Source organism: Mycobacterium sp. MS1601, assembly GCF_001984215.1.
Taxonomy (GTDB): Bacteria; Actinomycetota; Actinomycetes; order Mycobacteriales; family Mycobacteriaceae; genus Mycobacterium.
On the sequence record NZ_CP019420.1, the window covers coordinates 1,984,551 to 2,040,859 of the forward strand.

Sequence of the window (56,309 nt, forward strand, 5' to 3'; positions counted from 1 at the left end):
TGATTTAGCACTGTCGTAACACGCCGTAACCCCGGCGTGGCATGTTGCTCGGATCATGACTTTGTGCTTATGCATCAGGGAATCGGCCTCGAGGCCTTCAACACGATGCCCGAGCGCCGCGCGGTGCACGCGCTCTACGAGTGCTGCAACGACGTCTCGCTGGCACGCGCGCTCGCCCGGGGTCGTGGGTATGACTGTCACGACGCCCTGTTCCGCCGGGCGGATGCGTTGTTGTTCTCCCTGCCCGACACCGCGATCGACAGCATCCTGGAGGCGTATCCGCACATCGGAGCCCGCCCGGGCAGCGTGAAATCCGCTGCTGAGCAGTGCTCGGTGTGGAACGACGACCAATCGGTGATGACAACCCTCCGCGAGGGCGCTGCGCGCTACCGCGAGCAGTTCGGGTTCGAGTTCGTGATGTTCGTCGGCGGGATGAGCTGCGCCGAAGTTTCCGCCGCGATGGCTGACCGGATGCACAACGACCTGGAGACCGAACGCAAGGTCGTGCGCAATGAGCTGGCCAAGATCAACCGCACTCGGCTGGAGCGCATGCTCGGGCCGGAGGGCGGCTTTTCGAACTGGTAACGGTATTCCATTAAGGTCTACCGGGTGAGCACTCCTGCAACCGGCCCCGGATCCCATTCGCATTTCCTGTCGCTCCCCGACCTCGCCGCGCGTTCCTCTGGCGGTTCGGCGCTGTGGGCGAATGACGATCTGTTCGCCGAGCGGGAGAACCTGATCACCCCCAAGCCCGCGGAATTCCGTCCCGCGACGTTCGGCCACAAGGGCCAGGTGTACGACGGCTGGGAGACCCGCCGCCGCCGGGGCGCCGGACCCGACGCCTGCGACGCGGCAATCGTGCGGCTGGGGGTGCCCGGCGTGGTGCGTGGCGTGGTGGTCGACACCGCCTGGTTCACCGGCAACTACCCTCCGCAGATCTCGGTGGAGGCCGCCCAGGTCAGCGGATACCCCTCGACCGAGGAGCTTGTCGAGAAGACCTCGTGGGAGACCATCGTCGAACGGACCAATGTCAACGGCGACACCCGAAACCCGTTCAAGGTCAATTCAACTCGTCGCTGGACCCATGTGCGACTGTCCATCTACCCAGACGGCGGCGTCGCACGTTTCCGCGTACACGGCGAGGGCCTGCTGGACCCGAAGTTCGCCGAGAACATGACCCTGGACCTGGCCGCACTGGAGAACGGCGGCCGAATCACGGCCTGCTCCAACATGTTCTACAGCTCCCCCAACAATCTGTTGCTGCCCGGCGGGGCCCGTAACATGGGCGAGGGTTGGGAGACCTCGCGCCGCCGCGACAGCGGCAACGACTGGGTGCAGATCCGTCTGGCCGGCCAGGGCGTGTTGAACGCAGCCGAGCTGGACACGTCGTATTTCATTGGTAATGCGCCTGGTTCGGCCCGGCTGTCCGGCCGCGACGGTGACGGCGAGTGGTTCGAACTGATGCCGATGACCGATCTGCTGCCCGACACCCGGCATCGCTTCCTGATCGACACCGACCGCCCGATCACCGATGCGCGGCTGGACATCTACCCCGACGGCGGCATGGCTCGGGTGCGGTTGTTCGGCGCTCTGACCGACGATGGCCTGCAAGCCTTGAAGGGCCGCTGGGAAGCCAGCTCCTAACTCAGTCTGGCCACCCCAGCGGTGGCTTCCTACGCAGCGATGCGCAACCGCAGGGCCACCCGCTGCGAAGCCGCTTCGGCCAGCGAGCGGGCGTCCTGCTGCGGGGCAGCGGGAATCAGCGTCACGCCGTCGGCCACACCGGCCAGGTAGATGTCGGCAAGCAGCCCGGCCAGCCCGTCGAGCGTGCCGGCGTACGCAAGGGTGTCCTGACCGACTTCCAGCTCAGACAGCAGGCGCTGCGCCGATCGAAAGTCGTCATCGACCACGACGGTGACATCCAACACGCACTCGCCGGCAAGCCGGCGACGAACGCGCTGAGCCTGCTGCAGATCCGGCGCACTGAACCTGACGGCGGGCGCTCCGCCCGCCGTCAGTTCAGTCCAGTCGTCATCGGCGATGAACATGCGCAACCCACTCTGATGACTCACAACGCCGACGGTAGACAACCGCCGAAGCGCTGTCAGTGGTTGGGATCAGCGGGACGCGAAGTACCGGGCGACTCCTCGCTGGGCTTCACGGCCGAATTCTCCGAGGGATCCACCGGAACATCGGGGTCGGCGGCCTTCTTCTCATCGGAGCGCGTCTTGTAGAGGCTCGCGACGGTGGTGATCGCCAGCGTCACGATGATCACGCCCAGGCTGAGCAGCGTCGGGATCTCCGGCACCATCACGTGCTCACCGCCATTGATGAACGGCAGCTCGTTCTCGTGCAGCGCGTGGAAGAAGAGCTTCACGCCGATGAACGCCAGGATGAAGGCCAGCCCGTAGGACAGGTACACCAGCCGCTGGACCAGGCCGCCCAGCAGGAAGTACAGCTGGCGCAGACCCATCAGCGCGAAGACGTTGGCCGCGAACACCAGGTAGGGCTCCTGGGTCAGGCCGTAGATCGCCGGAATCGAGTCCAGCGCGAAGATCAGGTCAGTGGTGCCGAGTGCGACGATGACGAGGAACATCGGCGTCATCAGACGCTTGCCGTCCTCCTTGATCCACAGGCGCAGCCCGTCCCACTTGTCGGTGGTGCTCAGGTGGTTACGCGCGAACTTGACCACCGCATTGTCACCGTCATCGTGGTCGTCGCCGCCGCTGACCAGCTTCCACGCCGTGTACACCAGGAACAGGCCGAAAATGTAGAACACCCAGGAGAACTGGTTGATGGCCACCGCACCCAGCGCGATGAAGATGCCGCGGAAGATCAGCGCCAGGATGATGCCCACCATCAGGGCTTCCTGCTGGTACTTCTTCGGCACGTTGAAGCTGGCCATGATGATGATGAAGATGAACAGGTTGTCCACCGACAAGCTGTACTCGGTGAGCCAGCCCGCGAAGAACTCCAGGCCGTACTGCCCGCCGTGGAAGAACCATGTCCACAAACCGAACAGGATCGCCAGGGTGACGTAGACCGACAGCGCCCTACCGCACTCTTTCATCGACGGTTCGTGCGGATTGCGGGCGATCACGATCACGTCGAACACGATGATCGCGATGGTCACGCCCAGCGTGATGGCCCATTCGAGCCCCGAAACGTTCATGCAGAGAAGCCTCCGGTCGTCAACGAAACGCCAGAGGTCTCTTCCACCGCTGCGTGACGCCGATAGCGGTCCACGGCGCCGGTCACCCGTATGGACGGACAACGTATTGACGACACCGCAGCGAAGGAATACTCCCCTCTGACGAACATTCTGTCAGGTGGTCCCGGTCTTTCGCCAAACGGAGTACCCACGCTGGGCGCGCGCGGCACCCCGTCGTCATCACCGACGCCTAGGATCCACAGATTGTGTCAGCCGATCCCAGCACCGGAATTCCGTCGCAGTACCTGCTGTCGACGTCGGCCCCGAAACCGCGGACGCTGATCGACATCCTCTACGACACGGCGGCCCGTTTCCCGGACTCGCCCGCCCTCGACGACGGCACCGTCCAGCTCACCTACAGCGAACTCATCGCCGACATCGAGGACAGCGTGGGCTGGCTGGCGGCCCGTGGCATAGGGCGCGGCGACCGCATCGGCATTCGCATGCCGTCTGGCAGTTATGCGCTCTACGTCGCCATCTTGTCGACACTGGCAGCCGGCGCCGCCTACGTCCCGGTGGACGCCGACGATCCACCGGAGCGCGCCGATCTGGTGTTCGGTGAGGCCGACGTGGTGGCAGTGATCACCGAAGCCGGCTTGGCCAGGCGTACCGGCCAATCCAGAGGTTGGCGTGCGGCGCCCCCGCTGGGCCGCGACGACGCGTGGATCATCTTCACCTCGGGCTCCACCGGAACCCCCAAGGGCGTCGCGGTGACACACCGTAGTGCCGCGGCATTCGTCGACGCCGAGGCCCAGATCTTCCTCCAGGGCAATCCGATCGGCCCCGGCGACCGGGTGCTGGCCGGGCTGTCGGTGGCCTTCGACGCGTCCTGCGAGGAGATGTGGCTGGCATGGCGGCACGGCGCCTGCCTGGTGCCCGCCCCGCGGTCACTGGTGCGCAGTGGCATGGACCTGGGTCCGTGGCTGGTCTCTCGCGACGTCACCGTGGTCTCGACGGTGCCCACCCTGGCGGCCCTGTGGCCGGCCGAGGCCCTGGAAGCGGTGCGGCTGCTGATCTTCGGCGGCGAGGCCTGCCCACCCGAACTCGCCGAACGCCTGGCCGTCGACGGCCGCGAAGTCTGGAACACCTACGGCCCCACCGAGGCCACCGTGGTGGCCTGCGCCGCTCCACTGGACGGCCGGGGGCCCGTCAGCATCGGGCTGCCGCTGCCCGGCTGGGACCTGGCCGTCGTCGACCCCGGCGGCAGGCAGGTCGGCTACGGCGAAGTGGGCGAACTCGTCATCGGTGGTGTCGGACTGGCCCGTTACCTCGACCCGGCCAAGGACGCCGAAAAGTTCGCCCCCATGGATTCACTGGGCTGGGCCCGCGCGTACCGCAGTGGCGATCTGGTGCGCCTGGAAGCCGACGGGCTGTACTTCCAAGGCCGCGCCGACGATCAGGTGAAGGTCGGCGGACGTCGTATCGAGCTCGGCGAGGTGGACTCCGCGCTGGTGAACCTGCCCGGCGTTTCGGGTGGCGCCGCGGCGGTACGCAAAACCACAAGCGGCACACCACTACTCGTGGGATACATCGCATCCGCCGACCCGAACTTCGACATCCATGCCGCCCGCGCAGCCCTGGCCGAAGCACTGCCCGCCGCCTTGGTGCCGCGCCTGGTGCTGGTGGACGAACTGCCCACCCGCACCTCGGGCAAGGTGGATCGCAACGCGCTGCCGTGGCCGCCGCCCGGTCTGGACGTTCACGAGGAGGCCGACGACCTCGGTGGCACCATGGGCTGGCTGGCCAGGCTGTGGCGCGACGTGCTGGGCGCCCACATCGAGGGCCCCGAAGCCGACTTCTTCGCCGAGGGCGGTGGTTCACTGTCGGCCGCACAACTGGTGGCCGCACTGCGCCAGCGCTACCCCCAGGTGACGGTTGCCGACCTCTATGACCATCCGCGCCTGGGATCACTGGCCGGCTACCTCGACGAACTGGACCCGCCGGTCGAGGTGGAGATCCGCAACGTCAAGCCGACGCCGCTGTTCACCCAGGCCGCGCAGGTGGTGCTGTCACTGCCGCTGGCAACCCTGACCGGTCTGCAGTGGGTGACCTGGCTGGCCCTGCTCAACAATCTCTTCGCCGGCGCCGTGCCCTGGTTGGTCCCCGTCAACTGGTGGTGGATCCTGGCCGGGTTCCTGATCTTCATCAGCCCGGTGGGCCGGATGGCGATCGCTGTGCTGGGAGCACAGATCATGCTGTCGAATCTGAAACCGGGCACTTACAAGCGCGGCGGCTCCGAACACATGCGGGTGTGGCTCGCCGAACGTCTGGCCGAGGCCAGCGGCGCCGAAAACCTGGCCGGCGCGCCGTGGCTGGTCTATTACGCCCGCGCTCTGGGTAACAAAGTCGGCAAGGGTGTCGACCTGCATTCGTCACCTCCGGTGACCGGGATGATGACGCTGGGTCACCGCAGCTCCATCGAACCGGAGGTCGATCTGTCCGGACACTGGGTCGACGGTGATCTGTTCCACGTCGGCGAGGTCACCATAGGCAACGACGCGACGGTCGGTGCCCGCACCACACTGCTGCCGGGTGCGGTGATCGGCAAGAACGCCGATGTCGCCCCGGGCTCCGGGGTGGTGGGCAAGGTCAAGAACGGGCAGTACTGGAAGGGCTCCCCCGCGGTGAAGTCCGGCAAAGCCAAGCACCCGTGGCCGGATCACCGGCCGGCGCGGGCCCCGGTGTGGGTGGCGATGTACGGCGTCACGTCGATGTTGCTGGGTGCGCTGCCGCTGGTCGCACTGGCGGCCGGGCTGGCGGTCATCGGCTGGTCGGTCCGCGACACGGCCACCGCCGTGGACGCGGTTCTGGCGGCGTGGATGTGGGTGCCGGTGGCCACTTTCGCCGCGATCTTCGTCTACGCCGGGCTGACCGTCATCGGGGTGCGGCTTTTGGCCGTCGGACTCAACGAGGGTTACCACCCGGTGCGCAGCCGCGTCGGCTGGCAGCTGTGGGCCACCGAACGCCTGATGGACGCCGCCCGCAACTACCTGTTCCCCTTGTACGCCAGCCTGCTCACACCCTGGTGGCTGCGTCTGCTGGGAGCACAGGTCGGCAAGGACACCGAGATCTCGACAGCCCTGCTGACCCCCAAGTTCACCGTCGTCGAGGACGGTGCGTTCCTGGCCGACGACACCATGGTGGCGTCCTACGAGCTCGGCGGCGGCTGGATCCACGTGGCCAAGGCCACTGTCGGCAAGCGGGCATTCCTGGGCAACTCAGGCATCACCCAACCCGGCCGACGGGTGCCCGACGACGGCCTGGTGGCCGTGTTGTCCGCCACCCCTCACAAAGCCAAACGCGGGTCGTCGTGGCTGGGCAGCCCGCCGGTTCGGTTGCGCCGCCAGCCCACAGCGGCCGACGCACAGCGCACGTTCGAACCGCCGCGACGGCTGAAGGTCATGCGCGGTGCCGTGGAGACCTGCCGGCTGCTGCCGATGATCGTCACGTTCGCGATCGGGGTCGGCGTGCTGGCGGCACTGCAGATGGTGGTCACCGAGTTCGGCTACCTGTGGGCGGCCCTGGTGGGCGGGGCCGTGCTACTGGCGGCGGGTGCCATCGCCGGGCTGATCGCAGTGCTGGCGAAATGGCTTGTGGTGGGTCGCATCCCGGCCACCGAGCATCCACTGTGGTCGTCGTTCGTCTGGCGCAACGAGTTGGCTGACACTTTCGTCGAGACCGTGGCCGCGCCCTGGTTCGCCCGCGCGGCCAGCGGTACCCCGGTGATGAACCTGTGGCTTCGCGGTCTGGGCGCCAAGATCGGCCGCGGTGTCTGGTGCGAGACCTACTGGCTGCCGGAAGCCGATCTGGTGACGCTGGCCAGGGCTGCCACCGTCAACCGCGGTTGTGTGGTGCAAACGCACCTGTTCCACGACCGCATCATGCGGATGGACACCGTGATTCTCGAAGAGGGCGCCACCCTGGGCACCCACTGTGTCGCACTGCCCGCCGCCAAGGTGGGGGCAGGGGCCACCATCGGCCCCGCGTCGCTGGTGATGCGTGGCGACGAGGTGCCGCCATCCACCCGATGGCAGGGCAATCCCATTGCGGCGTGGGTCAATTCGAAGAAAAAGAAGTCACGCGCTTGAGAAAGAAGAAGGCTCCGTCCACCACAGACCCGGTGATCGACCCATACCTGCCCGGTAACGGCAACTTCGGCTATCGCGTGTCCCGCTACGAACTGGACATCGAGTACAAGATGGCGATCAACCGCCTGGCCGGCTCGGTCTCGATCACCGCAGTGACGCTGGCCGAATTGAAGTCGTTCTCCCTGGATCTGTCGCCGGCGCTGGCGGTATCGAAGGTGTCGGTCAACGGCAAACGCCCACAACATTTCAAATCGTCCAACGGCAAGCTAAACATCGCACTGGACTCCAAGCTGCCCGCGGGCGCCGCCCTCACCGTCAACATCCGCTACAACGGCTCGCCGCGACCAATCCGAACCCATTGGGGGGACGTCGGTTTCGAGGAACTGACCAACGGAGTACTGGTCGCCGGGCAACCCAACGGCGCGGCGTCGTGGTTCCCCTGCGACGACCATCCCGCCGCCAAGGCCAGCTTCCGCATCACCGTCAGTACCGACAGCCCCTATTACGCCGTGGCCAACGGGGATCTGCTGGGCAAGAAGGTCCGAGCCGGCATGACCACCTGGACCTACGAACTGGCGGAGCCGACGTCGACATATCTGGCGACACTGCAGATCGGCGATTACGTGCGGCACAAGCTGCCGAAGTCGCCGGTACCCATGTACGCCGTGCTGCCCGAGCGACTCAAACGCGACTTCGACCACGACTTCGGCCGCCAGTCGCAGATGATGACACTGTTCGTCAAATTGTTCGGCGAGTATCCGCTGGACAGTGGGTACACCGTGGTGGTCACCGACGACGACCTCGAGATTCCCCTCGAAGCCCAGGGACTTTCGGTGTTCGGGGCCAATCACTGCGACGGCAAGCGCTCCGACGAACGCCTGATCGCCCACGAGCTGGCCCACCAGTGGTTCGGCAACAGTGTGACCGCGCGACGCTGGCGCGACATCTGGCTGCACGAGGGGTTCGCATGCTACGCCGAGTGGTTGTGGTCGCAGGAGTCCGGCGGCCCCAGCGCCAACGAATGCGCCCGCCGCTACCACCAGCGTCTCAAGTCGTCCCCGCAGAACCTGCTGCTGTCCGACCCCGGGCCCCGCGACATGTTCGACGACAGGGTCTACAAACGCGGCGCACTGCTGCTGCATGCGCTGCGCAAGCGCATCGGCGACAAGAACTTCTTTGCGCTGCTGCAGAACTGGACCACGCGCTACCGGCACTCCACCGTGGTCACCGATGATTTCACCGGTCTGGCCGCCAACTACTCCGATCAATCGCTACGCCCGCTGTGGCAGGCGTGGCTCTACTCGACGGCAGTCCCAGACCTGTGAGTGTCACCGGCAGCAGCGTCGCGAAGGTCGGCGTCGCTACTGCGGTGACCGCGGTGTGCGGTTACCTGGTGCTCTACCTGGCCGCACGTGATCTCGACCCCGCTGGGTTCTCGGTGTTCGCCGTGTTCTGGGGTGCGTTCGGCCTGGTGTCAGGTGCCGCATTCGGCCTGCTGCAGCAGACCACCCGCGAGGTGCGGCTGGCCGCCGCCAGCACTTCGGACACTCTTCCGCGGACACACCCGATGAGGGTTGCCGCAGCCGTCGGCGCCGCCGCCGCGGCGGCGTTGGCCGGCAGTGCCGCCCTGTGGGCACCACACGTTTTCACAGACGCGCGGCTGCTGTCGGTGATCCTGCTGGCCCTCGGATTGGCGGGCGTCTGCCTGCACGCGACGCTGCTGGGTTCGCTGGCCGGCGTCAACCAGTGGAGCCACTACGGGGCCCTGATGGCAACCGATGCCGTCCTTCGTGTGGCCGTCGCCGTCGCCACCGTCGTCGTGGGCTGGGGGCTGGTCGGATTCCTGTTTGCCACGGTGGCCGGAGCGGGCTCCTGGCTACTGATGCTGGCGCTGTCCCCGACTGCCCGCGCCGCGGCCAGGCTCGTGGCCAGGGAGAGTCCCCGCTCGTTTCTGCGCGGCGCGGCACACGCCGTGGCCGCCACCGGTGCCAGCGCCATCCTGGTGATGGGCTTTCCGGTGCTCCTGCAAGCCACGTCAGGCGGCAATCTCGGCGCCGCGGGCGGCGTCGTGATCCTCGCGGTGACCCTGACCCGCGCGCCGCTGCTGGTGCCACTGACGGCGATGCAGGGAAACATGATCGCCTACTTCGTCGACCACGGCCGGGAGTTGCGCGCGCTTGCCCGGCCCGGTGCGCTGGTCGCGGCGCTGGGCGTGGTGGCGGTGCTGCTGGCCGGCCTCGTCGGTCCGTGGCTGATGCAGGTGGGGTTCGGCGCTGCGTACACCGTCGACGGGTCACTGCTGGCCTGGCTGACCGCGGGTGCCGTCGCGATCGCCCTGCTCACCGTCACCGGCGCCGCCGCGGTGGCCGCCGCCCTGCACCGGGCGTACTCACTGGGGTGGGTCAGCGCCACGGTGATGTCGGCTCTGCTGCTGACCTTGCCGTTGCCGCTGGAAACCCGCACAGTGGTGGCCCTGTTGTGCGGGCCGGTGGTGGGCATCGGCGTGCACGTCGTCGCCCTCACCTACGCTGCCAAGGGACCGCCCCGATGATCGAGGAGATGACATGAGCTGGCTGGTGACCGGTGGCGCCGGATACATCGGTTCGCATGTGGCCCGCGCGCTGTTGGCCGCCGATATACCCGTGGTGGTGTTCGACGACCTCTCCAGCGGGTTCAAGAGCTTTGTACCCGAGCAGGCGACCTTCGTGCAGGGCACTCTGCTCGACGCCGCACTGGTCGAGGACACCGTGGCCCGCCACCACGTGCAGGGCGTGATCCACGTGGCGGGATACAAGTACGCCGGCGAATCGGTGAAGCTGCCGCTGCACACCTACGAGCAGAACGTGACTGCCATGGTCATCCTGCTGCGGGCGATGGAGCAGTCCGGCGTCGACAAGATCGTCTTCTCCTCCAGTGCCGCCACCTTCGGCGCCGTCGACGTCGAGATCGTCGACGAGACCACCGCCACCTCTCCGCAGTCGCCCTATGGCGAGACCAAGCTGATCGGTGAATGGCTGCTGGCCGATCAGGCACGGGCCACCGGACTGCACCACACCAGCCTGCGGTACTTCAACGTGGTCGGATCCGGCTTTGACGACCTGTTCGACGCCAGCCCGCACAACCTGTTTCCGCTGGTGTTCGACATGCTCTACCGCGGCGCCACCCCCAAGATCAACGGCGATGACTACCCGACACCCGACGGCACCTGCGTGCGCGACTACATCCATGTCGCCGACCTGGCGCTGGCGCACGTTGCGGCGGCCCAGCGGCTGGCGGGGGGCCAAGCAGTGGAGCCGGTGTACAACCTGGGCAGCGGCTCCGGGACCTCCGTGCGGCAGATCATGACGGCCATCCGCGACGTGACGGGCATCGACTTCGAACCCGAGATCACCCCGCGTCGGCCCGGGGACCCGGCCCGCATCGTGGCCGCCGGCGACCTGGCGGCCCGTGACCTGGGCTGGACCATGCGGCACTCGCTCGAGGACATGGTGGCCTCGGCGTGGCGGGCCCGCCAGCAGGCCGGAGACACCTATCCGCGTTAAAGAACTTCGCGTCAGGAATGTCGCGCTCGCACTGATCGCGCTGTCCCTGGTGGTCCGCGGGGTGCTGGCGTTCGGCGGTTACTTCTACTGGGACGACCTGATCCTGGTGGGCCGGGCCGGCACCCAGGACCTGTGGTCACCGGGTTACCTGTTCGACGACCACGACGGACACGTGATGCCTGCGGGTTTCCTGCTGGGTGGGCTGATCACCCGGCTGGCACCGTTGGTGTGGGCGGGCCCGGCCATCAGCCTGGTGGTGCTGCAGGCGCTGGCGTCGCTGGCGCTGCTGCGCACGCTGTATCTGATCCTGGGGTGGCGGCCGGTGCTGTTGCTGCCGTTGGTCTTTGCGCTGTTCACCCCGCTGGGTGTGCCGGGTTTTGCGTGGTGGGCAGCCGGGTTGAACTCGCTGCCCATGCTGGCCGCGCTGGCTTGGGTATGCGGTGATGCAATCCTGCTGGTGCGCAGCGGAGCTCGCCGGTATGCGGTGACCGGTACGGCGGTGTTCGTCGGCGGTCTGCTGTTCTTCGAGAAGGCAGCCGTCATCCCGTTCGTGGCGTTCGCCATCGTCGCGCTGATCGGTTACGTTGGCGCCGAACGTGATTGGTTGCGTTCGGCGTGGCGGCGCGGGCGCCTGCTATGGGGCCCGTCACTGGTGGTGACGGCAGCCTGGATAGCCCTGTACGTGGTCGTGGTGGACCAGCAGCGCTGGAGCACCGATCTCGGCATGACATGGGATCTGCTGCAGCGCAGCTTCACTCACGGAATCGTACCGGGCCTGGCGGGCGGCCCCTGGGACTGGCAGCGGTGGGCTCCGGCGTCGCCGTGGGCGCTGCCACCGGTCACCGTGATGGTGCTGGGCTGGTTGACGCTGGGCGTGGCGGTCGCGCTGGCGGTGGCCCGCAAGCAGCGGATCGGTCTGGTGCTGGCCACGGCTCTGGCCTATGCGGTGGCGTGCCAGATCCCGATCTACCTGATGAGATCCTCGAAGTTCACCGCGCTGGAGCTGGCGCAGACGCTGCGGTACCTGCCAGATCTGGTGGTGGTGCTGGCACTGCTGGCGGCCATCGGGCTGACGGCACCGAATCGTCCCTCGCCGGCTCTGGACCAGTCTCGTCGGCGCACTGCGGTGGTGGGTGTCGTCGTCATCGCGTTTCTGGCCAGCAGCCTGTACTCCACATCGACATTCCTGACCAGCTGGCGGGACAACCCCACCAAGGCCTATCTGCAGAACGCCCGGGCGGCGCTGTCGCAGGCCGCGCAGTCGGGTGCACCGATGCTGGAGCAGGAGGTGGACCCGTTGATCCTGCAGCGGGTGGCATGGCCGGAGAACCTGGCTGGGCACATGTTCGCGCTGCTGTCGGACCGCCCCCAATTCACCTCGAACACCACGGATCTGCGCATGCTGGACATGAACGGGCGTCTGGCCGACGCGCAGGTGACGTGGGTGCGATCCATTGTGCAGGGCCCGGTGCCCGGCTGCGGTTACCTGGCCCAGCCCGATCAGCCGGTCACCATGGCGCTGGACGGGCCGCTGCTGCCCGCGGACTGGACCGCCGAACTGAACTACCTGGCCAACAGCGACGGCACCATCGTGGTGGCCCTGGACGAGGGCACCGAGACCAGGGTGCCGGTGCGGCCCGGCCTCAACCGGGTGTTCGTGCGCCTACCGGGGGCGGGCAGCGCCATCACGGTGGAGGCGCAGACGGCGGCGCTGTCGATCTGCCTGGCGTCTGGACCTGTGGGTTTCGTGGCGCCTGTGTGACCCGGCGCGGACCTCGACAATGGAGCCACCCAGGGGAATCGAACCCCTGACCTATTCATTACGAGTGAATTGCTCTACCGACTGAGCTAGGGTGGCGCGCTCGGCGAACCGGGCGGCACGAGTCTACGGCCAAGGCCTGCGGGGGACCAAACTACTTCTCTCCGGCTAGTTCCGCAGCGCCTGCCCGACAGTGGCGACCATCGCGTCGACCGCGAATTTCGGCTTCACATTGATGGCCAGGGCCTCCCGGCATTCCAGCACCGCCTCGATACAGCGCAGCAGACGCTCGGGCGAGGCATGCGCAGCCATGGCAGACACCTGATCGGCCATGTCGGGGTGATGCGGAGCAACCCCCTGCACCTTCGACGCCACCAGGAGCGCGTCGCGGAAGTAGGTGGCCAAGTCGATCAGGGCCCGGTCCAGTGCGTCCCGCGAGGCCCGCGTCTGCCGGGATTTCTGTCGTTTCTCCAGGTCTTTGATGGCGCCGGCAGCTCCGCGCATGGCCCCGGCAGCACCTTTGCCGGTGCCGCCCGCACCCAACGCGGTGCGCAACTCCTCGGTCTCGACTTCGTTGCGGCCCTCGGTCAGTGCCTTGGCCTCGGCTTCGGCGGCGGCCACCAGTTCTTCGGCGGCGGCGTAGGTTCGTGTCGGAGTGGCGGCATCGCGTGCCATCCCCAGAGCGCGTTTGCGCCGGTCGCGGGCATCCGAATCGGTGGCAAGCCGTCGCGCCCGGCCCACGTGACCACCGCTGATCGACGCCGCCCAGGCCGCCTGGTCCGCAGACATTCCGTCAGACTCCATCAAGACCTGCGCGATGGCGTCCGTGGTCGGGGTGACCAGGGCGACGTGGCGGCAGCGCGAGCGCAGGGTGATCGCGATGTCCTCGGGATCCACCGACGGCGCACACAGCAGGAACACCGTGGACGGCGGCGGCTCCTCGACGACCTTGAGCAGCGCGTTGGCCGCGCCCTCGGTGAGCCGGTCGGCATCCTCGACCACCACGATCTGCCAGCGACCGGTGCTGGGGCGCCTGGACGCGATCTGCACGATGGCGCGCATCTCGCTGACGCTGATGGACAGCCCCTCCGGGATGATCCGGCGTACGTCACCATGGGTGCCTGCCATGGTGGTGGTGCAGGAACGGCATTCGCCGCAGCCCGGAACCCCCTCTGACGTGCACTGCAGCGCCGCGGCGAAGCACAGCGCCGCGATCGAGCGCCCCGATCCCGGCGGTCCGGTGATCAGCCAGGCATGGGTCATCGAGCCGGTGGTCAACCCGCTATGGGCGCCACCCGCTCGGGCGGCGGTGGCGGCAGCCACCAGCTCAGCCTCGACGGCATGCTGGCCAACCAGACGTGTGAAAACACCGGACATCGCTGCCAACCCTAATGGCTGGCAGCGACAGGACAGTGCCGACCGATACGGTAATCGGGTGACCACCGAGCCAGTACCGAGAGGGCGAGTCAGCGCATTCGTCCACTGGGTGGTGCGCACGCCGTGGCCGGTGTTCACCCTGGGCATGCTGCAAGCCGACATCATCGGCGCGCTGTTCGTACTCGGTTTCCTGCGTTTCGGGCTGCCGCCGGAGGACCGCGTGCAGCTCCAGGATCTGCCCGCGGCCAACCTGACCATCTTCCTGGCGGTGCTGTTGGTCTCGTTCGCCATCGGCGCCTATGTCAGCCTCAGACTGCTGATGCCGGTGTTCCGCTGGCAACGCCGCGACGGGCTGCTCACCGACGACGACCTGGTGTCCACCGAACTGGCCCGTACCCGCGCCCTGCGGATGCCGATCTACCGCACCCTGATCAGCCTGGCCAACTGGTGCATCGGTGGCATCGTGTTCGCGTTGGCCGCGTGGTCCACCGCCAAACACTCACTGCCCGTGCTGGGCGTGGCAACCGGCCTGGGAGCCACCGCCACCGCCATCATCGGTTACCTGCAGTCCGAGCGGGTGCTCCGGCCGGTGGCCGTGGCGGCTCTGCGCGGCGGGGTGCCGGAGAACTTCCAGGCTCCCGGGGTGATCCTGCGCCAGGTGCTCACCTGGGTGCTGTCCACCGGGGTACCGCTGCTGGCCATCATCTTGAGTGTCGGGGCCAGCAAGCTGTCGTTGTTCCGGGCCTCGGCCGACCGGACGCTGATTCCGATTCTGCTGATGGCCCTGGCCGCGTTGGTGATCGGGCTGGCAGGCACCGTCCTGGTGGCCATGTCCATCGCGGACCCGTTGCGACAGCTGCGCTGGGCGCTCGGGGAGGTGCAGCGCGGAAACTACAACGCGCACATGCAGATCTACGACGCCAGCGAGCTGGGCCTGCTTCAGGCCGGGTTCAACGACATGGTGCGCGATCTGGCCGAGCGACAGCGCTTACGAGACCTGTTCGGCCGCTACGTCGGTGAGGACGTGGCCCGGCGCGCTCTGGAGCGCGGAACCGAGCTCGGCGGCCAAGAACGTGATGTCGCAGTGCTGTTCGTCGACCTGGTGGGATCCACCCATCTGGCCTCCACCCGCGCGCCCGGCGAAGTGGTGATCCTGCTCAACGAGTTCTTCCGCGTGGTGGTCGACACCGCGGCGCGCCACGGCGGTTTCGTCAACAAGTTCCAGGGCGACGCCGCGCTGTGCATCTTCGGCGCCCCCATCGAGCACCCCGACTCCTCGGGTGCAGCGCTGGCCGCTGCCCGCGATATGCACGACGAACTGCTGCCGGTGCTGGGCAACGCCGAGTTCGGTATCGGGGTGTCGGCGGGCCGTGCCATCGCCGGACACATCGGAGCGCAAGCCCGCTTCGAATACACCGTCATCGGCGATCCGGTCAACGAAGCAGCGCGCCTGACCGAGCTGGCCAAGCTGGAACCGGGCCACGTGCTGGCGTCAGCGACGGCGGTCAGCAACGCCGTCGACGCCGAAGCGCTTGCCTGGGACGTCGGTGAGATCGTCAACCTACGGGGCCGCACCGCGCCCACCCAGTTGGCCCGACCGGTCAATCTCGCTGTGTCAAGCGAGATTCCGATCAAATAGCGCCGGCTCTCCTGTCCGCCCCCATGCTTCGCTGGGGCCACGCAGCCGCATCGGGCGCCCGACGCGTCAGGCCTTCTTGGCGGCTTTCTTCGCGGGCGCCTTCTTGGCCGCAGCCTTCTTGGCCGGCGTCTTCTTCGCAGCGGCCTTCTTCTTGACCGGACCGCGCGATCTGCGATCGGCCAACAGTTCCGAGGCCCGCTCGTCGGTGATCGACAGCACGTCGTCACCCTTGCGGAGGCTGGCGTTGGTCTCGCCGTCGGTGACGTAGGGTCCGAAACGGCCGTCCTTGATCACCATCGGCTTGCCGGAGGCCGCATCGTTGCCCAGCTCCCGCAACGGCGGTGCGGTAGCCGCTTGGCGCCCACGACGTTTCGGCTCGGCGTAGATCTTCAGCGCCTCGTCGAGGGTGATGGTGAACATCTGATCCTCGGTGGCCAGCGACCGAGAGTCGGTGCCGCGCTTGAGGTATGGACCGTACCGGCCGTTCTGCGCGGTGATCTCCTCGCCGTTGGCCGGGTCGACGCCGACAACACGCGGCAGCGACAGCAGCTTCAGCGCGTCCTCCAACGTCACCGTCTCGAGATCCATGGTGCGTAACAGTGATCCGGTGCGCGGCTTCGGCCCCGTGGGTTTTTTGCCCTTCTTGGCGCCGACGCCGTCTTCGGGTTCGTCCGGCGGCGGGGGCAGCACCTCGGTGACATACGGGCCGTAGCGACCGTCCTTGGCCACGATCTCGTGGCCACTTTCCGGGTCGATACCCAGCGAACGACCCTCCTGCGGTGTGCTGAACAGCTTTTCGGCCAGTTCCAGCGTCAGCTCGTCCGGGGTCAGCTCGTCATTGAGGTTGGCGCGCTGCGGTTTCAGTTCGCCCGGATTGTCCGGATCGTCGATCATGCGCTCGAGGTATGGCCCGTTGCGGCCCACCCTGACATTGATGGCGCGACCTTCGGCATCGTCGAAGAGCTTGATGGAGTTGACAACTCGTGCATCGATGTCTTCGAGGTTGCCGCCCACCAGCTTCTTGAGACCGCCGGCGCGGGCGATCGAGCCGTCCACACCGTGCTCGCCGCCGAAGTAGAAGTTGGACAGCCAGTTGGTGCGCTGCTCGTTACCCGAGGCGATGGCGTCCAACTCGTCTTCCATGGCAGCCGTGAAGTCGTAGTCCACCAGGCGCCCGAAGTGGTGTTCCAGCAGCCCGATCACCGCGAACGCCACCCAACTGGGCACCAGGGCACTGCCCTTCTTGTGCACGTAGCCGCGGTCCTGGATGGTCTTGATGATCGAGGAGTACGTCGACGGACGCCCGATGCCCAGCTCTTCCAGAGCCTTGATCAGAGACGCTTCGGTGTAGCGGGCCGGCGGGTTGGTGGAGTGTCCGTCGGGGGTCAGCTGGTTGGCCTGCACCCGCTGCCCCTGGGTCAGGTTGGGCAGCCTGCGTTCGGCGTCGTCGGCCTCACCGCCGGCCTGCTCGTCCAAGCTCTCCACGTAGGCCTTCAGGAAGCCGGCGAACGTCAGCGTGCGACCGCTGGCCGCGAAGGTGACCTGCTGCCCCGTGCTGGCCGCACCGGAGATCCGCAGACTCAGCGTGGTGCCGCGGGCGTCGGCCATCTGAGAGGCGACGGTGCGTTGCCAGATCAGCTCGTAGAGGCGGAACTCGTCGTTCTCCAGCTCGCGGCGCACCGCGTCGGGGGTGGCGAAGGTGTCGCCGGCCGGGCGGATGGCCTCGTGAGCCTCCTGGGCGTTCTTCACCTTGCGGGTGTACTGCCGCGGCGACGGGTGCACATACTGCTCGCCGTAGAGCTGAGCGGCTTGGGTCCGGGCGGCGTTGATGGCCGACTGCGACAGCGTGGTCGAGTCGGTACGCATATAGGTGATGTAGCCGTTTTCGTAGAGCCGCTGCGCGATGCTCATGGTGCGCTCGGAGGAGAACCGCAGTTTGCGGCCGGCCTCCTGCTGCAGCGTCGAGGTCATGAACGGCGGGTACGGCTTGCGGGTGTAGGGCTTCTCCTCCACCGAGGACACCGCCAGTGTCGTGCCCTGCAGACCCTGGACCAGGGCACCCGCGGTGGCCTGGGTGAGCACCGTGACCTCGTCCGGCTTGCGCACCGCGCCCAGGGAGTCGAAGTCGCGGCCACTGGCCACGCGCAGACCGTCGACAGTGACCAGCCGGGCGTTGAACACCGGTGGCTGGGCGGAAGGATCGGAGACACTGGCGTCGAGCTCGGCGGCGATGTCCCAGTACTCGGCGCTGCGGAACGCCATGCGCTCACGTTCGCGCTGCACGATGATCCGGGTGGCCACCGACTGCACGCGGCCGGCGGACAGCTTCGGTGCCACCTTCTTCCAGAGCACCGGGGACACTTCATAGCCGTACAGCCGGTCCAGGATGCGTCGGGTCTCCTGCGCGTCAACCAGGTCGTTGTCCAGATCGCGGGGCGATTCGGCGGCGGCCCGGATGGCTGGTTCGGTGATCTCGTGGAACACCATCCGCTTGACCGGAATGCGCGGTTTCAGTGTCTCCAGCAGATGCCAGGCGATTGCCTCACCCTCGCGGTCACCGTCTGTCGCCAGATACAGTTCGTCGACGTCCTTCAGCAGCCCTTTGAGCTCGGTGACCGTGCTCTTCTTCTCGGGGCTGACGATGTAGAGCGGTTCGAAATCAGCGTCGACGTTGACCCCGAGGCGAGCCCACGGCTCGGATTTGTACTTGGCGGGGACATCAGCTGCCGCACGGGGCAGGTCTCGGATGTGTCCGCGGGAGGATTCGACGATGTAATCGGAACCCAGATATCCGGCGATTTTGCGCGCCTTGGTGGGCGACTCGACTATGACGAGCCGTCGAACCCCACCGCTTCTGCCGCCGTTCTTACGGCCCTCGCCAGCCACCAGCGCCTACGCTCCACTCCTGCTCTTGTTCGCACCTACAGGCCCCCAACCCCGCGGGCAACTGCCAATTTGGCATTGCGCGCCTGTTGACGCAAACCGGTAATCCGTTTCTATTTCTACGTCACTACTCCTATGTACGTGGCCAGTGGGTGAACGCCTCGACGTCCCCCGGGGGTTCCCCCACGTTCTCTACCAGGCGTAACAGGCGTCTGCGGCCACTGATCCGCAACGCCGGATGGGCTCCGCGTGTCCCGATCAGCGTCGGTGCAATCCCGACCCGCATGAGCGCCGACGCCAACGGCGAATGGGTGTCAGGTGCGTGCGGGTCCAGTCCCAGGAGATAACGGTCGGACTCCGGGTAGCCAGCCGCCAGCGTCCACGCGCGCAGCTCCCTGGCACCGGGCAACCAGTACGCGGGCACCGTCTTGACGGCACCACGGGTCCACTCGCGAGCAATACTGACCAACCGGGGGTCGGCCGCAGTACGCACCAACGGGGTGTTCTCGTCGGTGCGGCTGATCTCCGCGCGCAGGCCCGCCTCGGTGATCATCTCGGCCAGCGCAGCAGCGCGCCACGTCGCGTCGACCACCACCGACAGCCGTGCTCCGGCATCGAGCAGCACCACCTGTCCGCTTGCAGCCAGCAGCCCAGTCAGGTCGGAGACGGCAGGAGGCACCGACTCCGCAGAGAAAAAGGACAGCTGTGCCACGCCACTGACACTAGGGCAGCGCGGAAAGGGAACACCCCCGCCGGATCATCCGTGCGGGGGTGTGTCGTCAGTAGGACTGACTCAGACGGCGCGGACGCCAGTGGCCTGGGGGCCCTTGGGGCTCTGGCCGACCTCGAACTCGACTCGCTGGTTCTCTTCCAGGGTGCGGAAGCCCGAACCCTGAATTTCCGTGTAGTGGACGAACACATCAGCGGAGCCGTCCTCGGGTGCGATGAAGCCGAAGCCCTTCTCCGCGTTGAACCACTTCACAGTTCCCTGTGGCATCTTTCGATCTTTCCTTAACTTGTAACTACCGGGTGCGGTGCGCCGAGATACGGCACACCGGGCCCGTTCCGACCGCACATCCTTCGCAGGAACCGCGACCGCAACGTCGATCCTGCGAAAGCTTTGACACCACACAGAAGCTGCGACCACCCTTATCCAAGCACGTTCGTGGCGTACGCGACAGTCTCGTTGCTACAGACTGGTGAACAATTCTGGATGTGACGGCGAATTTCGGCAGCGAACTGCTTTCTGCAGCGATTTCGGGCACCGATCCGGCCGAGAATCCCATCCGCCACGTCGCCGAACTCCCCGCCCGGCACGGCCGCACCGGACAGTGGCCCACCTGGGCAGACCCCGAGATCGTCGCGCTGTTCACCGATCGCGGCATCAGTGCACCGTGGACGCACCAGATCGAAGCCGCCGATCTGGCGCATTCCGGGCGCCACGTGGTGCTCAGCACCGGCACCGCGTCAGGTAAATCCCTGGCCTACCAACTCCCGATCCTGCAGACGCTGGCCACCGACCGCCGGGCCAGGGCGCTGTATCTGTCCCCCACCAAGGCGCTGGGCCGCGACCAGCTTCGCACCGCCCACGAGCTGACGTCCGCGCTTGACCACCTGACCGATGTGGCTCCCACCGCCTACGACGGTGACAGCGCACCTGAGGTGCGCCGATTCGCCAGGGAGCGGTCGCGCTGGCTGTTCTCCAATCCGGACATGATCCATCTGTCGCTGCTGCGCAACCATGCCAGGTGGGCGGTGTTCCTGCGTGGACTGCGCTACATCGTCGTCGACGAATGCCACTACTACCGAGGTATTTTCGGTTCCAACGTGGCGATGGTGCTGCGCAGGCTGCTGCGACTGTCGCAGCGCTATGCCGGATCACCGACTGTGATCTTCGCCAGCGCCACCACCGCCGCACCCGGGGAGACGGCAGCAGAATTGATCGGTGAGACCGTCACCGAAGTCACCGCCGACGGCTCACCGCACGGCGCCCGGACAGTCGCGCTGTGGGAGCCGGCACTGCGCACCGACATCACCGGCGAGAACGGCGCCCCGGTCCGACGGTCCGCTGGCGCGGAGGCATCACGGGTGATGGCCGACCTGATGACCGAGGGTGCGCGCACCCTGACCTTCGTGCGGTCGCGCCGCGGCGCCGAACTCACCGCGCTCGGCGCCAAGGCGCGACTGCAGGACACCGCTCCCGACCTGGCCGACAAGGTGGCGTCCTACCGGGCCGGGTACCTCGCCGAAGACCGCCGCGAGCTCGAGTCGGCGCTGTCCGAGGGCCGGTTGCGCGGGGTGGCGACCACCAACGCTCTCGAGCTCGGTGTGGACATCTCCGGACTGGATGCCGTGGTGTTGGCCGGCTTTCCTGGCACTGTCACCTCGTTCTGGCAGCAGGCGGGACGCTCAGGTCGACGCGGCCAGGGTGCTCTGATCGTGCTGATCGCCCGCGACGACCCCCTCGACACGTACCTGGTGCACCATCCGGCTGCGCTGTTGGACAGGCCGATCGAGCGGGTGGTCATCGATCCGAGAAACCCTTACGTCCTCGGCCCCCAGTTGCTCTGCGCCGCGGTCGAACTGCCGCTGACCGATGCCGAGGTGCGGATGTGGGCGGCGGAGAAGGTGGTGGACGAGTTGGTCGACGACGGCCTGCTGCGCCGCCGCGCCGGGCACTATTACCCTGCGCCGGGTGTGGATCCCCATCCTGCCGTGGACATCCGGGGATCTATCGGCGGGCAGATCGCGATCCTGGAATCCGGCACCGGCCGGATGCTCGGCAGCACCGGTGCCGGGCAGGCGCCGGCTACCGTGCACCCGGGTGCGGTGTATCTGCACCAGGGCGAGACCTACGTCGTCGACGACCTCGACTTCGAATCCGCAATCGCCTTCGTCCACGCCGAAGAACCCGGCTACACCACCCACGCCCGCGAGGTCACCGACATCAGGCCCACGGCCCACGGCGAACAGATCGAGTTCAACGACGTCACCCTGGGGTTGGTTCCGGTGGCGGTGACCAACACCGTGGTGGGTTATCTGCGCAGGACCATGGCCGGCGAGGTGATCGATTCAGTCGAGCTGGACATGCCGACAGCGACCTTGCAGACCGTGGCCGTCATGTACACCCTGACTCCGGAGCTGCTGGAACGCAATGGAATCGAGCTGCACCGCATCCCCGGCGCCCTACACGCGGCCGAACACGCAGCGATCGGCCTGCTGCCCCTGGTGGCCAGCTGCGACCGCGGTGACATCGGCGGGGTATCGACGGCGATCGGCCCGACCGGGCTTCCCACTGTCTTCGTCTACGACGGATACCCCGGCGGCGCCGGTTTCGCCGAACGTGGCTATCAGCAGATCCAGCAGTGGTTGAGCGCCACCGCCGCGGCGATCGAGGCATGCGAGTGCCCACGGGGCTGCCCGTCATGTGTCCAGTCTCCGAAGTGCGGCAACGGAAACGACCCGTTGGACAAGGCCGGGGCAGTGGTCGTGCTTCGCTCGCTGCTGAACGAATTGGCACGACCGACGTAACTGCCCGACTCCCGACTTGGCGGGCGCACCCGGAAGAAACGACCGACCCCTCGACGGCCGCCCTCATCTGGGCGCCACTCCACCGTGGCCAAGGTGCGATCGGACGGCCGGACAGCACGATCTGTTTCCCATCCCGACAAGTCGGACGCATCCAGGAAATTACCTCCAGGACAACCTCAGCGCAAATCCGATGGCTGACGTTGACAGTGGTCACCGCAGAGTTGCAACGATTCAGCTACGCAAGTGGAGCTGCGAAACCGAACGTTCGCTACGGACATGCCCAACCCGGGCGCGGACCATCAACTGGCGAAGTTGTCGGCTGGCCCGCCCGGGCACCTTCGCCTCGATGATCCCAACTGCGAGCGCCCGTTGCGGCGCGGAGTTGAACGTTACGTGGGCCCCGCCCGCGCGCTGGCCTCCGCCTGCCCGGTCCCCCACCGGCCCAGCCGCACCGGAACCGTCACTGCCACAGTCACATCGGTGCCCTCCACCGCACAAGCCACAGTGCGCGCCCGCATGGCGTCGGCCACCGCCTCGGCGGCCGCACACGAATGTGTTCGTCCCTCGACCAACCACAGCGCGGCAGCCAACGAGGCCAGGTCCGCTGCCGCCTGCGCCCGGTGGCGTGCCACCACCGCCGCTCCGAGACACGCGACGCCGACGGTGACCGCGATCAGCACGGCGGTCATCATGGCGGCGACGATGCTCGCCGAGCCCTGCTCATCCGCCAGGTTCGGCTGTCGCCGATTCGGAGACGGCCACCGCCTCGGCGGACAGAGTGAGTCCCGGCAACCCGGTGGCCCGAACGGTGACTGTGGCGATGACGTATTCACCGTCGCGCCGGATGTTGATGCCCGCACCCGACGGGGCGACCCGTTGCGCCACCCTGGTGGCCGACGGATCCGCCCGCGCGGCAAGGCGTGCGGCTTCTCTGGCCGCGTCGATGCACCGGATTTGTGCCGCCACCGCGGCGAGTGCGCCGACGCACACCACCAGCACCGCCACCAAGCTGGCGACGGCGAGTGCGGCCTCGACGGTGGCGATACCCCGGTCATCGGTCAGACACTGGTGTTGAGCGCGCGACCGATCACCCCGGTCAGCGCGCCGACGATCGAGTCGCCGGTGACCACGGAGTAGAGGATGGCTCCGAAGGCCGCAGCGGCGATGGTGCCGATGGCGTACTCGACGGTGGACATGCCGGTGTCGTCGACCGCCAGCATCGCCAACCGCAGCCGGATTCGCTGAATCATGGTGTTCATCAAGGGATCTCCATTCTGTTGTTCGGTTCACCACAAACCTGCCCCGAATACGTCACCGGCCAGTCCCGCGACGGTGGGGATGATGCCCAGACACACGAATGCGGGCAGGAAACACAGGCCCAGCGGACCGGCGATCAGCACCGAAGCGCGTTCGGCCGAGGCGGCCGCCGCGTGGGTGGCGTCGGAGCGTATCTGGTCGGCGAGTTCGGCCACGCCGTTGGCCAGGGCGGTACCCGACGCGGCCGAGCGGCGAGCCAGCCGCAGTAGCGCCTGCCCGTGCGGATCACGTGAATCCGATTCCGTTGCTGCCCAAGCAGTATCAGGGTCGGCACCGAGTGCGAGCAGATCAGCTGCCCGGTCCAGCATCTCGGCCAGCGGCGGGGGTGCATGGCGGGCGCTGGACCGCGCGGCGGCGGGGACAGCCATTCCCGCCCGCAGACACACCGCCAGCACGTCGAGCGCCGAGGCCCCGGCAAGCGGATCGGCCGCCGCAGCAGCGGACCGCCCGCTGCGCAGAGTCCGCGGGTATCCCGCCCGCAGGCGGGCGGCCAGCGGCCCGGACCCGAGTGTCAGCGCCGCGGCGAGTAACAGTGCGGAGGTGCTCATACGGGCAGCCGATCGGTGATGCGGCCGGACCACAACACGCCCGCGCACAGGAAGCCGATTCCGATCACCAGCACCCAGCCTCCGATACCGCGTGACAGGAAGGCCGCGGGCGCGGCGCCCAGCAGTTCACCGAGCACCACCCCGAGTGCGGGCAGGGCGGTGAGAATGACGGCGGTGGCCCTGGCTCCGGCCATTCCGGCGTCCACCTGTGCGGCGAAGCGGTGCCGCTCGGCGATGTCGAGTTGGGCGGCGCGCATCAGCATTCCGATAGGCAGCCCTTGTTCGGCGGCCAACTGCCAACAGCCGGCCAACCGTTCCCATTGCCTGGGAATGCCGGACCACTCGGCGGCGGCGCGCAGACCGGCGGCGACGTCGGCTCCCAACCGCGCCCGCGCGGCGACGGCCCGCAGGCCGGCACCCACCGACCCGCCTGTCTCGGAGGCAGAAATGTCGAAGGCCCGAACAGGGTGCGCTCCGGCTCGCAGTTCAGCAGTGAGCAATTCGAGTGCACCGGTGAGGGTCCTGCCCTCCTCGTGGATGCGGCGACGTGCCACTCTGATGCGGTAGCGCAGGCAACCGGTCACCGTCACCAAGACCGTGGCGACCACAACCGGCAACGGCAGCCACATCACGACGATCACCGCAGTCAGTGCCGCGGCTGCCGTGACGGGACCCCGCAGTGCGGGTGCGCGGCGGGAGGGCCTTCCCCTGCCTTGTGGCCGCACCAGCAGTGCGGCGGCGAGCAGCAAGGCGGCGGCTGTCATGACCCCACGCCGTCGAGTTGTCTGCGCAAGTCGGCCCATCCCTCGCCGCGACCACGGTCGGTCTGCCACGCCGTGAGGACACGGCAGGTGGCGGCTGTCTCGTCACGGCGCAGCACCGCGATCTCGCTGAGATGCCGAACACCGTCGGCTCTGCGCGACACGTGCAACAACACGCGGACTGCGGCCGCGAGCTGGCTGTGCAGCGTCACGCGGTCCAGACCGCCGAGAGCGCCGAGGGCCTCCAGGCGTGCCGGCACCTCCGCCGGCCGGTTGGCGTGCACGGTGCCCGCGCCGCCGTCATGGCCGGTGTTCAACGCCGAGAGCAGATCGACCACCTCGGCACCCCGCACCTCACCGACGACGATGCGGTCGGGACGCATCCGCAGTGCCTGACGCACCAGCTGCCGCACGGTGATCTCGCCTGCTCCCTCGATGTTCGCCGTGCGGGCCACCAAGGTCACCACGTGCGGATGCGGCGGCGCCAGTTCAGCGGCGTCCTCGACGCAGACGATGCGCTCATCGGGTGACACGGCGCCCAGCAGTGCCGAGAGAAGGGTGGTCTTTCCGGCGCCCGTACCGCCGGAAACCAGAAAGGCCAGTCTCGCGCTCACGACGTCGCTCAGCAGTGCGGCCGCATCCGGGGTCATCGCTCCTGCGTCACGCAAGGCCGACAGATCCTGAGTCGCGGGTCTGAGCACCCGTAGCGAGATGCACGTGCCTGCAGCCGCCACAGGTGCCAGGATCGCGTGCACGCGCACAGTCAGCCGCCGCGGCCCGACCTCTCGAAGCAGCCCATCCACCCAGGGTGAGGCGTCGTCGAGCCGCCGTCCGCAGGCCAGCGCCAGCCGCTGCGCCAGACGCCGGACGGCGGGTTCGTCAGCGAACTGAACTGGACTGCACCGCAAACCGTTTCCGTCGTCAACCCACACCTGCGACGGGGCGGTCACCAGGACATCGGTGGTGCCCGGCGCGCACAGCAGTGGCTCCAGAGCTCCTGCCCCGGTGAGCTCCGTCTGCACTGCGCGCAGGCTCGACAGCACTTCGGTGTCACCGAGCAGCCCCGCCGATTCGGCACGGATGGCGCGCGCGACCGTGTCGGCTTGCAGTGACCCTTGCCGAACGTCGGCGGCCAGTCGCTCACGCACACGGTCGATCAGCGACTCGGTCATGCGGCCTTCTCCACGGTGTGGTCGGCCAGGACTGTCGCGACCCGGCGCGCCGCCGCGGCCAACGGTGAACGCGCACGGACTCGTAGCCCGCCGTGTTCGAGCCTTTCGGTGACCAACGGCTCGGGTCGCATGGCGGCCAGCAGCGGCAACCCGGTGAGCTCGGCGATCTCGGCGGCCCGCAGTCCGCCTGGCGCCGGGCCGCGTACCACCAGCCCCACGTTGGGGTTGACCGCCGACACCACCGGAGCCATCGCCACCGTGGCCGCGCACCCTCGGACGTCGCAGGTGGTCACGACCACCACGAGGTCGGCGTCGTCGATCGCCACCGTCACCGGGTCGGTGAGCAGGCGAGGAAGGTCGCAGACGGCGGTGATGCCGTGGCGACGACTGGCCTCGAGCACCGCAGTGACGGCGCCGGCAGGCATCTCATGGCTGTGCCGCGCGGCGGACAGCACGGTGACCTCGCCGTGGCGCGGTAGCGCAGAACGGACGGCCTCCCACGACAGCCGCCCGCTCTGGACGGCCAGATCCGGCCAACGCAGACCGGGCGTGTTCTCGGCGCCCAGTAGTAGATCGATTCCGCCGCCGCACGGGTCGAGATCCATCAGTAGCGGCTCGCTGACGTGGAGAGCCAGAGCTGCTGCGAACACTGATGCACCTGCGCCGCCACGGCCGCCGATCACGGCCACCGTGGTACCGCGACCGCCAAGGCGGGCAGTGGGCACTCGTGCATCGGCAATACCGCGCACCAGGGTGTCGGCCTGATCGGGCAACGTCAGGACGTTCTGTGCACCAACCGAAATCGCCGTTTGCATGGTGATTGCGTCGAATTCGCCCAGACTGCACACGAACAACGCGGGACGCCGCGGTAATCCGGCATCGGCGCAGCGTCGCGCGGCCTCGACATCCAGTGCCACCGCCGCGGCGGCCGACCACACCTTGCGCGTCGGCGGGGTCGATGAATCGAGGTGGGCGGCCCGAACGCCGGCAGCGGCGGCCGCTCGGTCGACGTCGTCGCGCAGTGCGGATTCAGCGATGAGGGTGAGTAATCCAGCGGTCTCGGTCACCGCTTCACCGTGGCGGCCCACCGCGGGTGGGGGCCAGTCAAAGGTTTCGTTTTGTGGATGGATTCGCGTTTGTGGACAAGCCGGCAATTTCGTTCTCAGCGAAAGCAGGGCTGCAACCAATGGCTTCTATTGGTTGCAGCTGGCGAAACCTTGCCCTAAACAAAAGACGACCCTCGCCAGGGGGGGAGGAGGCGAGGGTCGTCGTGTATCAGCCCCGGGGGGTCGGGCTGATGCACACCCGGCATAAGCCGAGTAATACTCACTATACACACGACCCAGCACACTGGCGCAAGTCTCTGTCGACAACACGCCAGCCGGGGTTCACTGCAGAATTGCAGTGAACGACAGGTGGCTTGAACTGCCATTTTGGACACGACCTCGGTTCGTGTCGCGTCCACCCCTATTCTGGGTGCGTGACCGTCTCCGATCCGGGCGCAGCTCAGCTAACCACACCGCAAACGGGTGAAACGAACATGCGCCACACCCGTACCGCCGCGTTCTTCGATCTCGATAAGACCATCATCGCAAAATCGAGCACACTCGCTTTCAGCAAACCGTTCTTCGATCAGGGCCTGCTCAATAGGCGAGCGGTGCTGAAATCGAGTTATGCACAATTCCTGTTCCTGATGTCGGGCGCCGATCACGAGCAGATGGATCGCATGCGGTCCTATGTCACCGCCATGTGCACGGGGTGGGACGTGGAACAGGTGAAGTCGATCGTCGGGGAGACACTGCACGAGATCGTCGATCCGCTGGTGTTTGCCGAAGCGGCGGATCTGATCGCCGACCACAAGCTGTGCGGCCGCGACGTGGTGGTGGTGTCGGCCTCCGGCGAGGAAATCGTGGCCCCGATCGCCCGTGCCCTCGGAGCAACTCACGCAATGGCCACCCGCATGGTGGTCGAGGACGGTCGCTACACCGGCGAGGTCGCGTTCTACTGCTACGGCGAGGGCAAAGCGCAGGCCATTCAGGAACTCGCGAACCGAGAGGGATATCCCCTCGAGCACTGCTACGCGTACTCGGACTCGATCACCGACCTCCCGATGCTGGAATCCGTGGGCCACCCGACAGTGGTCAACCCCGACCGCAGCCTGCGCAAGGAGGCCACCGCACGCGAGTGGCCGGTGCTGACCTTCAGCAAGCCGGTCTCGCTGCGCGACCGGATTCCCGCACCGTCCAGCGCGGCCGTGGCCACCACCGCCGCCGTGGGATTGAGCGCTTTGGCCGCAGGCGCGCTGACATATTCGCTGCTACGCCGATTCGCTCTCTGACACACCGGGATAACGATCCGAAGTTGACACTTGATGTGACCGCGGTCACGTAGTACAAAGGAAGGCACGGAAGCCCGGTGAGGCCAAGGTCGATTCGGAAGAGAAGGCTCGATCTCCCGCACCAGGCTACCCAGCACGGGTCCCGGTACCCACGCGAAGCCACAGCCGCGATAGAGGCAGAAGTGTTGCGGGCCTGCGTAATTGCGAAAAGCGGATGAACCAAGACCTCTTGGGTTGAGGTCAGCTTCACTAGCGCAGCGCAAAGTCGCCGAGGCCAACCCACGCAGCCCACCTATGGACGCTTGGTAACCGGAGATCCGTGCTAGCGGGCGGCGAACCGAAACTGGACCTCCAGTGCTCGGAGCGCCGCCCGCTTCATGCTGTACGGGCTACTTCTTCTGCTCCGCGATCGAAACCGCTTCTCGCGCACCGGCTTGCAGCGCCCGGCAGTGCAGTAGCAACCACTCGGTCAACCCCTTTTCGGTGCCTGTGGCAAAACCTTGCGCCGCCGCTCGGTACTCCGCGGCGCGCCGCATCCAGTACACCTCGGGAACCCCGAGACCGTGCGGGTCCAAGCCGCTGGCGATCGTCACCAATCGCGATACCCCACGTGCCACCACACCGTCGGCGCTGCCGAAGGCGACCAGCGTGAGCAGTTCGCCGTGCGCGACAGCCGCCAGGATGGGCGCAGGCACCTTGGAGCGGCCGGTGACAAGTTGGGATACCAAGTCCAGCCGCGCGGCCACTTCGGGATCGGCACGCGGTCGAGCCAGCTCGCTCTCCGGCACCACATCGGCGGCGGCCAGCATGTGCAGTCGGGCCAGGGCCTGCAACGGAGCTCTGCGCCACACGCCGATCAAGGCCGTCTCACCGCCCTCGAGGGCTTGGGCCACCCGCAGCGAACCGGCGAAGACCGGATCCGAGGCGGTGTGCTCGTCGAGTTGCGGAGTGCCCCCGTCCAGAACCGAAGATGCCCGGGCCGCCCGCAGCGCCGCCTCGGCAGCGGTGACAGGCCAGCCGCGCAGATTCGCCCGGTGCCGATGTGCCCGGCCGAGTGCGTCTCGCGCCTGTTCGGCGGCATCGGCCACGCCCGGGAGATCCACCAGGGGGGCCAGCGGGTCACCACTCACGCCCGGGAACCCTACCGTTCGGCGCACAGCACCCACCGCCCGTGGTGCGCGATGTGAGGTGCCAACGCTCTTGCAACCTTGGGTGACTACCCTCACAACCATGACCGAGACGCACACCGAAGTTCTGTCAGCGTATCCGCCTGCCGCGGAGTTCGCCGAGCAGGCGAACGCCACCGCGGCGCTGTACGACGAGGCCGAAGCGGACCGCCTGGCGTTCTGGGCGACTCAGGCCAACCGGCTGTCCTGGGACACCCCGTTCACCGAGGTACTGGACTGGTCGCAGCGTCCGTTCGCTAAGTGGTTCGCCGACGGCAAACTCAACGTCTCCTACAACTGCGTCGACCGCCACGTCGAAGCCGGCAACGGCGACCGGGTGGCCATCCACTGGGTGGGCGAGCCCGTCGAACACCACCGCTCGATCACCTACGCCGAACTCAAAGACGAAGTCAGCCAGGCGGCGAACACGCTGACCGATCTGGGCTTGGTCTCCGGTGACCGGGTGGCCATCTACATGCCGATGGTGCCTGAGGCCATCGTCGCGATGCTGGCGTGTGCGCGCCTGGGTGTCATGCACTCGGTGGTGTTCGCCGGCTTCTCGGCCAGCGCGCTCAAAGCCCGCATCGAGGACGCCTCGGCGAAACTGGTGATCACCACCGATGGCCAGTACCGCCGCGGTCAAGCCGTGTCGCTGAAGGCCGGCGTCGACGAAGCCATCGCAGGCTTGGGCGACGACAGCCCGGTCGAGCATGTCCTGGTGGTACGGCGCACCGGCATCGACGTCGAGTGGACCGAGGGTCGCGACCTGTGGTGGGACGAGGTGGTACCCAAGGCCTCGACCGAGCACACTCCGGCGGCCTTCGACTCCGAACACCCGCTGTTCCTGCTCTACACCTCCGGCACCACCGGCAAGCCCAAGGGCATCATGCACACCTCGGGTGGTTACCTGACCCAGGCGTCCTACACCCATTTCAACGTCTTCGACATCAAACCCGAGACCGACGTGTACTGGTGCACCGCCGACATCGGCTGGGTCACCGGGCACACCTACATCGTGTACGGTCCGCTGTCCAACGGCGTCACCCAGGTGGTCTACGAAGGCACCCCGGCTTCCCCCGATGAACACCGGCACTTCCAGATCATCGAAAAATACGGTGTCACCATTTATTACACCGCCCCCACGCTGGTGCGGACGTTCATGAAATGGGGCCGCCAGATCCCCGCCGATCACGACCTGTCGTCGCTGCGGCTGCTCGGCTCGGTCGGTGAGCCCATCAACCCCGAAGCGTGGCGCTGGTACCGGATGGCGTTCGGCGCGGACAAGACCCCGATCGTGGACACCTGGTGGCAGACCGAGACCGGCGCCATCATGATTTCCCCGCTGCCCGGGGTCACCCACACCAAACCCGGTTCGGCGATGCGGGCGCTGCCCGGTGTGTCGGCCAAGATCGTCGATGACGACGGCAACGAACTCGCCCCCGGCACCGACCACGGCGAGCAGGTCTCCGGCTACCTGGTGTTGGACAAGCCGTGGCCGTCGATGCTGCGCGGCATCTGGGGCGACGAGGAACGGTTCAAGGACACCTACTGGTCCCGATTCGCCGAGCAGGGCTGGTACTTCGCCGGCGACGGCGCCCGCTACGGCAGCGACGGCGAGATCTGGGTGCTGGGACGCATCGATGACGTCATGAACGTCTCCGGACACCGCATCTCCACCGCCGAGGTGGAATCAGCGCTCGTCGGGCACTCCGGTGTCGCCGAGGCCGCCGTCGTCGGAGCCACCGACGAGCACACCGGACAGGCGATCTGCGCATTCGTCATCCTGAAGTCATCGGCACACGGCGGCGAGACCACCATGATCGACGAGTTGCGCGCCGAAGTGGCCCGCGAGATCTCCCCGATCGCCAAACCCCGTGAGATCCATGTGGTTCCGGAACTCCCGAAGACCCGCAGCGGCAAGATCATGCGACGCCTGCTGCGCGACGTCGCCGAGGGCCGCGAACTCGGTGACACCTCGACCTTGGTGGACCCCAGCGTCTTCGAGGCCATCCGCGCCAGCAAGTGACCAGCGCGGTCGCCGAGGCGACGAAGGAGCCGGGGAGAGCGGCCGCGCCACCGCAGTTGTCACACCGGCCGAAAGCCCGACCCCGGTCGGGCTTTCGCCGTGATGTCGGCCAGCTGCGTGGGAAACGACATGGTGACCGCGGGCGTGTGCAGCGGGATGAACTTGATGACACAGCTGGGTAGGTCATTGCTGAACGCCCCGTGGATCATCCCGACCAGTTTGTTGTTCGCGGTCACCGGCGCACCCGAGTCACCCGGGGCGCCGCACACCTGGTTCAAAACGGTGCCGGGGTCTTCACCGGGGCCCCACGTCACGCCGCAGGATGTGCCGGTGGTGCGGCCGAGCTTGCAGACCACCTGACCGAACGCGGGGTCGGGCCCCAGTCCGTCGATGACGAATCCGTTGACGTTGTTGGTCGGGATCACCTTGCTGCGATCGAAACGGATGACGGCGTAGTCAAGAGCGTCGTTTCCTGCCACCATCACGCCCACCGGGCCTGCGTTCTCCGCGCCTTCAGCTGCGACCTGCGCTCCGGGTCCGCCGCAGTGCGCCGAGGTGAACCCCACCAGATCACCGCGGTTGTCGGTTCCGATGGCAGTCAGCGTGCAGTACGACTCCCCGTTGATGACGATCCCGGACCCACCACCGAGGGTGACGGGAGCGGCGACCGCTGGGCCTGCGGTGACGATGGACAACGTAGCCAACGCCGCGAAAACACAGCCAGCAAGGCGCACGATCTTCAAAACGAACTCCGGAGTCAGGGTTTGGCCAGGGTCGTCCCCAGTGAACCAGACATGGCACCATAAAGCCGTGAGCAATGGTGACCGCAAGAATGGTGTGCCCGCGACCGTGACGTCGATTCCGCTGATCGACCCCAACGCAGTCCCCGCGGACCCGTCGATCGGCGACCTGGTCAAAGACGCCACCACCCAGGTCTCCACGCTGGTGCGCGCCGAGGTGGAACTGGCCCGCGCCGAGATCACCCGGGATGTGAAGAAGGGCCTCACCGGCAGCGTCTTCTTCGTCCTGGCGCTGCTGGTGTTGTTCTACTCCACCTTCTTTTTCTTCTTCTTCCTGGCCGAGCTTCTGGACACCTGGTTGTACAGCTGGGCGGCGTACCTGATCGTGTTCGGCATCATGGTGGTCACGGCCGCACTGTTCGCGCTGCTCGGGTACCGCAAAGTGCGCAAGATCCGTGGCCCGCAGCAGACCATCGAGACGGTCAAGGAAACCAAGGCGGCGTTCATCCCCGGTGACAAGACACCGAGCGCACCGGCGGTCAAGGCTCCGGCGACCACCGACCCCTCGGGCTGGTAGATGCCGCCCCCGGATCCGTCCGTCGTCCGCATCAACGGACCGTGGCGTCACTTCGACGTCCACGCGAACGGCATCCGGTTTCATGTCGTCGAGGCTGAGGCCGCCGATCCAGACGCGCCACTGGTTGTGCTCCTGCACGGATTCGGCTCGTTCTGGTGGTCGTGGCGCCATCAGCTGCGCGGGCTCACCGGAGCCCGGGTGGTGGCGGTGGATCTGCGCGGCTACGGCGGCAGCGACAAACCTCCACGGGGATACGACGGGTGGACACTGGCCGGAGACACCGGCGGTCTGATCCGCGCTCTGGGGCACACCTCGGCCACGCTGGTGGGCCATGCCGACGGCGGCCTGGTGTGCTGGGCCACCTCTGTGCTGCATCCGAGGCTGGTGCGGTCCATCGCACTGGTCAGTTCACCGCATCCGGCTGCCCTGCGCCGGGCTGCACTGACCCGCCGTGACCAGGGCCGCGCACTTCTGCCCTCACTACTGTCCTATCAATTGCCCCGCTGGCCCGAGCACGTGCTGACCCGACGCGGCGCCGACGATCTCGAGGCCCTGGTGCGCAGCCGCGCCTCCGGCAAGTGGCTGGCGTCGGAAGACTTCTCCGAGACCGTGATCCATCTGCGCCGGGCGATCCAGATTCCCGGTGCGGCACATTGCGCGCTGGAGTACCAGCGCTGGGCGGTGCGCAGCCAGCTGCGCGGTGAGGGCAGGCGATTCATGAAGCAGATGAAGCGCGAGCTCGGGATCCCGCTGCTGCACATGCGCGGGGACGCCGACCCGTACGTGCTGGCCGACCCGGTGGACCGCACGCAGCGCTACGCACCGCACGGACGTTTCGTATCGCTTTCCGGCGCAGGCCATTTCGGCCACGAAGAGGCTCCGGACGAAGTCAACGACCACCTGATGCGGTTTCTGGCGCTCAAGTGATCGCGGCCCGGCCCTCTCTCCCCCTCGTCCCTCGGGCTCGTCGACCGGCCTAAGTGACGCAGGACCCGGTGGCCGCGCGCTCGGTGGCGTTGACCTTCAGCATCTGACGCTCCACCTCGTTGGCGGTCAGCACGAATCCGGTATCGGTGTCGTCCACCGCGGCACCGAACACCACGCCCAGCACCCGGCCGTTTGCGTCGATCAGCGGTCCACCCGAATTGCCCTGCCGCACCGTGCCCCTGATGGTGTACACCTCGCGGTTGACGGTGGTGGTGCGGTAGATGTCGGGACCGTTGAGTTCGATGATCTCGCGCACCCGCGCGGGGGTGGCGGCAAAGTCGCCGCCGCCGGGGTAGCCCAGCACCAGCGCGTCGGTGCCCGTCGTCGCGGCGTCGTCGGCGAAGTCCAGAGGCGCAGCGGGCAGATTCGGCACGTACAGCATCGAGATGTCGGCGTTCGGGTCGTAGGACACCACCACGGCGTCATACGTCTGGCCGGCGGATTCGACGGTGACAGTGTCAGAGCCGGCCACCACGTGCGCGTTGGACATGACGTGCTGGGGTCCGACCACGAAACCGGTGCCCTCGAGCACCTTCTGGCAGCCCGGCGCCACACCGCGGATCTTCACCACGCTGGGCTGCACGGCCGCCACCACCGCGTCGGTGGCCAGCGTCGCGTTCGGCGGAGCCACCTCGACGATGGGGGTGCGTCCGAAAGGCTGCAGGACATCGGGCAGACCCGAGGTGTCCAGCAGCGCCGAGAGGCGCTTGGGCACGGCGCGCAACCACTCCGGCGCCACTGCGTCCACCTGGGCCAGCACTTTGGAACCCTTGACCGCGTTGACCAGGTTGGTCTGATCCGACGATGTCAATGGGGTGGCCAGCAGCCACGCCGCCACCATCACCACAATCACCTGCAGGCCCACTCCGATGAGTGAATCCACAAGTCGCACACCGGGATTACGCACCGCACCTCGCACCGCACGACCCAGCACCACTCCGGCGACCTCACCGACCACCACCAGCGCCAGGATGAGGAACAGCGCGGCGAACAACTTGGTACGGGCACCGTCGATGTGGTTCACCAGGTGCGGAGCAAGCAGCACTCCGGCGACGGCGCCGAGGATGACGCCGATGAACGACATCACCGAGCCCAACGCTCCGGAACGCCAACCGGAGACAGCGGCGATGAATGCGAGGGCGACGACGGCGATGTCCAGCCACTGGGATGGGTTCACTGTGTTTCTCCGCCGACGAGTGCGAGTGCGTCCTCGAGTTCGAGCACCTTGGTGTTGTCCCACGGGGTCGCCCAACCGGCGACATCGAGGAGCGCGGAGATCACCTGTCCGGTGAATCCCCAGACGAGCATCTGGTTCAGCAGGAACGCGGGCCCGGCGAAGCTGCGGGTGTTGGCGTCGCGGTACACCATCAGCCGGTTGTCCGGGTTGGTGAACGCACGCACCGGAACTCGGGCGACGATCGCGGTTTCGGCTTCGTCGACCACGGCGACGGGTCCGGGATCGGGTGAGTACGCCAAAACAGGCACCACATAGAAGCCCGTCGGCGGAATGAACATCCGCTCGAGCGTGGCCAGCGGGTGCAACCGCGTGACGTCGATCCCGGTCTCCTCCCACGCCTCCCGCAGGGCGGTGCCAACCGGTCCATCATCACCCGGATCGCTGACTCCGCCGGGAAAGGCGGCCTGCCCGGCGTGGTGGCGCAGTGTGGAGGCCCGCACGGTCACCAGCAGGTCGGCATCGTCGGGCAGGCCGGGCACCACGGAGTCCTGCGGCATCGACTCCGGGCCGGAGAACAGCACCAGCACCGCGGCATCGCGTTTGGGCTGGTTGGCCGCGGCCTCGGCCAGGGACGCCAGCAGCTCGGCCGGCACCTTCCGCCGGTAGGCGCTGCGGACCTGGTGCACGTTGTCGACAAGGGGCCGTAACCAGTCGGGGCCGATGTCGGGCGCCAAGGGGACCGCACTGCTCACCGGCGGTACCCCTCTCATCGAAGTTGGTCGCCCACCGCCTCGGCGATCTCGTCGGCGCTGACAAACGGCCGGGGTAGGACTTCGGCCACGCTACCGTCCGAGCGCAGCAGGACGGTCGCAGGCATGACGTTGGGAACCTTCAGTGCGGCGGCGATGCGCCGGTCGCCGTCCTGCAGGGTGGGCAACCGCACACCCCAGTCGGCGAGCCGCATCAGGGCGGCCTCCTCATTGGGATCCTGGTGCACGGTGACCACCAGGACCTCCTGGCCCACCCGCTGCTGGTACTCGACGAGCGCGGGCAGTTCGTCGGCGCAGGGGCCGCACCAGTAGGCCCAGAGATTCAGCAGCACCGGTCGCCCGGCCAGCGCCTGCGCCACGTCGACAGGACTGCCGTCGGCCGCACACGACGCCTCGACGCCGCGCAGCGCCGCAACGGCAGGCCCCTCCCCGGTCGGGCACGGTGGCAGGGCGGCGTCACGTCGCGCCTGCGCAAGTTCAGCTGGGTCCGGCGTCAGCTCCACCGCCGCGGGAAGACCGGAAGGGCCGGCGGCTTCCGGTGGATCACCGAGCTCAGCCAGAAACGCGCCGACCAGGACCGCGACCAGGATCAGAGTCGCGATGGTCCACAGCGCGGCCTTGCTCACAACCCGGCCAGGGCCAGCAGATGCTCGGTCTCCGGGCCTTTGACCAGCGGTGCGGCCAACTGGGGGTCGGTGGGCCCGGCGCCGAACGACGGGCAGTCCTTGGCCAGGACACAGACACCGCACGCGGGTTTGCGGGCGTGGCAGACGCGGCGGCCATGAAAGATCACACGATGACTCAGCAGAGTCCACTCCGGACGCTCGATCAGGTCGCCGACCGCTTTCTCGACCTTCACCGGATCTTCCTCGGCGGTCCAGCGCCATCGCCGGACCAGCCGGCCAAAGTGGGTGTCCACCGTGATACCGGGGATGTCGAACGCGTTACCGAGCACCACGTTGGCGGTCTTGCGACCGATCCCGGGCAGCGTGACCAGCTCGTCGAGGGTGTTGGGCACCTCTCCGCCGAAGTTGTCCACCAGCGCCTGCCCGAGTCCGATCAACGAGTTGGCCTTGTTCCGGTAGAAGCCGGTGGGCCGGATCATCTCCTCGAGTTCGGCACGGTTGGCCGCCGCGTAGTCGGCCGCGGTGCGGTACTTGGCGAACAACGCCGGAGTGGTCATGTTGTCCCGGACGTCGGTGCACTGCGCCGAGAGGATGGTGGCCACCGAGAGCTCCAAGGGATTGGTGAAATCCAGCTCGCAGTAGACATGCGGAAACGCCATGGCAAGCGTGCGATTCATCCGTCTCGCACGACGCACCAATCCCAGGTGTGTCTCTTTGTCCCATTTCGTCTTAGACGAGGCCTTGGCCACCACGTTCAACAGGCTACTGACCGGCTCTGACATCTCTCGGACGAGATGGTTCGCAGCCATATCTGAGCAGTTGACAAACTGTGATCCCACTGAGACCTGGCGCGTGTTTACTTCTCGTCGTGTCCTGGTTGCTCGCGGCGTCGGTCCCCGGCCTGCTCATGCTGGCGACCTTCGGGCTGCAGCGGCTGGAGGCCGGCATCTGTCCCGCCCCGTCGCGCGACGGCGCAGAGCTCACCAAACAGCCCGCGTTGCGGCCCCCGCCACCTCCCGCGCCGCAGTACGAATCGGACTTTCCGTCGTTCCCGTCGCTGCGCGCGGCCTTCGAAGCACTCGACGGTGAGCCGGGTTTGCCGACCCGGCTGAGCCCGTCTGCGCGGATACCGGTGGACGGGAATCCGCAGTTTCAGGCGACTCGCCATGCCAATCGTGTGTAGCGTTGGCTCGTCGCGACTCGGCTTACCTCTAGACTTGCTTGGAAAACATCAGGTAGAGGCTGGTCGGCGCACATTACAACCAGCCAAGAGCTAAAGAGGGGCAACGTGGACGAGATCCTGGCCAGGGCCGGAATCTTCCAGGGAGTCGAACCCAGCGCCGTATCAGCGCTGACCAAACAGCTGCAGCCCGTCGACTTCCCGCGTGGGCACACGGTATTCGCCGAAGGCGAGCCTGGCGATCGGCTGTACATCATCATCTCGGGCAAGGTGAAGATCGGCCGTCGCTCACCCGACGGTCGGGAGAACCTCCTGACGATCATGGGTCCCTCCGACATGTTCGGTGAGCTGTCGATCTTCGACCCAGGCCCGCGGACGTCGAGCGCCACCACCATCACGGAGGTGCGTGCGGTCTCGATGGACCGTGATGCCCTGCGTGCGTGGATCGCCGACCGGCCGGAAATCGCCGAGCAGCTGTTGCGCGTGTTGGCCCGGCGCCTGCGCCGCACCAACAACAACCTCGCCGATCTGATCTTCACCGACGTGCCCGGTCGAGTGGCCAAGCAGCTGCTGCAGCTGGCCCAGCGCTTCGGCACCCAGGAGGGCGGCGCGCTGCGCGTCACCCACGATCTGACGCAGGAGGAGATCGCCCAGCTGGTCGGCGCCTCCCGCGAGACGGTGAACAAAGCGCTGGCTGATTTCGCCCACCGCGGCTGGATCCGCCTCGAGGGCAAGAGCGTGCTGATCAGCGACTCGGAGCGGCTGGCCCGCCGAGCCCGCTAGTTTGGGATTTCGGCGTGATTCCGGTCGGTGACCGACTGGAATCACGCCGAGATCACGTCCGTAGGTAGTCCAGCTGCGCTTGGACAGATTTCTCGGCGGCGTCCCAGAGCTTCTGGTCGACGTCGGTGTAGACGTGTTCGACCACCTGACGCGCGGACGCCTCGTCCCCCAACTCGCGAAGCGCGCCCCGCACCTGATCCAAGCGCTCCTCGCGGTGTTTGAGGTACATGTCGCTGACGGCCTCGAGGTCGGCCAGCTCCGGTCCGTGCCCGGGCAACACCGTCAGCTTCCCCAACCCCCGCAGCCGGTGCAGCGACTCCAGATACTCCCGCAGGCTGCCGTCCTCGGTGTCGATCACCGTGGTGCCCCGACCCAGCACGGTATCGGCGGTCAGCACGGCGCCGTCCACCAGGAACGACACCGAATCGGCGGTGTGGCCCGGGGTCATCAGCACGGTGATCCGCAGGCCGGCGGCGTCGATCACCTCCCGGTCGGACAGCGGTCCACCGAGTCCACGCAGAAATCCGCTGCCGACCGAGCGCACCACCGCACCCGTGCGTTCGACGAGCTTGTCGATGCCGTCGGTGTGATCGCCGTGGCGATGACTGATCAGCACCAGGGAGATCTTGCCGAGGGCGGCGATCCTGTCGATGTGTGCATCGTCGTCGGGTCCGGGGTCGACGATCACCCGCTCGTCACTTCCCGGCCCCTGCAGCACCCAGGTGTTGGTGCCCTCCAGCGTCATGATGCCGGGGTTGTCGCACAGCAGCACCGAGGCTGCATCCGTCACCGGACGCAGCTGCGCGTAGGCCGGGTGCTCCAGGGTCACGCTATCTCGACGACGATCTCTACTTCGACCGGCGCGTTGCGGGGAAGTTCAAAGACGCCGACGGCGGAGCGGGCGTGTGCGCCTGCGTCGCCGAAGACCTCACCGAACAGTTCGGAGGCGCCGTTGACGACGCCGGGCTGGCCGTCGAAGCCCGAGGCCGAAGCCACGAAGCCGACGACCTTGACCACCTTCACCACCCGGTCGATACCCACCAGGGAATTGACGGCCGCCAGCGCGTTGAGCGCGCACACGCGAGCCAGGGCCTTGGCATCTTCGGCACTGACGTCAGCACCGACCTTGCCGGTGCTCAGCAGTTGACCACCTTCGATGGGCAACTGTCCCGAGGTGTAGACGAGGTTGCCCGTCTGCACTGCCGGGACGTATGCGGCCAGGGGCGCGACGACCGGTGGCAGCTCGATGCCGAGTTCGGTCAGCTTTGCAGACCAGCTCATTTGGGGCGCTTCAGGTAGGCGACGTGCTGCTCTCCGGTGGGGCCGGGCAGGACCGAGACCAGCTCCCAGCCGTCGGCTCCCCACTGGTCGAGAATCTGTTTCGTGGCGTGCGTGAGCAGCGGCACGGTGGCGTACTCCCAAATGGTCGGTTCGCTCATGGGCAGAGCTTAGCCGCCGCTCTCAACTGCTTGGTTAGCATGCAAGCCATGGCGTCCACAGCAAGCGGCCCGACCAGCGTCGGTTGGCCCTCCCGGTTGGCCAAAGCCCGCCTCCATTTTGTGAGCGGCAAAGGGGGCACCGGCAAGTCCACCGTGGCGGCGGCCTTGGCGCTGACCCTGGCCGCTGGGGGCCGCAAGGTGCTGCTGGTCGAGGTCGAGGGCAGACAGGGCATCGCGCAGCTCTTCGACGTCCCGCCGCTGCCGTACCAGGAGACCAAGGTCGCCACAGCTGAGCGGGGCGGCCTGGTCAATGCCCTGGCGATCGACACCGAAGCGGCGTTTCTCGAGTACATCGACATGTTCTACAACCTGGGGCTGGCGGGCCGGGCGATGCGCCGCATCGGCGCCATCGAATTCGCGACGACGATCGCGCCGGGACTGCGGGACGTCCTGCTGACCGGCAAGATCAAGGAATCCGTGGTCCGGGTGGACCGCAACAAGCAGCCGGTGTACGACGCCGTCGTCGTCGACTCCCCGCCCACCGGCCGGATCGCGCGCTTCCTCGACGTCACCAAGGCCGTCGCTGACCTGGCCAAGGGCGGGCCGGTGCACTCGCAGAGCGAGGGTGTGGTCAAGCTGCTGCACTCCGAGCAGACCGCTATTCATCTGGTGACGCTGCTGGAGGCGTTGCCCATCCAGGAGACGGTCGAGGCCCTGGAAGAACTGCGCGAACTCGAGCTCCCCATCGGCAGTGTGATCGTCAACCGCAACATCCCGACCTTCCTTCCTGCGGACGCTCTGGCCAAGGCCGCCGAGGGTGACATGGACGCCGACGCGGTGCGCACCGATCTGGCCAAGACCGGAATCACGTTGTCCGACGCCGATTTCGCCGGTCTGCTCACCGAGAGCATCCAGCACGCCACCCGCATCAGGGCGCGCGCCGAGAGCGCCGAGCAGCTGGATGCGATCAAGGTGCCGCGGCTGGAGCTGCCGGCCATCAACGACGGAATCGACCTGGGCAGCCTGTACGAGCTGGCCGAGGCGCTTGCAGCTCAGGGGGTCAGGTAACTATGAGCACCACACCGCCGGCACTGGACATGGAGTCCATCCTGCGCGACACCTCCAACCGCGTCGTGGTCTGCTGCGGCGCTGGTGGGGTGGGCAAAACCACCACGGCCGCGGCCATGGCGTTGCGAGCCGCCGAATACGGCCGCTCCGTGGTGGTGCTCACCATCGATCCGGCCAAACGACTGGCACAGGCGCTGGGCATCAAGGACCTGGGCAACGTCCCACAGCAGGTCCCGTTGGGCGCCGACGTGGCGGGCGAACTGCACGCGATGATGCTCGACATGCGCCGCACGTTCGACGAGATGGTGGTCGAATACTCGGGAAACGAACGCGCACAATCGATTCTGGACAACCAGTTCTACCAGACTGTTGCGACGTCCCTGGCGGGCACGCAGGAGTACATGGCCATGGAGAAGCTGGGCCAGCTGCTCTCCGAGGATCGCTGGGACCTGGTGGTGGTGGATACTCCGCCGTCGCGCAACGCCTTGGACTTCTTGGACGCCCCCAAACGGCTCGGCAGTTTCATGGACGGCCGGCTGTGGCGTCTGCTGCTGGCACCTGGCCGCGGCATCGGCAAGCTGGTCACCGGAGCAGTGGGCCTGGCAATGAAAGGCATGTCGACCATCTTGGGCAGCCAGATGCTTTCGGATGCTTCGGCTTTCGTGCAGTCACTGGACTCCACGTTCGGTGGGTTCCGCGAGAAGGCAGACCGCACTTACGAACTGCTCAAGCGGCGCGGCACCCAGTTCGTGGTGGTGTCGGCAGCCGAGCCCGATGCGCTGCGCGAGGCGTCGTTCTTCGTGGATCGACTGTCCCAGGAGGGTATGCCGCTGGCGGGGCTGATCCTCAACCGCACCCATCCGACACTGTGTTCGTTGACGCCAGAACGCGCCGTCGACGGTGCCGAGGTGCTCGAGGCGGACGACCCGGGGTCACTGACCGCGGCGGTGCTTCGGGTGCATGCCGACCGCGCGTTGACGGCCAAGCGCGAGGTGCGGTTGTTGGGCCGGTTCACCGGAGCCAACCCGAAGGTGGCGATCGTCGGCGTGCCGTCGCTGCCGTTCGACGTCTCAGACCTCGACGCGTTGCGGGCAATCGCCGATCAGATCACTCATTAGTCCCGATGGCGCTGTCGCAGGCGACAGAATTAGCCAGCGCTGCGGTGCTTGCGTTGAGCGGCGAAGAAATCAGCCCAGGAGACCACCTCTGGGTGCTGCTTGAGCAATGCGCGCCGCTGCCGCTCGGTCATACCGCCCCAAACGCCGAACTCCACACGATTGTCCAGGGCGTCGGCGCCACATTCGGCGATCACCGGGCAGTGCCTGCAAATGACCGCCGCCTTGCGCTGCGCGGCGCCACGGACGAAGAGTTCATCAGGATCGGCGCCCCGGCAGCGGGCCTGGGAGACCCATGCGATTCGAGCCTCGCCTTCGGCTCCTTGCAGAGGGCTGGCCATCGACGCAGACGCGGCGCTTGCGGTGATAGTCCCCGGTGCGGTTCGAACTCCTGACATCAGCGAACTCCCCTTCGCTCAGGCCGATGTTCCGGCCAGTGTCCCGTGTGCAAACCGCTGCTGCGATCTACGCCACATTGCGCACTTTTTTGTTACCTGTGTCGCACTGTGTGTCTAAGTTAGGTGGTCAGGTCGCGTTTTGGCAACAGTCAAATTGCGACTTTTTTGGGACAACCGTGCAGTCACTGCGCCGAACTTTGGTTTCCTCGGGTAAGAAACCCGATTCCCGCACGTCCCGCCGGGTACCTGCGGGGATCATCACCGGCTCCTACCCCATTACTCTGTAGACCATGTCGGACCGCCCCCCGGTCGCCGTCTCGCTGATCAAGCTGGCCTGGTGCTGCTTGCTTGCCAGTGTTCTGACGGCGGCATTGATGTTCCCGGTCGTCGGCGGTCTGGGTCTGGTTTCCAACCGAGCCTCCGATGTCGTCGCCAACGGCTCGTCCCAACTCGTCGAAGGCGAGATACCCGGTGTCACCACGATGGTGGACGCCAGGGGCAACGTCATCGCCTGGCTCTACACCCAGCGCCGCTTCGAGGTTCCCACCGACAAAATCGCCGACACGATGAAACTGGCAATCGTGTCCATCGAGGACCATCGGTTTGCCGAACACAACGGAGTCGACTGGCAGGGCACTCTGACCGGCTTGTCCGGATACATGTCGGGCAACCCCGACACCCGCGGTGGCTCGACCATCGAACAGCAATACGTCAAGAACTATCAGCTGCTGGTGACCGCGCAGACCGACGCCGAGCGCCGCGCCGCCATCGAGACCACTCCGGCCCGGAAGCTGCGTGAGATCCGGATGGCACTGACGTTGGACAAGACGTTCACCAAGCCCGAGATCCTGACGCGCTATCTGAACCTGGTCTCATTCGGCAACAACGCCTTCGGCATCCAGGACGCCGCGCAGACCTATTTCGGCATCGACGCCTCGGCGCTCAACTGGCAGCAGGCGGCCCTGCTGGCCGGCCTGGTGCAGTCCACGTCGGCCCTGAACCCGTACACCAACCCCGAAGGCGCTCTGGCCCGTCGCAACGTGGTGCTCGACACCATGATCGAGAACGTGCCCGAGCACGCCGAGGCGCTGCGGGCCGCCAAAGCCGAGCCGCTGGGCATTCTCCCGCAGCCCCAGGAGTTGCCGCGGGGCTGCATCGCCGCCGGCGACCGGGGATTCTTCTGTGACTACGTGCAGGAGTACCTGGCCCGGGCGGGCATCACCAAGGAGCAGCTCTCCAAGGGCGGCTACCTGATCCGCACCACGCTCGACCCCGATGTGCAGGCACAGGTGAAGAACGCCATCAACGAGTTCGCGCCCGCCGATCTGGACGGCGTGGCCAGTGTGATGAGCGTGATCCGGCCCGGCAAGCAGAACCATCCCATCCTGGCGATGGCCAGCAATAGGACCTACGGCCTGAACCTGGATGCCGGCGAGACCATGCAGCCGCAGCCCTTCTCACTGGTGGGCAACGGCGCGGGATCGGTGTTCAAGGTGTTCACCACGGCGGCGGCCATGGAGATGGGCATGGGTATCAACGCGATGCTCGACGTGCCCAGCCGCTTCGAGGCCAAGGGCCTGGGTAGCGGCGGCGCCCGCGGCTGCCCGCGCGACACCTGGTGTGTGCAGAACGCCGGCGGCTACCGCGGCCAGATGAACATCACCGACGCGCTGGCCACCTCGCCCAACACCGCCTTCGCCAAGCTGATCTCCCAGGTGGGCGTGCAGAAGACGGTGGACATGGCCGTGCGCCTGGGCCTGCGGTCCTACGCCGAGCCGGGCACCGCCCGCGACTACGATCCGGAGAGCAACGAAAGTCTCGCCGACTTCGTCAAGCGGCAGAACCTGGGCTCCTTCACCCTCGGTCCCATCGAGGTCAACGCGCTCGAGCTGTCGAACGTCGCGGCCACCATCGCCTCGGGCGGTGTGTGGTGCCCGCCCAACCCGATCGACAAGGTTTTCGACCGCGACGGCAACGAGGTCGCCGTCACCACCGCCACCTGCGAGCAGGTGGTTCCCGAAGGTCTGGCCAACACGCTGGCCAACGCCATGAGTGAGGACGACCGGGGCTCCGGCACCGCGGCCTCAGCCGCCGGTTCGGTGGGCTGGACGCTGCCGATGTCCGGCAAGACCGGCACCACCGAGGCCAACCGGTCGTCGGGCTTCCTGGGGTTCACCAACCAGCTGGCTGCCGCCAACTACATCTACGACGACTCCACCGAGCCGAGTGAACTGTGCTCATTCCCGTTGCGCCAGTGCGGATCGGGCAGCCTGTTCGGTGGTAACGAGCCGGCCCGCACCTGGTTCACCGCGATGGAGCCCATCGCCACCAACTACGGCGAGGTGGTGCTTCCGCCCACCGATCCGCGGTATGTGGAGGGCGCACCCGGCGGCCGGGTGCCCAGCGTGGCCGGCCTGACGCAGGACGCCGCACGCGAACGTCTGCGCAGCGCCGGTTTCCAGGTGGCCGACCAGGCCACCCCTGTCAACAGCGGGTCGCCTCAGGGCACGGTGGTCGGTACCTCACCCACCGGTCAGACCGTGCCGGGATCCATCATCACGATCCAGATCAGCAACGGCATCCCGCCGGCACCTCCACCGCCTCCTGCCGGTGTTCCGCCGCCGGGGGCGCCGCCGGAGTTCGGCCAGACCGTGGTGCAGATCCCGGGTCTGCCTCCGATCACGGTGCCGGTGCTGATCCCGCCCGCACCTGCTCCGCCGCCCCCGCCGCCGCCGTAACTGGCGTCGCTGTCGAGCCGGAGGCCGAGAGTGCGCGGGGGTTCCCCCCAGCGCAGTAGAGGGCGCGTACGAGCAGTCGACGGAGCTCCGGCTCGCGAAGCCGGGGCGCGGCAGTAGGCTGCATACATGGCTGCCGCATTGCAGGTTCTGAAGAACACCGCAGCAGTGGCGCTCGGCACGACGGTCGCCGGCATCGGGTATGCCGCGATCATCGAACGCAATGCGTTCGTCGTGCGCGAGGTCACCATGCCGGTGCTGTCACCGGGGTCCTCGCCGCTGCGGGTGCTGCACCTGTCGGACATCCACATGCGACCGGGACAGCGCCGCAAGCAGGCGTGGCTGCGTGAGCTGGCCGGGTGGGAACCCGACCTGGTGGTCAACACCGGCGATAACCTGTCGCACCCCAAGGCCGTTCCCGCCGTGGTGCAGTCGCTGGGTGATCTGCTCTCGGTGCCGGGCCTGTTTGTCTTCGGCAGCAACGACTACTTCGCGCCGACACCGAAGAATCCGGCGAAGTACCTGACCGACAAAGAGTTTCGTATCCATGGCCAGCCACTGCCGTGGCAGGACCTGCGGGCGGCGTTCACCGAACGTGGCTGGTTGGACATGACCCACACCCGCCGCGAACTCGAGGTGGCCGGTGTCAGCATCGCGGTGGCAGGTGTGGACGACTCGCACATCGACCGCGACCGCTACGAAACCATCGCCGGGCCCGCCAGCGCGGCGGCGAATCTGCGTCTGGGCCTTACACATTCGCCGTACACCCGGGTGCTCGATCGTTTCGCGGCCGACGGCTACCAGCTGATCATGGCGGGCCACACCCATGGCGGGCAGCTGTGCCTGCCGTTCTACGGCGCCATCGTCACCAACTGCGATCTGGATCCGTCACGCGCCAAGGGTGTGTCACGCTGGGGCGCCGACACCGCGCTGCATGTCTCCGCGGGTATCGGGACGTCTCCCTATGCGCCGCTGCGGTTCTGCTGCCGGCCGGAGGCGACGTTGCTGACGCTCATCGCGGCACCCACCGGCGGGCGGGACTCCAGCAGCACGCTCGGGCACTCGCATCCCACCGCGTCGTCCGTGCATTGACCCGGATCGTCGACCGCGGCCGCTCGCGCCTGTGGCTGGACAACGCGGTCCGGCTCATCGAGGCCGACGCACGGCGCAGCGCGGACACCCACCTGCTGAGGTACCCGCTGCCGACGTCGTGGTGTGACGGTGTGGATGTCCAGCTGTATCTGAAGGACGAGACGACGCACATCACCGGCAGCCTCAAGCACCGGTTGGCGCGCTCGTTGTTCCTCTACGCGTTGTGCAACGGCTGGGTCCAGGAGGGCACCACCGTGGTCGAGGCTTCCTCCGGGTCGACGGCGGTGTCCGAAGCCTATTTCGCGGCGATGCTGGGCCTGCCGTTCATCGCGGTGATGCCCGCGTCCACCAGTTCGTCGAAGGTGGCGCTGATCGAGGCGCAAGGCGGCCGTTGCCATTTCGTGCAGCGCTCATCGGAGGTGTACGCCGAGGCACACCGGCTGGCCCAGGAAACCGGCGGACACTATCTGGACCAGTTCACCAATGCCGAGCGCGCCACGGACTGGCGGGGCAACAACAACATCGCCGAGTCGATCTTTTCCCAGATGCGCGACGAGAAGCACCCGATCCCGGATTGGATTGTCGTCGGGGCAGGCACCGGCGGCACCAGTGCCACCCTGGGCCGCTACATCCGCTACCGCCGCCACGACACTCGGCTGTGTGTGGTCGACCCGGAGAACTCGGCGTTCTTCGAGTCCTACGAACGTGGCGAAGACGTGGTCACCGGGGCGTCGTCACGCATCGAGGGCATCGGCCGTCCGCGGGTGGAACCATCGTTTCTGCCGGACGTGGTGGATCGGATGGTCAGTGTGCCCGATGCCGCGTCGGTGGCCGCCGCCCATCACGTGAGTCGGGTGCTGGGTCGACGTGTCGGGGCGTCGACAGGCACCAACATCTGGGGCGCATTCGGTTTGCTCGCGGAGATGGTGGAACAGGGTCGCAGTGGATCGGTGGTGACGTTGCTGGCCGACAGCGGTGACCGCTATGCCGACACCTACTTCTCCGACGAGTGGCTGGCGAACATGGAACTGGACACCAGCGGGCCCGCCGCGAAGCTGTCGGAGTTCGAAAGGTCTTGTTCCTGGAGCTGATCCACTGCCCCGTCATCGGAGGTCAGGAACAGCCAGAGTGCCGCCAACGCGAAAAAGCCGCCGTAGATCGCTGCGCCCAAACCCGTCATGGCCGGTCCACCTTTTCGTGTCATCTACCTGGTGCGCAGTGTGCGCCCGCTTAGGACTGTCAACGCCTGCGACACGCCTTTTCCATCCCGATCGAGTCGTTTCTGTGCAAAACGCTGCCGTGGGTTCTGTTCCCACATCCCCGGATCTTTATGCGTTTGGCTTCGCAGGCCACCCGTGCGATACGCTGTCGGGGCTTCACGCGGGGTGTGGCGCAGCTTGGTAGCGTGCTTCGTTCGGGACGAAGAGGTCGTGGGTTCGAATCCCGCCACCCCGACTCGTGTGATCGCAGTTGAGAGGCCCTGACCGGGATATCCGGTCAGGGCCTTTTCCTGTTCTGTCGGCCTTGTTCGTCAGTGAGTGTGCCCACCGCCGCGGCCGGTCGTTCACCTGCTGTTCGTTTGCGCCTGAATTCGATGATTGTCAATATCGATGTATGTCGAATTCAGCTGACGTGACAGACGCCTGTTGCGACACACCGCCACTACTGACGGAGCCGCTGTCCGAGCAGGCCGCCGTGGAGATGGCCAAGAAGCTCAAGGCTCTGTCAGACCCGGTGCGACTGCGACTCTTCAGCGCCATCGCCAGCCACGCCGGTGGCGAGGCCTGCGTCTGCGACATCTCCGGCGGCATCGACGTCTCCCAGCCCACGGTGTCGCATCACCTGAAAGTCCTGCGCGACGCCGGCCTGCTGACTTCCGAGCGTCGGGCCTCATGGGTCTATTACGCCGTGGTCCCGGCCGCCCTCGGCGAGCTCTCAGCGCTGCTGGCCCTCAATGCCGGCGCACTCGCGGAGGCGACCGCGTGACCGACACCGCGACATCGGCGCCCGTCGTGGCGAAGCTCTCCACCCTGGACCGGTTCCTGCCGGTGTGGATCGGCCTTGCGATGGCAGCCGGTCTACTCCTGGGCCGATGGGTTCCCGGCCTGAACACAGCGCTGGAAGGTGTTCAGATCGACGGCATCTCGCTGCCGATCGCCCTGGGCCTGCTGATCATGATGTATCCGGTGCTGGCGAAGGTGCGCTACGACCGGCTCGACACGGTGACCGGTGACCGCAAGCTGCTGGTGAGCTCGCTGTTCTTGAACTGGGCGTTCGGACCCGCGCTGATGTTCGCCCTGGCGTGGCTGATGCTGCCGGATCTGCCCGAATACCGCACCGGGCTGATCATCGTGGGCCTGGCCCGTTGCATCGCCATGGTCATCATCTGGAACGACCTCGCCTGCGGTGACCGTGAGGCTGCCGCCGTCCTGGTGGCACTGAACTCGATCTTCCAGGTGATCATGTTCGCCGTCCTGGGCTGGTTCTATCTGTCGGTACTGCCCGGATGGCTCGGTTTGGAACAGACCACCATCAACACCTCGCCCTGGCAGATCGCCAAGTCCGTGCTGATCTTCCTCGGCATCCCCCTGCTGGCCGGCTACCTCTCGCGACGCCTCGGCGAGAAGACCAAAGGCCGCCACTGGTACGAGACCACGTTCCTGCCCCGAATCGGACCGTGGGCACTGTACGGGCTGCTGTTCACCATCGTCATCCTCTTTGCTCTGCAGGGCGAACAGATCACCAGTCAGCCCCTCGACGTGGTACGTATCGCGCTGCCGCTGCTGGCTTACTTCGCCATCATGTGGGGCGGGGGCTACCTGCTCGGTGCAGCGATCGGTCTGGGCTATCAGCGCACCACGACACTGGCGTTCACCGCTGCAGGCAACAACTTCGAGCTCGCCATCGCGGTCGCCATCGCCACCTACGGGGCCACCTCAGGCCAAGCTCTGGCCGGTGTGGTCGGCCCTCTGATCGAGGTCCCGGTCCTGGTCGCCCTGGTCTACGTGTCCCTGGCCCTGCGCCGACGCTTCTCCGACACACACACCGCCACGCCCGGCACCACCGCCTCGATGACAAAGGAGCCGTAACACCATGTCCGACAGCCCCGCGGCCCTGCGTGCAGGACTGACCCGATGAGCGAATCCACCACGCCGTCAGTGCTGTTCGTCTGCGTCAAGAACGGCGGCAAGTCGCAGATGGCCGCCGGGCTCCTGCGCCAACTCGCCGGCGACTCCGTCATCGTCCACTCGGCGGGCACCAAACCCGGCAATGCCATCAACGATCTGTCCGCTCGGGCGCTGCTGGAGGTGGGCGTCGACATCACCGGTGAGCATCCCAAGCCGGTGGACTACCGACTCGCCCGCGTTGTTGACCTGGTGGTCACCCTCGGCCGGGAGGCACACCTCGAACCGTTACCCGGCACCCCGGTGCAGAACTGGGACACCGACGAACCCTCCGAACGCGGCATCGACGGACTGGAACGTATGCGCCTTGTCCGCGACGACATCGCCACCCGAGTCCGCCAGTTGCACACCACCCTCACCGGCACCTGAGATCCGCGCTCGGTGTCACGCTGAAGCGCGGCTTGGTGACCAGGCCCAGCAGCGCCCCCACCCCGGCAATGGCTCCCAGTGCGACGAACATCGCCGCATAACCGCCGAGCACGCTGGCCAGAGCTGCGCCGACGAACGGGCCGACAGCCGTGGCGATCATGATCGGTGCATTCAACAGCGCGCTGAGGTGGCCGTAATGTGTTGCACCCCAACGCTCGGTGACCGCGGTAGCTTGCAGCAGCGTCATGATGCCGCGCGTCACTCCGGCACCGATCGCCACAACCACCAGCGCCGCGTATGAGGTGAACACACCAAGCAGGGCGGTGGTGACGGCAACGCCGGCCATGATGAGCACCGTGCGCGAAACGACGCCGACGCGACGCACCAAGGTTTGGTAACCGAGGCGGCCCAACACCTGGCCGGCACCGCCCAGGCCCAGTGCCACCGCGGCGGCACCGGTGCTGACACCCCGTTGGTTCATCAGCGGCACCAGGTTGGCAATCACGGCGTAGGAGGCCAAGCCGGACAGCGCGAACGCTGCCACCAAGGCCAGAAACGACCCGCTTCGGGCGGTGCGGGTGGCCGGCTCGACCTCGTGCTCGGTCGTGACCGGCGGCCACGGGCGCCGCAGTCCGAAGAAATGCGCAGGAATGGTGATCACCGCCAACACGGCAGCCAGAACCAGATAAGTGTCGCGCCAGCTCAGGTGAGCAGACAGCGCAGCGGTCAACGGGGCGAACACGGTGCTGGAGAACCCGGCCACCAATGTCAACACGGTGAGCGCACGCACCGCGTCCACACCGAAGAACCGCGTCAGCGCCGCGAAGGCGGGTGCATAGAATATGCCGCTCATCGCAACGCCGGAGAGCACCCAGGCGGCGGCGAACCAACCGAAGCTGGGAGCGGTGCTCACCGCGATCACGGAGATGACACCGAGCACCGAGCCGCCCGTCATGATCCATCGCGGTCCGATCCGGTCCAACCAGCGTCCGACCGGGATGCCGACCAACGCTGAGGTCACCAAACCCGCGGAGAATGCTGCCGTGACCGCGGGTGCTGACCAACCGGTGTCCGCGCTGATCTGTGGCGACAGCACGGTGAAGGCGTAGTAGAGCACACCCCAGCTGGTGATCTCTGTGACGCACAGCGTCAACAGCACCCAGCGCAGCCCGTGGGCTGCGCTGGGTGCGCGATGTCCTTGGTTCTTCGTCATCCGCCACTAGGACTGAGCGTCAACGGTTGTGGCGACGACGGTGAACCGCAGCACCCGCCGCCGAGATTCTCGGCGTCCGGGGTGTCGAACAGCCCGGCGCCACTGCAGACCCCGGTATCGGGCAGTGTCAGCTCTACCTGCCGGGCAGCCTCGTGGTCGCCGGCCAGTTCGGCGGCGATGCTGCGCACCTGCTCGTAACCGGTCATCGCCAGGAAGGTGGGCGCCCGACCATAGGACTTCATGCCCACGATGTAGAGGTTCGGCTCCGGATGGGCGAGTTCGGCTGCACCATGCGGCGCCACGCTGCCGCACGAGTGCATGTTCGGATCGATGGATCCCGCCAGCTTGATCGGCGCCTGCAGGATCGGGTCCAGCGCGATACGCATCTCCGAAAGAAACGACAGATCCGGCCGGAAGCCGGTCAGGACAACGACGTGATCGGCCGGCGGCAACGACCGACCATCTTCGGCCGTCACGACAGCACCATCATCGACCAGGTCGACACGCTCGGTACGAAACCCGGTCAACAGTGAAACCCGCTGCGCCTCAACAGCTTCCTTGGATCGAACCCCCAGCGCGCCGCGCTCGGGCAGTTCATCGGCAGCGCCGCCGCCAAAGGTCTCGCCGGTGACTCCACGGCGCAGCAGCCACGTCACCGTCGTCGAGGGATCCTGACGCACCACCTCGTCGAGGTGGATCACCGCGGTCATCGCCGAATGTCCGCTGCCGATCACCACCACATGCTTGCCCGCCAGCGCCGAGGCATGTGCGCGCGTCGGCGGAACATAGCTGATCACGCCCGAGGCGGCTGCTGTCCGCTCACCGAATGCGGGAACACCGTCAGCGCCAGCGGGATTGGGCTGTCCCCATGTTCCGGACGCATCGATGACTGCGCGCGCCTGGATACGGCGCTCGGCGCCCTCGGCGTCGGCCACGTGCAAGACAAACGGGGCCTCGGCTCGACCCGGACTGACCAGCCGGTCGCGGCCCAGTCGCGATACCGCTTCCACGCGCGCGCCGTACTGCACCCGCTCTCCCAGAGCTGCTGCCAGCGGCGCAAGATAGTCGTCGATCCACTGGCGGCCGGTCGGAAATCCTGTTTGCGGCACAACCCAGCCGCTGGGCACCAAAAGACGGACTGCCGCGGGGTCCACCAGTTCGGGCCACGGCGAGAACGTGCGCACGTGGGCCCATTGCTCCACCGCTGCACCGGGTCCCGTGCCGGCCTCGAGCACCAGCGGGGTGAGTCCGCGCTCCAGCAATTGTGCAGCCGCGGCCAGACCCAGCGGTCCGGCGCCGATCACCACAACAGGCAGCTCAGGCATCCCACAGCCCTCTCATCGACATTCTTCGATGGATCGATGGTGCGCGACCCATCGAAGTTTGTCAATGCGTGTGCCATCATGGACGGCATGGAGACCGTGACCGCCGACGACCTGGCCGCCTGCTGCTCGCGCCTGACCGGCGGCGTGCTGGATACCGCCGCTGCCGAACGCCTCGCCGCGGTGTTCAAGGCGCTGGCCGACCCCGCCCGCGTCAAACTGATGTCACTCATCGCCGCCTCCGATGGTGGCGAAGCATGCATCTGTGACCTCACCGAACCGCTTGGACTGAGCCAACCCACGGTGTCACATCATATGAAGCTGCTTGTCGAGGTTGGCCTCGTCAGTCGCGATCAACGCGGCAAGTGGGCGTACTACCGAGTCAATAGTGAGGCATTGGACCGCATCGCCTACTGCATGCTGACGCCGGAGAACTGACGTCCGCAGTTTCATGGCAGGCTGGCGTCATGGCCCGCTGGTTTCCGCTCGAACCCACCGACGCGACGAGGTTCGACACCGCCACGCACATCTTCCGCTACCAGAGGCACTTCGACGCGTCACCGGAGACAGTGTGGACATCGTTGGCCTCGGATCACTCACTGGCCGACTGGGGATCGTCGGTGCAGTCGGTGACCTGGACGTCGCCGCGGCCGTTCGGCGTCGGCGCCACCCGCGAGGTGGCACTGCCCGCCGGCGTCGCCCGGGTACGTGAAGAATTCTTCCGGTGGGACGAGGGGTCGGGTTACTCGTTTTTTGTCTACGAGGCCAGTGCGCCACTGTTCCGTCGCTTCGCCGAGGACTATTCGATTGCTCCGGAGGGCACAGGCACCCATTTCAGCTGGACGGTGGCCATCGACCCCAAGAGCGCACTGCGGTTGCCGTTCCAGGTCCTGGCGCCGGTGCTCAAAGCGGCGTTCGGGAGGATGGCCGCCGACGGCGAGAGGTATTTCGCCGACAGTTAGAGTCGGCACACCATGAGCTGGATCGCCGACCTGTTGTCCTTCGAGCGTGACGGCGACGTCTTCGTCGTACCGGACCCGGCGGGCGGGCGCGGTGAGCGGTTGTTCGGCGGCATGATCGCCGCCCAGGCACTCGGGGCGGCCGGCGCCACAGTCGAACCCGACAAACTGCCCCAGTCGCTGCACGCATACTTCGTCCGCGGCGGCCGGTTCGGCGTTGAACTGCAGTTCCACGTGGAACGCACCCGCGACGGCCGCTCCTTCGACACCCGGCGGGTCACGGCCGTGCAGGAGGACAAGATCATCTTCGAGATGATCGCGTCGTTCCACCGTCCCGAGACGGGAGCCGACTGGCACCCGACACCGCCGGCGTCGCTCGAGTTGGACGCGGCACTGCCCAAGCATCCCGGGCTGTCCATCACCGAGCACCTGGAGATCCGCACGGCGGCGTCGGATCCGTCGGCGTTCGCCGTGCCGCCCTACTGGGTGCGGTTCCGCGATCCGGTCGAGGCCGATCCGCTCACCCGCTCATGTGCACTGACCTTCGTCACCGACCTGGGACCGGTGCCCGCCGCCCGCCCAGCCGGCACACCGCTGCGCCCAGACGTGGGATACGCAGCCAGCCTTGATCATTCGGTGTGGTTCCACCGCCCGTTCGACCCCACCGAGTGGCACCGTTACGAGGTTCGCCCGGTCAACAACAATGACAACCGCGGCCTCGTCGTGGGCTCGATGTACAACCGGTCGGATCAGCTGGTCGCCAGCATGACGCAGGAGGCGCTGTGGCGGGTGTGACCTTCAGGAGAACTGGTTTCTGACGCTATCACCCGGGTACCACATCCCCGTGACCCTTGCGACTCCCCGCCTCGAGCCCTTCCTTCCCACCGCCGTAGGACCGCTGTCCGCAGCCGTGGTCGAGGTTCTCGGAGAGCGTCCACCACGCCGCCAGCTCACCCGGATCTCGGTACCTGCCATCGACTCCGACCCGTGGGGCCTGGATCTGCAGTTGGCCCTGTATGTGTGCTATGAGCTGCACTATCGCGGATTTCACGGTGTCGATCCCGCGTGGGAGTGGAATCCCGGTCTGTTGCACCTGCGGGCACAGTTGGAAATCGCCTTCCTGGACGCGGTGACCAACGAGGTGGGCTGTCTGGACGACGCTCGCGTCGAGGAGGAAATGGACCGGATCTCCCACGAACCCGCCAACGGTGACGGTCCGTCCTGGTTCATCCGGGGCACGGCGACATGGGACCAGGTGCTGGAGTATTTCGTGCACCGTTCGATCTATCACCTCAAGGAGGCCGACCCGCACGCGTTCACCATCCCCCGGCTCAGCGGGCAGGCCAAGGCATCCTTTGTGGCGGTGGAGTTCGACGAGTACGGCGGGGGCCGCGCAGAAAACGTGCACCAGCAGCTGTTCGCCGACCTGATGGCGGCCGCAGGTCTGGACCCGAGCTATCTAGGCTATATCGATCATGTTCCCGCAGAGGCACTTTCAGCGGTCAACCTGATGTCGATGTTCGGCCTGCACAGAGCCTTTCGCGGCGCGGCGGTGGGCCATTTCGCCTCCACCGAGATCACCTCACCCCCTGGTTCGGCGAGGCTGGTGCAAGGGCTGCAACGACTCGGCGCACCCGAGGAATGTGTCCGGTTCTACCGCGAACATGTGGAGGCCGACGCAGTTCACGAGCAGGTGGTGCGTACCGACGTGGTGGGCGCGCTGTTGGGCACCGAGCCTGAGCTCGAGCCTGACGTGGTGTTCGGTATCCGCGCCCACGCCGTGGTCGAGGACCGGTTGGCCGACATGCTGATGACGCATTGGACTGACGGTCAGTCCACGCTGAGACGGCCCCTGAGCTGACTGCCCGGTCAAGGGCGCGCTGTGCGACGGTGACTGGTGTCGCACAGCGGATAGGTCTTGCTGCGCCGACAGGCACAGATGGCGACCATGAAGCGATCGGATTCGACGATGCTGCCGTCGGGCATCTCGATGCACACCGGCCCTTCGACCATGATCGGCCCCTTCGGAACGATCCGGACCCGCCGAGGCGCGGTGTCGCTCACTGCTTGTCGGCTCTGATCACCACGAGCTCCTCCATCCGCAGGCCGCGGGCCAGCCGTCCTGTCTGCTCCAGCCATTCGGCATGCGAGGACAACACCGGACCGAACGGAATCAGTTGCCAGGCAACCACCTCGGCGGACAGCCCGCCATCGCGGAAAGCCTGAAGCGACTGCTCGATGCCGGTGAACTCCGACTGCACCAGCAGCATGGTGCCACCGGAAGCCAGGAGGTGGGGAGCCAGGGCGCACAGCGGGTCCACAATCCCCCGTCCGTCGAGGCCGCCATCCCAGGAGCCAACCGGATCGGCCCCGACCGGAACACCCAGGGCCGCAGTCGATGTTGTCGGAACATACGGCGGATTCGCCAGCACCACGTCATAGGGTCCGCCATCGAGAGCACTCTCGAAAGAGCCCAGTCGAACCTCGACGTCAACCTCGGCTGCAGCAGCATTGCGCCGGGCGCAGGCCACCGCCTGCTCCGAGATATCCCATGCGGTAACGGTTTCTGCGCCCAGCTCGGCAGCCGCGATCGCGCCGATGCCGCTGCCGGTACACAGATCGGCCACCCGCCGCCCCACCACCACGGTGCTTCGTTCCAGCGTGTCGATCAACAGGCGTGAATCTTCCTGCGGTCGATAGACATCCGTTGTCGCCACGACGGATTCGTGTGGATCGGGGAGCATTGTGGTCACAGTGGGCCTTTCAACTTACGGCGAGCACCGGATGCGGCGCCGCGTGCGGTGATTGATGCCCTGTTTCGACTGTGTTAAACAGCTCGGCCGTTTCGCCTGCGTCGCGCGCGACGCTCGGCGAGCCGGTCTGGTCAATCCGGCGGCTCCTGGCCACCCTCGCCGAGATCCGGAGCCAGCTCCCTGGTGGCCATCCCACCTTCGCCGCCGTGATCCTGCGGTCCCGGCCGGTCCTTGGACTCCACCCCTTTGACTTCGTGCGGGCTGGTGGCGATGTGTTGGCTGTGTTCGTCGGTCATGATTCCTCCATCTGGGTCACGGGGCCGCGGAGCGCAGCGCCGCCAACAGCGGCTCGGCTGCTTCCTTGAAGAACAGGTCCTGTTGGTCGCCGCCGATTTGGACCAGGGCGATGTCGGTGAAACCGGCATCCCAGTACTCTGCGACTGCCTCGACGATCGCGTCGAGG

At 67.0% G+C, this 56,309-nt stretch carries 55 protein-coding genes, 2 tRNA genes and 1 pseudogene (2 of these 58 cut by a window edge); 28 read left to right on the forward strand and 30 right to left on the reverse strand.

Going from position 1 to position 56,309, the window contains the following annotated elements:
• The 3 genes from BVC93_RS09755 to alc form a co-directional block, all read left to right on the forward strand.
• Positions 1-3, forward strand: the final stretch of a protein-coding gene (locus tag BVC93_RS09755) for an inorganic diphosphatase (protein ID WP_083736993.1). It extends 486 nt beyond the left edge of the window; 3 of the gene's 489 nt are visible here — the last part of the coding sequence; its start codon lies beyond the left edge, outside the window; its stop codon occupies positions 1-3.
• A gap of 66 nt (positions 4-69) precedes the next feature.
• Complete coding sequence (locus BVC93_RS09760) at positions 70-585, forward strand: 2-oxo-4-hydroxy-4-carboxy-5-ureidoimidazoline decarboxylase (RefSeq protein WP_083736994.1); 516 nt, start codon at positions 70-72, stop codon at positions 583-585.
• Between the two features lie 24 nt (positions 586-609).
• Positions 610-1,644: an allantoicase gene (gene alc / locus BVC93_RS09765; RefSeq protein WP_083736995.1), complete on the forward strand. Its 1,035-nt coding sequence runs from the start codon at positions 610-612 to the stop codon at positions 1,642-1,644.
• 29 nt (positions 1,645-1,673) lie between these two features.
• Here alc and BVC93_RS09770 read toward each other — a convergent pair whose 3' ends face one another.
• Both BVC93_RS09770 and BVC93_RS09775 read right to left on the reverse strand, forming a co-directional pair.
• Complete coding sequence (locus tag BVC93_RS09770) at positions 1,674-2,072, reverse strand: hypothetical protein (RefSeq protein WP_442929034.1); 399 nt, start codon at positions 2,070-2,072, stop codon at positions 1,674-1,676.
• 32 nt (positions 2,073-2,104) lie between these two features.
• Positions 2,105-3,172: a TerC family protein gene (locus BVC93_RS09775; RefSeq protein WP_083736997.1), complete on the reverse strand. Its 1,068-nt coding sequence runs from the start codon at positions 3,170-3,172 to the stop codon at positions 2,105-2,107.
• A gap of 245 nt (positions 3,173-3,417) precedes the next feature.
• Between BVC93_RS09775 and BVC93_RS09780 the strand changes: the two genes are divergently transcribed.
• The 5 genes from BVC93_RS09780 to BVC93_RS09800 are packed head-to-tail and all read left to right on the forward strand — an operon-like array spanning position 3,418 to position 12,603.
• On the forward strand, positions 3,418-7,299 hold the full coding sequence (locus tag BVC93_RS09780) for a Pls/PosA family non-ribosomal peptide synthetase (RefSeq protein ID WP_442929035.1): 3,882 nt from the start codon (positions 3,418-3,420) through the stop codon (positions 7,297-7,299).
• Positions 7,296-8,624 (forward strand): M1 family metallopeptidase, encoded by a 1,329-nt coding sequence (locus BVC93_RS09785; protein WP_442929036.1) that lies wholly within the window; start codon positions 7,296-7,298, stop codon positions 8,622-8,624. Before BVC93_RS09780 ends, BVC93_RS09785 begins: the two co-directional genes overlap by 4 nt.
• Positions 8,621-9,850, forward strand: coding sequence for a hypothetical protein (locus tag BVC93_RS09790; RefSeq protein ID WP_335583130.1), 1,230 nt, complete (start codon positions 8,621-8,623; stop codon positions 9,848-9,850). Before BVC93_RS09785 ends, BVC93_RS09790 begins: the two co-directional genes overlap by 4 nt.
• Positions 9,851-9,863: 13 nt before the next feature.
• Positions 9,864-10,841 (forward strand): UDP-glucose 4-epimerase GalE, encoded by a 978-nt coding sequence (galE, locus tag BVC93_RS09795; protein ID WP_083737001.1) that lies wholly within the window; start codon positions 9,864-9,866, stop codon positions 10,839-10,841.
• Positions 10,831-12,603: a hypothetical protein gene (locus BVC93_RS09800; RefSeq protein WP_083740935.1), complete on the forward strand. Its 1,773-nt coding sequence runs from the start codon at positions 10,831-10,833 to the stop codon at positions 12,601-12,603. Before galE ends, BVC93_RS09800 begins: the two co-directional genes overlap by 11 nt.
• 20 nt (positions 12,604-12,623) lie before the next feature.
• On the opposite strand, the gene BVC93_RS09805 is transcribed toward BVC93_RS09800, so the two are convergent.
• Together BVC93_RS09805 and BVC93_RS09810 are read right to left on the reverse strand one after the other, a co-directional pair.
• A tRNA-Thr gene (locus BVC93_RS09805) sits at positions 12,624-12,699 on the reverse strand.
• Between the two features lie 69 nt (positions 12,700-12,768).
• Positions 12,769-13,977, reverse strand: coding sequence for a DNA polymerase III subunit delta' (locus tag BVC93_RS09810; RefSeq protein WP_083737002.1), 1,209 nt, complete (start codon positions 13,975-13,977; stop codon positions 12,769-12,771).
• Between BVC93_RS09810 and BVC93_RS09815 the strand changes: the two genes are divergently transcribed.
• Complete coding sequence (locus BVC93_RS09815; protein ID WP_192860372.1) at positions 13,976-15,616, forward strand: adenylate/guanylate cyclase domain-containing protein; 1,641 nt, start codon at positions 13,976-13,978, stop codon at positions 15,614-15,616. The two genes, BVC93_RS09810 and BVC93_RS09815, sit on opposite strands and share 2 nt — an antisense overlap.
• Positions 15,617-15,682: 66 nt before the next feature.
• On the opposite strand, the gene topA is transcribed toward BVC93_RS09815, so the two are convergent.
• The 3 genes from topA to BVC93_RS09830 form a co-directional block, all read right to left on the reverse strand.
• On the reverse strand, positions 15,683-18,502 hold the full coding sequence (topA, locus tag BVC93_RS09820; RefSeq protein WP_083737004.1) for a type I DNA topoisomerase: 2,820 nt from the start codon (positions 18,500-18,502) through the stop codon (positions 15,683-15,685).
• A gap of 130 nt (positions 18,503-18,632) precedes the next feature.
• Positions 18,633-19,211: a hypothetical protein gene (locus BVC93_RS09825; protein ID WP_083737005.1), complete on the reverse strand. Its 579-nt coding sequence runs from the start codon at positions 19,209-19,211 to the stop codon at positions 18,633-18,635.
• Between the two features lie 81 nt (positions 19,212-19,292).
• Positions 19,293-19,496 carry a cold-shock protein gene (locus BVC93_RS09830; protein ID WP_005138711.1) on the reverse strand — a complete coding sequence of 68 codons (204 nt, stop codon included), beginning with the start codon at positions 19,494-19,496 and terminating at the stop codon, positions 19,293-19,295.
• A 218-nt stretch (positions 19,497-19,714) separates the two neighbouring features.
• On the opposite strand from BVC93_RS09830, the gene BVC93_RS09835 reads away from it, so the two are divergent.
• Positions 19,715-22,030: a DEAD/DEAH box helicase gene (locus BVC93_RS09835; RefSeq protein ID WP_236950309.1), complete on the forward strand. Its 2,316-nt coding sequence runs from the start codon at positions 19,715-19,717 to the stop codon at positions 22,028-22,030.
• A gap of 389 nt (positions 22,031-22,419) precedes the next feature.
• On the opposite strand, the gene BVC93_RS33910 is transcribed toward BVC93_RS09835, so the two are convergent.
• The 7 genes from BVC93_RS33910 to ssd are packed head-to-tail and all read right to left on the reverse strand — an operon-like array spanning position 22,420 to position 26,895.
• Positions 22,420-22,722 carry an Rv3654c family TadE-like protein gene (locus BVC93_RS33910; RefSeq protein WP_236950310.1) on the reverse strand — a complete coding sequence of 101 codons (303 nt, stop codon included), beginning with the start codon at positions 22,720-22,722 and terminating at the stop codon, positions 22,420-22,422.
• Positions 22,723-22,750: 28 nt separating this feature from the next.
• Positions 22,751-23,038, reverse strand: a complete 288-nt coding sequence (locus BVC93_RS33915) for a TadE family type IV pilus minor pilin (protein ID WP_442929037.1) — start codon at positions 23,036-23,038, stop codon at positions 22,751-22,753.
• 50 nt (positions 23,039-23,088) lie between these two features.
• A complete protein-coding gene (locus BVC93_RS09845; protein ID WP_083737008.1) occupies positions 23,089-23,289 on the reverse strand; it encodes a DUF4244 domain-containing protein in 201 nt (66 codons plus the stop codon).
• 27 nt (positions 23,290-23,316) lie between these two features.
• On the reverse strand, positions 23,317-23,895 hold the full coding sequence (locus BVC93_RS09850) for a type II secretion system F family protein (RefSeq protein ID WP_083737009.1): 579 nt from the start codon (positions 23,893-23,895) through the stop codon (positions 23,317-23,319).
• Entirely contained in the window at positions 23,892-24,659 is a 768-nt protein-coding gene (locus tag BVC93_RS09855) for a type II secretion system F family protein (RefSeq protein WP_083737010.1), read from the reverse strand. Before BVC93_RS09855 ends, BVC93_RS09850 begins: the two co-directional genes overlap by 4 nt.
• Complete coding sequence (locus tag BVC93_RS09860) at positions 24,656-25,828, reverse strand: TadA family conjugal transfer-associated ATPase (protein ID WP_083737011.1); 1,173 nt, start codon at positions 25,826-25,828, stop codon at positions 24,656-24,658. Before BVC93_RS09860 ends, BVC93_RS09855 begins: the two co-directional genes overlap by 4 nt.
• On the reverse strand, positions 25,825-26,895 hold the full coding sequence (gene ssd / locus BVC93_RS09865) for a septum site-determining protein Ssd (RefSeq protein WP_083740936.1): 1,071 nt from the start codon (positions 26,893-26,895) through the stop codon (positions 25,825-25,827). The genes BVC93_RS09860 and ssd overlap by 4 nt, the downstream gene beginning before the upstream one ends.
• Before the next feature lie 413 nt (positions 26,896-27,308).
• Between ssd and BVC93_RS09870 the strand changes: the two genes are divergently transcribed.
• Positions 27,309-28,166: an HAD-IB family hydrolase gene (locus tag BVC93_RS09870; protein ID WP_083737012.1), complete on the forward strand. Its 858-nt coding sequence runs from the start codon at positions 27,309-27,311 to the stop codon at positions 28,164-28,166.
• Positions 28,167-28,555: 389 nt separating this feature from the next.
• Here BVC93_RS09870 and BVC93_RS33530 read toward each other — a convergent pair whose 3' ends face one another.
• Positions 28,556-29,296, reverse strand: a complete 741-nt coding sequence (locus BVC93_RS33530; protein WP_083737013.1) for an oxidoreductase — start codon at positions 29,294-29,296, stop codon at positions 28,556-28,558.
• A gap of 100 nt (positions 29,297-29,396) precedes the next feature.
• On the opposite strand from BVC93_RS33530, the gene acs reads away from it, so the two are divergent.
• A complete protein-coding gene (gene acs / locus BVC93_RS09885) occupies positions 29,397-31,358 on the forward strand; it encodes an acetate--CoA ligase (RefSeq protein ID WP_083737014.1) in 1,962 nt (653 codons plus the stop codon).
• A 59-nt stretch (positions 31,359-31,417) separates the two neighbouring features.
• On the opposite strand, the gene BVC93_RS09890 is transcribed toward acs, so the two are convergent.
• Positions 31,418-32,062: a S1 family peptidase gene (locus tag BVC93_RS09890; RefSeq protein WP_083740937.1), complete on the reverse strand. Its 645-nt coding sequence runs from the start codon at positions 32,060-32,062 to the stop codon at positions 31,418-31,420.
• Between the two features lie 106 nt (positions 32,063-32,168).
• On the opposite strand from BVC93_RS09890, the gene BVC93_RS09895 reads away from it, so the two are divergent.
• Together BVC93_RS09895 and BVC93_RS09900 are read left to right on the forward strand one after the other, a co-directional pair.
• Positions 32,169-32,675 (forward strand): phage holin family protein, encoded by a 507-nt coding sequence (locus BVC93_RS09895; protein ID WP_083737015.1) that lies wholly within the window; start codon positions 32,169-32,171, stop codon positions 32,673-32,675.
• Positions 32,676-33,602, forward strand: coding sequence for an alpha/beta fold hydrolase (locus BVC93_RS09900; RefSeq protein WP_083737016.1), 927 nt, complete (start codon positions 32,676-32,678; stop codon positions 33,600-33,602).
• 49 nt (positions 33,603-33,651) lie between these two features.
• Here BVC93_RS09900 and marP read toward each other — a convergent pair whose 3' ends face one another.
• From marP to nth, 4 genes are read right to left on the reverse strand one after another with little or no spacing between them, the layout of a single operon-like run.
• The gene (gene marP, locus BVC93_RS09905) at positions 33,652-34,839 is read right to left on the reverse strand and encodes an acid resistance serine protease MarP (RefSeq protein ID WP_083737017.1); all 1,188 of its coding nucleotides are present in this window, start codon (positions 34,837-34,839) and stop codon (positions 33,652-33,654) included.
• Positions 34,836-35,609: an NUDIX hydrolase gene (locus BVC93_RS09910; protein WP_083737018.1), complete on the reverse strand. Its 774-nt coding sequence runs from the start codon at positions 35,607-35,609 to the stop codon at positions 34,836-34,838. The genes marP and BVC93_RS09910 overlap by 4 nt, the downstream gene beginning before the upstream one ends.
• Positions 35,606-36,235 carry a TlpA family protein disulfide reductase gene (locus BVC93_RS09915; protein WP_083737019.1) on the reverse strand — a complete coding sequence of 210 codons (630 nt, stop codon included), beginning with the start codon at positions 36,233-36,235 and terminating at the stop codon, positions 35,606-35,608. The genes BVC93_RS09910 and BVC93_RS09915 overlap by 4 nt, the downstream gene beginning before the upstream one ends.
• Positions 36,232-37,017, reverse strand: a complete 786-nt coding sequence (gene nth / locus BVC93_RS33920) for an endonuclease III (RefSeq protein WP_083740938.1) — start codon at positions 37,015-37,017, stop codon at positions 36,232-36,234. The genes BVC93_RS09915 and nth overlap by 4 nt, the downstream gene beginning before the upstream one ends.
• 125 nt (positions 37,018-37,142) lie before the next feature.
• Here nth and BVC93_RS34605 point away from each other — a divergent pair, with 125 nt between their 5' ends.
• Positions 37,143-37,418, forward strand: a complete 276-nt coding sequence (locus BVC93_RS34605) for a hypothetical protein (RefSeq protein ID WP_335583138.1) — start codon at positions 37,143-37,145, stop codon at positions 37,416-37,418.
• A gap of 105 nt (positions 37,419-37,523) precedes the next feature.
• A complete protein-coding gene (gene crp, locus BVC93_RS09930; protein ID WP_005138643.1) occupies positions 37,524-38,198 on the forward strand; it encodes a cAMP-activated global transcriptional regulator CRP in 675 nt (224 codons plus the stop codon).
• 52 nt (positions 38,199-38,250) lie between these two features.
• Here the strand turns inward: crp and BVC93_RS09935 are convergent, their stop codons facing one another.
• Genes BVC93_RS09935 through BVC93_RS33005 form a run of 3 tightly spaced genes read right to left on the reverse strand, consistent with a single transcriptional unit; the run spans position 38,251 to position 39,637 of the window.
• Entirely contained in the window at positions 38,251-39,021 is a 771-nt protein-coding gene (locus BVC93_RS09935; protein ID WP_083740939.1) for an MBL fold metallo-hydrolase, read from the reverse strand.
• Positions 39,022-39,023: 2 nt separating this feature from the next.
• Entirely contained in the window at positions 39,024-39,479 is a 456-nt protein-coding gene (locus tag BVC93_RS09940; protein WP_083737021.1) for a RidA family protein, read from the reverse strand.
• On the reverse strand, positions 39,476-39,637 hold the full coding sequence (locus BVC93_RS33005; protein ID WP_115278799.1) for a DUF4177 domain-containing protein: 162 nt from the start codon (positions 39,635-39,637) through the stop codon (positions 39,476-39,478). The genes BVC93_RS09940 and BVC93_RS33005 overlap by 4 nt, the downstream gene beginning before the upstream one ends.
• A 48-nt stretch (positions 39,638-39,685) precedes the next feature.
• Between BVC93_RS33005 and BVC93_RS09945 the strand changes: the two genes are divergently transcribed.
• Together BVC93_RS09945 and BVC93_RS09950 are read left to right on the forward strand one after the other, a co-directional pair.
• The gene (locus BVC93_RS09945) at positions 39,686-40,705 is read left to right on the forward strand and encodes an ArsA-related P-loop ATPase (protein ID WP_083737022.1); all 1,020 of its coding nucleotides are present in this window, start codon (positions 39,686-39,688) and stop codon (positions 40,703-40,705) included.
• 2 nt (positions 40,706-40,707) lie between these two features.
• Positions 40,708-41,823, forward strand: coding sequence for an ArsA family ATPase (locus BVC93_RS09950; protein WP_083737023.1), 1,116 nt, complete (start codon positions 40,708-40,710; stop codon positions 41,821-41,823).
• Between the two features lie 29 nt (positions 41,824-41,852).
• On the opposite strand, the gene BVC93_RS09955 is transcribed toward BVC93_RS09950, so the two are convergent.
• Complete coding sequence (locus tag BVC93_RS09955) at positions 41,853-42,161, reverse strand: WhiB family transcriptional regulator (RefSeq protein WP_157516844.1); 309 nt, start codon at positions 42,159-42,161, stop codon at positions 41,853-41,855.
• 347 nt (positions 42,162-42,508) lie between these two features.
• Between BVC93_RS09955 and ponA2 the strand changes: the two genes are divergently transcribed.
• The 6 genes and pseudogenes from ponA2 to arsB all read left to right on the forward strand — a co-directional run bounded on the left by ponA2 (position 42,509) and on the right by arsB (position 49,599).
• Entirely contained in the window at positions 42,509-44,956 is a 2,448-nt protein-coding gene (ponA2, locus tag BVC93_RS09960) for a transglycosylase/D,D-transpeptidase PonA2 (protein ID WP_083737025.1), read from the forward strand.
• Positions 44,957-45,082: 126 nt separating this feature from the next.
• A complete protein-coding gene (locus BVC93_RS09965; protein WP_083737026.1) occupies positions 45,083-46,045 on the forward strand; it encodes a metallophosphoesterase in 963 nt (320 codons plus the stop codon).
• Positions 46,042-47,136, forward strand: coding sequence for a PLP-dependent cysteine synthase family protein (locus BVC93_RS09970; RefSeq protein WP_083737027.1), 1,095 nt, complete (start codon positions 46,042-46,044; stop codon positions 47,134-47,136). The genes BVC93_RS09965 and BVC93_RS09970 overlap by 4 nt, the downstream gene beginning before the upstream one ends.
• A 290-nt stretch (positions 47,137-47,426) precedes the next feature.
• Positions 47,427-47,500, forward strand: a tRNA-Pro gene (locus BVC93_RS09975).
• 159 nt (positions 47,501-47,659) lie between these two features.
• Positions 47,660-48,031, forward strand: a complete 372-nt coding sequence (locus BVC93_RS09980; RefSeq protein WP_083737028.1) for an ArsR/SmtB family transcription factor — start codon at positions 47,660-47,662, stop codon at positions 48,029-48,031.
• A pseudogene (gene arsB, locus BVC93_RS09985) lies at positions 48,028-49,599 on the forward strand (ACR3 family arsenite efflux transporter). The gene BVC93_RS09980 and the pseudogene arsB overlap by 4 nt, the downstream one beginning before the upstream one ends.
• Here arsB and BVC93_RS09995 read toward each other — a convergent pair.
• Both BVC93_RS09995 and BVC93_RS10000 read right to left on the reverse strand, forming a co-directional pair.
• A complete protein-coding gene (locus tag BVC93_RS09995) occupies positions 49,586-50,812 on the reverse strand; it encodes an MFS transporter (RefSeq protein WP_083737031.1) in 1,227 nt (408 codons plus the stop codon). The pseudogene arsB and the gene BVC93_RS09995 overlap by 14 nt on opposite strands.
• Positions 50,809-52,137, reverse strand: a complete 1,329-nt coding sequence (locus BVC93_RS10000) for an NAD(P)-binding domain-containing protein (RefSeq protein ID WP_083737032.1) — start codon at positions 52,135-52,137, stop codon at positions 50,809-50,811. Before BVC93_RS10000 ends, BVC93_RS09995 begins: the two co-directional genes overlap by 4 nt.
• Before the next feature lie 78 nt (positions 52,138-52,215).
• Here BVC93_RS10000 and BVC93_RS10005 point away from each other — a divergent pair, with 78 nt between their 5' ends.
• The 4 genes from BVC93_RS10005 to BVC93_RS10020 are packed head-to-tail and all read left to right on the forward strand — an operon-like array spanning position 52,216 to position 54,954.
• A complete protein-coding gene (locus BVC93_RS10005; RefSeq protein ID WP_083740940.1) occupies positions 52,216-52,572 on the forward strand; it encodes an ArsR/SmtB family transcription factor in 357 nt (118 codons plus the stop codon).
• Between the two features lie 29 nt (positions 52,573-52,601).
• Positions 52,602-53,096 carry an SRPBCC family protein gene (locus BVC93_RS10010; protein ID WP_083737033.1) on the forward strand — a complete coding sequence of 165 codons (495 nt, stop codon included), beginning with the start codon at positions 52,602-52,604 and terminating at the stop codon, positions 53,094-53,096.
• Between the two features lie 12 nt (positions 53,097-53,108).
• Complete coding sequence (locus tag BVC93_RS10015; RefSeq protein ID WP_083737034.1) at positions 53,109-53,888, forward strand: acyl-CoA thioesterase; 780 nt, start codon at positions 53,109-53,111, stop codon at positions 53,886-53,888.
• A 49-nt stretch (positions 53,889-53,937) separates the two neighbouring features.
• Positions 53,938-54,954: an iron-containing redox enzyme family protein gene (locus tag BVC93_RS10020; protein WP_083737035.1), complete on the forward strand. Its 1,017-nt coding sequence runs from the start codon at positions 53,938-53,940 to the stop codon at positions 54,952-54,954.
• 8 nt (positions 54,955-54,962) lie between these two features.
• On the opposite strand, the gene BVC93_RS10025 is transcribed toward BVC93_RS10020, so the two are convergent.
• The 4 genes from BVC93_RS10025 to BVC93_RS10035 all read right to left on the reverse strand — a co-directional run.
• On the reverse strand, positions 54,963-55,157 hold the full coding sequence (locus tag BVC93_RS10025; RefSeq protein WP_083737036.1) for a CDGSH iron-sulfur domain-containing protein: 195 nt from the start codon (positions 55,155-55,157) through the stop codon (positions 54,963-54,965).
• Complete coding sequence (locus BVC93_RS10030; RefSeq protein WP_083737037.1) at positions 55,154-55,837, reverse strand: HemK2/MTQ2 family protein methyltransferase; 684 nt, start codon at positions 55,835-55,837, stop codon at positions 55,154-55,156. The genes BVC93_RS10025 and BVC93_RS10030 overlap by 4 nt, the downstream gene beginning before the upstream one ends.
• A gap of 140 nt (positions 55,838-55,977) precedes the next feature.
• Positions 55,978-56,142 carry a hypothetical protein gene (locus BVC93_RS33015; RefSeq protein ID WP_157516847.1) on the reverse strand — a complete coding sequence of 55 codons (165 nt, stop codon included), beginning with the start codon at positions 56,140-56,142 and terminating at the stop codon, positions 55,978-55,980.
• A 16-nt stretch (positions 56,143-56,158) separates the two neighbouring features.
• Positions 56,159-56,309: the 3' portion of an LLM class F420-dependent oxidoreductase gene (locus tag BVC93_RS10035; protein WP_083737038.1), read on the reverse strand. The gene runs 836 nt beyond the window's last position; only the last 151 of its 987 coding nucleotides appear in the window; its start codon lies off the right edge, out of view; it ends in the stop codon at positions 56,159-56,161.

What these genes read in the sequence shown, in the direction of transcription:
- BVC93_RS09845 (WP_083737008.1), bottom strand. Translation starts at nt 23,289, where the DNA reads ATGAACACCATGATTCAGCGAATCCGGCTGCGGTTGGCGATGCTGGCG.
- BVC93_RS09860 (WP_083737011.1), bottom strand. Translation starts at nt 25,828, where the DNA reads ATGACCGAGTCGCTGATCGACCGTGTGCGTGAGCGACTGGCCGCCGAC.
- BVC93_RS10015 (WP_083737034.1), top strand. Translation starts at nt 53,109, where the DNA reads ATGAGCTGGATCGCCGACCTGTTGTCCTTCGAGCGTGACGGCGACGTC.
- BVC93_RS10010 (WP_083737033.1), top strand. Translation starts at nt 52,602, where the DNA reads ATGGCCCGCTGGTTTCCGCTCGAACCCACCGACGCGACGAGGTTCGAC.
- BVC93_RS34605 (WP_335583138.1), top strand. Translation starts at nt 37,143, where the DNA reads ATGCTGGCGACCTTCGGGCTGCAGCGGCTGGAGGCCGGCATCTGTCCC.
- BVC93_RS10030 (WP_083737037.1), bottom strand. Translation starts at nt 55,837, where the DNA reads ATGCTCCCCGATCCACACGAATCCGTCGTGGCGACAACGGATGTCTAT.
- BVC93_RS09995 (WP_083737031.1), bottom strand. Translation starts at nt 50,812, where the DNA reads ATGACGAAGAACCAAGGACATCGCGCACCCAGCGCAGCCCACGGGCTG.
- ponA2 (WP_083737025.1), top strand. Translation starts at nt 42,509, where the DNA reads ATGTCGGACCGCCCCCCGGTCGCCGTCTCGCTGATCAAGCTGGCCTGG.
- BVC93_RS09940 (WP_083737021.1), bottom strand. Translation starts at nt 39,479, where the DNA reads ATGAGCTGGTCTGCAAAGCTGACCGAACTCGGCATCGAGCTGCCACCG.
- BVC93_RS09775 (WP_083736997.1), bottom strand. Translation starts at nt 3,172, where the DNA reads ATGAACGTTTCGGGGCTCGAATGGGCCATCACGCTGGGCGTGACCATC.
- BVC93_RS33005 (WP_115278799.1), bottom strand. Translation starts at nt 39,637, where the DNA reads ATGAGCGAACCGACCATTTGGGAGTACGCCACCGTGCCGCTGCTCACG.
- BVC93_RS09950 (WP_083737023.1), top strand. Translation starts at nt 40,708, where the DNA reads ATGAGCACCACACCGCCGGCACTGGACATGGAGTCCATCCTGCGCGAC.
- acs (WP_083737014.1), top strand. Translation starts at nt 29,397, where the DNA reads ATGACCGAGACGCACACCGAAGTTCTGTCAGCGTATCCGCCTGCCGCG.
- BVC93_RS33015 (WP_157516847.1), bottom strand. Translation starts at nt 56,142, where the DNA reads ATGACCGACGAACACAGCCAACACATCGCCACCAGCCCGCACGAAGTC.
- BVC93_RS09830 (WP_005138711.1), bottom strand. Translation starts at nt 19,496, where the DNA reads ATGCCACAGGGAACTGTGAAGTGGTTCAACGCGGAGAAGGGCTTCGGC.
- BVC93_RS09760 (WP_083736994.1), top strand. Translation starts at nt 70, where the DNA reads ATGCATCAGGGAATCGGCCTCGAGGCCTTCAACACGATGCCCGAGCGC.
- BVC93_RS09945 (WP_083737022.1), top strand. Translation starts at nt 39,686, where the DNA reads ATGGCGTCCACAGCAAGCGGCCCGACCAGCGTCGGTTGGCCCTCCCGG.
- BVC93_RS09955 (WP_157516844.1), bottom strand. Translation starts at nt 42,161, where the DNA reads ATGGCCAGCCCTCTGCAAGGAGCCGAAGGCGAGGCTCGAATCGCATGG.
- BVC93_RS09900 (WP_083737016.1), top strand. Translation starts at nt 32,676, where the DNA reads ATGCCGCCCCCGGATCCGTCCGTCGTCCGCATCAACGGACCGTGGCGT.
- BVC93_RS09855 (WP_083737010.1), bottom strand. Translation starts at nt 24,659, where the DNA reads ATGACAGCCGCCGCCTTGCTGCTCGCCGCCGCACTGCTGGTGCGGCCA.
- BVC93_RS10005 (WP_083740940.1), top strand. Translation starts at nt 52,216, where the DNA reads ATGGACGGCATGGAGACCGTGACCGCCGACGACCTGGCCGCCTGCTGC.
- BVC93_RS09810 (WP_083737002.1), bottom strand. Translation starts at nt 13,977, where the DNA reads ATGTCCGGTGTTTTCACACGTCTGGTTGGCCAGCATGCCGTCGAGGCT.
- BVC93_RS09965 (WP_083737026.1), top strand. Translation starts at nt 45,083, where the DNA reads ATGGCTGCCGCATTGCAGGTTCTGAAGAACACCGCAGCAGTGGCGCTC.
- galE (WP_083737001.1), top strand. Translation starts at nt 9,864, where the DNA reads ATGAGCTGGCTGGTGACCGGTGGCGCCGGATACATCGGTTCGCATGTG.
- BVC93_RS10000 (WP_083737032.1), bottom strand. Translation starts at nt 52,137, where the DNA reads ATGCCTGAGCTGCCTGTTGTGGTGATCGGCGCCGGACCGCTGGGTCTG.
- BVC93_RS33910 (WP_236950310.1), bottom strand. Translation starts at nt 22,722, where the DNA reads ATGATGACCGCCGTGCTGATCGCGGTCACCGTCGGCGTCGCGTGTCTC.
- BVC93_RS09910 (WP_083737018.1), bottom strand. Translation starts at nt 35,609, where the DNA reads ATGAGAGGGGTACCGCCGGTGAGCAGTGCGGTCCCCTTGGCGCCCGAC.
- nth (WP_083740938.1), bottom strand. Translation starts at nt 37,017, where the DNA reads ATGTCAGAGCCGGTCAGTAGCCTGTTGAACGTGGTGGCCAAGGCCTCG.
- BVC93_RS09980 (WP_083737028.1), top strand. Translation starts at nt 47,660, where the DNA reads ATGTCGAATTCAGCTGACGTGACAGACGCCTGTTGCGACACACCGCCA.
- BVC93_RS09850 (WP_083737009.1), bottom strand. Translation starts at nt 23,895, where the DNA reads ATGAGCACCTCCGCACTGTTACTCGCCGCGGCGCTGACACTCGGGTCC.